Origin of the sequence: Chitinophaga eiseniae (genome assembly GCF_012641265.1) — a bacterium.
Taxonomy (GTDB): domain Bacteria; phylum Bacteroidota; class Bacteroidia; order Chitinophagales; family Chitinophagaceae; genus Chitinophaga; species Chitinophaga eiseniae_A.
Window position 1 is genome coordinate 288,358 of the sequence record NZ_JABAHZ010000003.1, and the last position, 57,671, is coordinate 346,028.

General features: G+C 46.0%; 48 protein-coding genes and 1 riboswitch (1 of these 49 running past the window's edge). Of the genes, 14 read left to right on the forward strand and 34 right to left on the reverse strand.

The window, feature by feature from the left end:
* The 3 genes from glmS to HGH91_RS15000 form a co-directional block, all read left to right on the forward strand.
* Positions 1–908, forward strand: partial view of a glutamine--fructose-6-phosphate transaminase (isomerizing) gene (glmS, locus tag HGH91_RS14990; RefSeq protein ID WP_168739450.1) — the 3' end only. It extends 928 nt beyond the left edge of the window; only the last 908 of its 1,836 coding nucleotides appear in the window; its start codon lies off the left edge, out of view; it ends in the stop codon at positions 906–908.
* A gap of 100 nt (positions 909–1,008) precedes the next feature.
* A complete protein-coding gene (locus tag HGH91_RS14995) occupies positions 1,009–3,210 on the forward strand; it encodes a DUF4954 family protein (protein ID WP_168739452.1) in 2,202 nt (733 codons plus the stop codon).
* Positions 3,198–3,776, forward strand: a complete 579-nt coding sequence (locus tag HGH91_RS15000; protein WP_168739454.1) for a DNA-3-methyladenine glycosylase I — start codon at positions 3,198–3,200, stop codon at positions 3,774–3,776. The genes HGH91_RS14995 and HGH91_RS15000 overlap by 13 nt, the downstream gene beginning before the upstream one ends.
* A gap of 54 nt (positions 3,777–3,830) precedes the next feature.
* Here HGH91_RS15000 and HGH91_RS15005 read toward each other — a convergent pair whose 3' ends face one another.
* The 12 genes from HGH91_RS15005 to HGH91_RS15060 all read right to left on the reverse strand — a co-directional run bounded on the left by HGH91_RS15005 (position 3,831) and on the right by HGH91_RS15060 (position 13,901).
* Entirely contained in the window at positions 3,831–4,445 is a 615-nt protein-coding gene (locus HGH91_RS15005) for an NADAR family protein (protein ID WP_168739456.1), read from the reverse strand.
* A gap of 222 nt (positions 4,446–4,667) precedes the next feature.
* The gene (locus HGH91_RS15010) at positions 4,668–5,558 is read right to left on the reverse strand and encodes a helix-turn-helix domain-containing protein (protein ID WP_168739457.1); all 891 of its coding nucleotides are present in this window, start codon (positions 5,556–5,558) and stop codon (positions 4,668–4,670) included.
* Between the two features lie 69 nt (positions 5,559–5,627).
* Positions 5,628–5,960, reverse strand: coding sequence for a hypothetical protein (locus HGH91_RS15015; RefSeq protein ID WP_168739460.1), 333 nt, complete (start codon positions 5,958–5,960; stop codon positions 5,628–5,630).
* A 263-nt stretch (positions 5,961–6,223) separates the two neighbouring features.
* A complete protein-coding gene (locus HGH91_RS15020) occupies positions 6,224–7,273 on the reverse strand; it encodes a cytochrome-c peroxidase (RefSeq protein ID WP_168739462.1) in 1,050 nt (349 codons plus the stop codon).
* Between the two features lie 8 nt (positions 7,274–7,281).
* The gene (locus HGH91_RS15025) at positions 7,282–8,031 is read right to left on the reverse strand and encodes an MbnP family protein (RefSeq protein WP_168739464.1); all 750 of its coding nucleotides are present in this window, start codon (positions 8,029–8,031) and stop codon (positions 7,282–7,284) included.
* Between the two features lie 63 nt (positions 8,032–8,094).
* Complete coding sequence (locus HGH91_RS15030) at positions 8,095–9,333, reverse strand: sugar MFS transporter (RefSeq protein WP_168739466.1); 1,239 nt, start codon at positions 9,331–9,333, stop codon at positions 8,095–8,097.
* Between the two features lie 61 nt (positions 9,334–9,394).
* Positions 9,395–10,177 (reverse strand): SDR family oxidoreductase, encoded by a 783-nt coding sequence (locus tag HGH91_RS15035; RefSeq protein ID WP_168739468.1) that lies wholly within the window; start codon positions 10,175–10,177, stop codon positions 9,395–9,397.
* Positions 10,178–10,197: 20 nt separating this feature from the next.
* A complete protein-coding gene (locus HGH91_RS15040) occupies positions 10,198–11,025 on the reverse strand; it encodes an amidohydrolase family protein (protein ID WP_168739470.1) in 828 nt (275 codons plus the stop codon).
* Positions 11,026–11,085: 60 nt separating this feature from the next.
* Positions 11,086–11,415 carry an L-rhamnose mutarotase gene (locus HGH91_RS15045; RefSeq protein WP_168739472.1) on the reverse strand — a complete coding sequence of 110 codons (330 nt, stop codon included), beginning with the start codon at positions 11,413–11,415 and terminating at the stop codon, positions 11,086–11,088.
* Positions 11,416–11,420: 5 nt separating this feature from the next.
* Complete coding sequence (locus HGH91_RS15050; protein ID WP_168739474.1) at positions 11,421–12,272, reverse strand: fumarylacetoacetate hydrolase family protein; 852 nt, start codon at positions 12,270–12,272, stop codon at positions 11,421–11,423.
* A 22-nt stretch (positions 12,273–12,294) separates the two neighbouring features.
* Entirely contained in the window at positions 12,295–13,044 is a 750-nt protein-coding gene (locus tag HGH91_RS15055) for a hypothetical protein (protein WP_168739476.1), read from the reverse strand.
* Between the two features lie 74 nt (positions 13,045–13,118).
* Positions 13,119–13,901, reverse strand: coding sequence for an SDR family NAD(P)-dependent oxidoreductase (locus tag HGH91_RS15060; RefSeq protein ID WP_211092306.1), 783 nt, complete (start codon positions 13,899–13,901; stop codon positions 13,119–13,121).
* A gap of 147 nt (positions 13,902–14,048) precedes the next feature.
* Here HGH91_RS15060 and HGH91_RS15065 point away from each other — a divergent pair, with 147 nt between their 5' ends.
* A complete protein-coding gene (locus tag HGH91_RS15065) occupies positions 14,049–14,726 on the forward strand; it encodes a M15 family metallopeptidase (RefSeq protein ID WP_168739477.1) in 678 nt (225 codons plus the stop codon).
* Positions 14,727–14,728: 2 nt separating this feature from the next.
* Here the strand turns inward: HGH91_RS15065 and HGH91_RS15070 are convergent, their stop codons facing one another.
* The 6 genes from HGH91_RS15070 to leuC all read right to left on the reverse strand — a co-directional run bounded on the left by HGH91_RS15070 (position 14,729) and on the right by leuC (position 20,661).
* Complete coding sequence (locus HGH91_RS15070) at positions 14,729–15,121, reverse strand: hypothetical protein (protein WP_168739479.1); 393 nt, start codon at positions 15,119–15,121, stop codon at positions 14,729–14,731.
* A gap of 107 nt (positions 15,122–15,228) precedes the next feature.
* Positions 15,229–16,734, reverse strand: coding sequence for a 2-isopropylmalate synthase (locus tag HGH91_RS15075; RefSeq protein WP_168739481.1), 1,506 nt, complete (start codon positions 16,732–16,734; stop codon positions 15,229–15,231).
* 27 nt (positions 16,735–16,761) lie between these two features.
* The gene (leuB, locus tag HGH91_RS15080; RefSeq protein ID WP_168739482.1) at positions 16,762–17,841 is read right to left on the reverse strand and encodes a 3-isopropylmalate dehydrogenase; all 1,080 of its coding nucleotides are present in this window, start codon (positions 17,839–17,841) and stop codon (positions 16,762–16,764) included.
* Between the two features lie 43 nt (positions 17,842–17,884).
* Positions 17,885–18,484, reverse strand: a complete 600-nt coding sequence (leuD, locus tag HGH91_RS15085) for a 3-isopropylmalate dehydratase small subunit (RefSeq protein WP_168739484.1) — start codon at positions 18,482–18,484, stop codon at positions 17,885–17,887.
* Between the two features lie 15 nt (positions 18,485–18,499).
* Positions 18,500–19,252 (reverse strand): methyltransferase domain-containing protein, encoded by a 753-nt coding sequence (locus HGH91_RS15090; RefSeq protein WP_168739486.1) that lies wholly within the window; start codon positions 19,250–19,252, stop codon positions 18,500–18,502.
* Between the two features lie 11 nt (positions 19,253–19,263).
* Positions 19,264–20,661 carry a 3-isopropylmalate dehydratase large subunit gene (gene leuC, locus HGH91_RS15095; protein ID WP_168739488.1) on the reverse strand — a complete coding sequence of 466 codons (1,398 nt, stop codon included), beginning with the start codon at positions 20,659–20,661 and terminating at the stop codon, positions 19,264–19,266.
* Between the two features lie 152 nt (positions 20,662–20,813).
* Between leuC and HGH91_RS15100 the strand changes: the two genes are divergently transcribed.
* Complete coding sequence (locus HGH91_RS15100; RefSeq protein ID WP_168739490.1) at positions 20,814–22,367, forward strand: hypothetical protein; 1,554 nt, start codon at positions 20,814–20,816, stop codon at positions 22,365–22,367.
* Positions 22,368–22,400: 33 nt separating this feature from the next.
* Positions 22,401–22,964 carry an NADPH-dependent FMN reductase gene (locus HGH91_RS15105; RefSeq protein WP_211092307.1) on the forward strand — a complete coding sequence of 188 codons (564 nt, stop codon included), beginning with the start codon at positions 22,401–22,403 and terminating at the stop codon, positions 22,962–22,964.
* On the opposite strand, the gene HGH91_RS15110 is transcribed toward HGH91_RS15105, so the two are convergent.
* On the reverse strand, positions 22,959–24,086 hold the full coding sequence (locus tag HGH91_RS15110) for a hypothetical protein (RefSeq protein ID WP_168739491.1): 1,128 nt from the start codon (positions 24,084–24,086) through the stop codon (positions 22,959–22,961). The two genes, HGH91_RS15105 and HGH91_RS15110, sit on opposite strands and share 6 nt — an antisense overlap.
* 1 nt (position 24,087) lies before the next feature.
* Positions 24,088–24,729, reverse strand: a complete 642-nt coding sequence (locus HGH91_RS15115; protein ID WP_168739493.1) for an ATP-binding cassette domain-containing protein — start codon at positions 24,727–24,729, stop codon at positions 24,088–24,090.
* Positions 24,730–25,180: 451 nt separating this feature from the next.
* On the opposite strand from HGH91_RS15115, the gene HGH91_RS15120 reads away from it, so the two are divergent.
* The 3 genes from HGH91_RS15120 to HGH91_RS15130 all read left to right on the forward strand — a co-directional run bounded on the left by HGH91_RS15120 (position 25,181) and on the right by HGH91_RS15130 (position 29,343).
* On the forward strand, positions 25,181–26,155 hold the full coding sequence (locus HGH91_RS15120) for a ribonucleoside-diphosphate reductase small subunit (RefSeq protein ID WP_168739495.1): 975 nt from the start codon (positions 25,181–25,183) through the stop codon (positions 26,153–26,155).
* 105 nt (positions 26,156–26,260) lie between these two features.
* On the forward strand, positions 26,261–28,639 hold the full coding sequence (locus HGH91_RS15125; RefSeq protein WP_168739497.1) for a ribonucleoside-diphosphate reductase subunit alpha: 2,379 nt from the start codon (positions 26,261–26,263) through the stop codon (positions 28,637–28,639).
* Positions 28,640–28,785: 146 nt separating this feature from the next.
* Positions 28,786–29,343 (forward strand): ester cyclase, encoded by a 558-nt coding sequence (locus tag HGH91_RS15130; protein WP_168739499.1) that lies wholly within the window; start codon positions 28,786–28,788, stop codon positions 29,341–29,343.
* 235 nt (positions 29,344–29,578) lie between these two features.
* On the opposite strand, the gene HGH91_RS15135 is transcribed toward HGH91_RS15130, so the two are convergent.
* From HGH91_RS15135 to HGH91_RS15150, 4 genes are all read right to left on the reverse strand, one after another.
* Positions 29,579–30,055, reverse strand: a complete 477-nt coding sequence (locus tag HGH91_RS15135) for a hypothetical protein (RefSeq protein ID WP_168739500.1) — start codon at positions 30,053–30,055, stop codon at positions 29,579–29,581.
* Positions 30,056–30,059: 4 nt separating this feature from the next.
* A complete protein-coding gene (locus HGH91_RS15140; protein ID WP_168739502.1) occupies positions 30,060–34,526 on the reverse strand; it encodes a DUF6443 domain-containing protein in 4,467 nt (1,488 codons plus the stop codon).
* 99 nt (positions 34,527–34,625) lie between these two features.
* The gene (locus tag HGH91_RS15145; protein ID WP_168739504.1) at positions 34,626–37,550 is read right to left on the reverse strand and encodes an RHS repeat protein; all 2,925 of its coding nucleotides are present in this window, start codon (positions 37,548–37,550) and stop codon (positions 34,626–34,628) included.
* A 495-nt stretch (positions 37,551–38,045) separates the two neighbouring features.
* Complete coding sequence (locus HGH91_RS15150) at positions 38,046–38,654, reverse strand: TrmH family RNA methyltransferase (RefSeq protein WP_168739506.1); 609 nt, start codon at positions 38,652–38,654, stop codon at positions 38,046–38,048.
* 111 nt (positions 38,655–38,765) lie between these two features.
* Here HGH91_RS15150 and HGH91_RS15155 point away from each other — a divergent pair, with 111 nt between their 5' ends.
* Entirely contained in the window at positions 38,766–41,465 is a 2,700-nt protein-coding gene (locus HGH91_RS15155) for an AsmA-like C-terminal region-containing protein (protein ID WP_168739507.1), read from the forward strand.
* An 85-nt stretch (positions 41,466–41,550) separates the two neighbouring features.
* Complete coding sequence (locus HGH91_RS15160) at positions 41,551–41,934, forward strand: SdpI family protein (protein ID WP_168739509.1); 384 nt, start codon at positions 41,551–41,553, stop codon at positions 41,932–41,934.
* Positions 41,935–41,991: 57 nt separating this feature from the next.
* On the opposite strand, the gene HGH91_RS15165 is transcribed toward HGH91_RS15160, so the two are convergent.
* The 5 genes from HGH91_RS15165 to HGH91_RS15185 form a co-directional block, all read right to left on the reverse strand.
* Positions 41,992–45,174, reverse strand: a complete 3,183-nt coding sequence (locus HGH91_RS15165; protein ID WP_168739511.1) for an efflux RND transporter permease subunit — start codon at positions 45,172–45,174, stop codon at positions 41,992–41,994.
* Between the two features lie 28 nt (positions 45,175–45,202).
* Positions 45,203–46,339, reverse strand: a complete 1,137-nt coding sequence (locus HGH91_RS15170; protein WP_168739513.1) for an efflux RND transporter periplasmic adaptor subunit — start codon at positions 46,337–46,339, stop codon at positions 45,203–45,205.
* 19 nt (positions 46,340–46,358) lie between these two features.
* Positions 46,359–47,693, reverse strand: a complete 1,335-nt coding sequence (locus HGH91_RS15175) for a TolC family protein (RefSeq protein WP_168739515.1) — start codon at positions 47,691–47,693, stop codon at positions 46,359–46,361.
* Positions 47,694–48,101: 408 nt separating this feature from the next.
* Positions 48,102–49,001 (reverse strand): lipoyl synthase, encoded by a 900-nt coding sequence (lipA, locus tag HGH91_RS15180; protein ID WP_168739517.1) that lies wholly within the window; start codon positions 48,999–49,001, stop codon positions 48,102–48,104.
* A 36-nt stretch (positions 49,002–49,037) separates the two neighbouring features.
* Positions 49,038–49,874: a hypothetical protein gene (locus HGH91_RS15185; protein WP_168739519.1), complete on the reverse strand. Its 837-nt coding sequence runs from the start codon at positions 49,872–49,874 to the stop codon at positions 49,038–49,040.
* Between the two features lie 169 nt (positions 49,875–50,043).
* Here HGH91_RS15185 and HGH91_RS15190 point away from each other — a divergent pair, with 169 nt between their 5' ends.
* Positions 50,044–50,451, forward strand: a complete 408-nt coding sequence (locus tag HGH91_RS15190) for an OsmC family protein (protein WP_168739521.1) — start codon at positions 50,044–50,046, stop codon at positions 50,449–50,451.
* A gap of 41 nt (positions 50,452–50,492) precedes the next feature.
* On the opposite strand, the gene HGH91_RS15195 is transcribed toward HGH91_RS15190, so the two are convergent.
* A complete protein-coding gene (locus tag HGH91_RS15195) occupies positions 50,493–51,776 on the reverse strand; it encodes a DUF2851 family protein (protein ID WP_168739523.1) in 1,284 nt (427 codons plus the stop codon).
* A 129-nt stretch (positions 51,777–51,905) separates the two neighbouring features.
* A riboswitch (SAM riboswitch) is annotated at positions 51,906–52,023 on the forward strand.
* A gap of 185 nt (positions 52,024–52,208) precedes the next feature.
* Here HGH91_RS15195 and HGH91_RS15200 point away from each other — a divergent pair.
* Together HGH91_RS15200 and HGH91_RS15205 are read left to right on the forward strand one after the other, a co-directional pair.
* On the forward strand, positions 52,209–53,387 hold the full coding sequence (locus HGH91_RS15200; protein ID WP_168739525.1) for a trans-sulfuration enzyme family protein: 1,179 nt from the start codon (positions 52,209–52,211) through the stop codon (positions 53,385–53,387).
* Between the two features lie 96 nt (positions 53,388–53,483).
* Positions 53,484–54,665 (forward strand): homoserine dehydrogenase, encoded by a 1,182-nt coding sequence (locus HGH91_RS15205; protein WP_168739527.1) that lies wholly within the window; start codon positions 53,484–53,486, stop codon positions 54,663–54,665.
* Between the two features lie 59 nt (positions 54,666–54,724).
* Here the strand turns inward: HGH91_RS15205 and HGH91_RS15210 are convergent, their stop codons facing one another.
* The 4 genes from HGH91_RS15210 to HGH91_RS15225 are packed head-to-tail and all read right to left on the reverse strand — an operon-like array spanning position 54,725 to position 57,583.
* Positions 54,725–55,294 (reverse strand): Maf family protein, encoded by a 570-nt coding sequence (locus tag HGH91_RS15210; RefSeq protein ID WP_168739529.1) that lies wholly within the window; start codon positions 55,292–55,294, stop codon positions 54,725–54,727.
* A gap of 2 nt (positions 55,295–55,296) precedes the next feature.
* Complete coding sequence (locus HGH91_RS15215; protein WP_168739530.1) at positions 55,297–56,238, reverse strand: geranylgeranylglycerol-phosphate geranylgeranyltransferase; 942 nt, start codon at positions 56,236–56,238, stop codon at positions 55,297–55,299.
* A gap of 14 nt (positions 56,239–56,252) precedes the next feature.
* Positions 56,253–56,774: a KdsC family phosphatase gene (locus HGH91_RS15220; RefSeq protein WP_168739532.1), complete on the reverse strand. Its 522-nt coding sequence runs from the start codon at positions 56,772–56,774 to the stop codon at positions 56,253–56,255.
* Positions 56,775–56,818: 44 nt separating this feature from the next.
* A complete protein-coding gene (locus tag HGH91_RS15225) occupies positions 56,819–57,583 on the reverse strand; it encodes a Rossmann-like and DUF2520 domain-containing protein (RefSeq protein WP_168739534.1) in 765 nt (254 codons plus the stop codon).
* Positions 57,584–57,671 lie beyond the last annotated feature (88 nt).

Here is a 57,671-nt window from a genome sequence, read left to right on the forward strand (position 1 = left end):
GGCTGGTAGCTGAGTATATGATTGAAGAGCTGTGCCGTATCCCGGTGGAAGTCGAATATGCGTCGGAGTTCCGTTACCGTAACCCGGTAGTAGGCGAAGGCGATGTAATCATTGCCGTATCACAATCCGGCGAAACTGCCGACACCCTGGTAGCCATAGAAAGCGCTAAAGAAAAAGGCGCTATCATCCTGGGCGTATGTAATGTGGTAGGTTCTTCCATCGCCCGTTTATCACATGCCGGCGCCTATACACATGCAGGCCCTGAAATTGGCGTAGCCAGCACCAAAGCCTTTACCGCCCAGCTGGCCGTACTTTGCCTGGTAGGCCTGAAACTGGCGGCTGACAAAGGCACCATCACGCTTCAGCGTTTTCAACACCTGCTGGACGAACTGGATCAGATCCCGGAAAAAGTGGCCGTGGCACTGAAACTGGACGACCAGGTGAAACAGATAGCCGATAAGTATAAAGATGCCCGCGACTTCCTTTACCTGGGACGTGGATACAATTTCCCGGTAGCCCTGGAAGGTGCCCTCAAACTGAAAGAAATTTCTTACATCCACGCGGAAGGATACCCTGCAGCAGAAATGAAGCATGGTCCTATAGCCCTGGTAGATGAACAGCTGCCGGTAGTAATAGTTGCTACCAAAGACAGCTACTACGAAAAAGTAGTGTCGAACATCCAGGAAATAAAAGCACGCAAAGGCAAGGTGATCGCTGTAGTTACCGAAGGCGACCAAACCATTCCGCCTATGGCAGATGATGTGATCTTTGTGCCTGCTGCCGATGAAATGGTAGCCCCTATCATTTCTGTAATACCATTACAATTACTGGCTTATCATATAGGCGTATTAAAAGGACTGGACGTTGATAAACCCAGGAACCTTGCAAAATCCGTGACAGTAGAATAACTGCTGCTGATCATTGCTGGCCGTCTTTCAACATATCCATTTTCACCGGGTATGTTGGAAGCGGACAGTCAATGGCCACCAGCTCTTAAAAGTTATATCCATGAATAACATCCAGAAAAAACCCCTTTCCGAACTGGGGTATAATTTTATTGAAACCACGTTGCCAAAAGGCAAAGACGAATATTATTTACGTAACGAGCAATGGAGCCGGAAAGACCAGTACCGTAAGCTGACCGCTTATGAAGTAGAAGCACTGGTACGTAACGACAACACTTCAGACGACTGGAACATCATATTTGTTTCCGATGAATTTAACCCGCAACTGGTACAACATTGCCATTTCTTTGGCATGGTACGTATCGGTAAGCTGGAGCCTTACTACCTGGAGTTTCATAACCTCCGCATGCCGGTAGGACTGTACAACAGCACCATCTGCGCCTGCGATTTTGGCGACAACGTGGTAGTACATAACGTCAACTATCTTTCGCATTATATACTGGGCAACGAAGTTATTGTAGCCAATGTAAATGAAATGGCTACCACCGACTATGCCAAATTCGGGAATGGTATTTTGAAAGAAGGGGAAAATGAAAATGGTCGCATCTGGATGGAGCTCTGCAACGAAAATGGCGGAAGAAGCGTGATGCCTTTCGATGGCATGCTGCCCGGAGATGCTTACCTGTGGACCCGCTACCGTGACGATGATGCCTTGCAACAGCAGTTTAAAAACTTTACCGAAAAGCAATTCGATAAAAAGCGAGGTTATTACGGCATGGTAGGAGATCGTACCGTGATCAAGAATTGTAAGATGATCAAAGACGTGACCATTGGTACGGATGCCTACCTGAAAGGAGCCAACAAGTTAAAAAATCTCACTATCAACAGCAGCGCCGACGCCTCCTCCCAGATAGGAGAAGGCTGCGAAATGGTAAACGGTGTGGTAGGCTATGGATGCCGTGTATTCTACGGCGTTAAGGCCGTTCGCTTTGTGATGGCCTCCCATTCCCAGCTCAAGTATGGCGCACGGCTGATCAACTCCTACCTTGGTAACAATGCCACTATTTCCTGCTGCGAAGTACTGAACTCATTGATTTTCCCGGCACACGAACAACACCATAATAACTCGTTCCTTTGCGCGGCGCTGATCATGGGGCAAAGCAATATGGCAGCCGGCGCCACCATTGGCTCCAACCATAACTCCCGCGGGGCTGACGGCGAAATCATTGCCGGCAGGGGATTCTGGCCGGGACTCTGTGTGAGCCTGAAACACAACTCTAAATTTGCCACCTTCACACTGATCTCCAAAGGCAATTATATGTCTGAACTGAATATCCCCATTCCGTTCAGCCTGGTGGTAAATGACGAACATGATAACCGGCTCAAAATAATCCCTGGTTATTGGTTTCTCCATAACATGTATGCCATTGCCCGCAATTCCTGGAAGTATGTAGACCGTGACAAACGTACCGATAAAGTGCAACTCATTGAATACGATTACCTGGCACCCGACTCCGTAGAGGAAATGTTCCAGGCGTTAGCGATCATGGAAATAGCTACCGGGAAGGCCTGGTATGCCCTCCCGGAAAATGCACCTAAAAAGGAACTAACGGAAAAGGATATACGTAAAAAAGGGAAAGAGCTATTACTGCACCACCAGGAAGAAGTATCCAGGCTGCATATCCTCACTACCGGCTTTGAGAACAGTTCCCGTGAAGTACAGCTGCTCAAGGTACACCGCGCTTACCTGGTATTCCGGGAGATGATTGTACTCTACGGTATCAAAAATATCCTGGCAGCCAACAAGCCGTCCTTCCTGGCTTTACAGGCAGTTGCTAAAACCGCGAAACGGGGCGAATGGTTGAATATCGGTGGACAATTGATGAAAGCTGATACCGTGACCCTGCTCAAATCGAAGATCAAGAAGAATAAAATCAGCAGCTGGCCACAGTTACATACCGCGTATGAAGAAATAGGCAACGACTATGCCGCCGATAAGCTGCAACATGCTATCGCCGCCCTGCTGGACATCAAAGAAGTATCACTGAAAGATTTAACGCCCGCCCTGCTGGCAGAGTGGATGAATGAAACCTCCCGCACCATGGAGTGGATCACGATACAAATAAAACGCTCCCGCGAAAAAGATTACAAAAATCCTTTCCGCCGCCTTGCCTACGAAAGTGAAAACGAAATGAATGCAGTAGTGGGCAGCCTGGAAAATAATAGCTTCATTAATCAAACTATTACCGACCTTGAGTCCTATAAAGAAAAAGTACATCAAATTATAGGAGAATGGGAACTGTAGAAAAAATACGCTGCGGTTGGGCAGGTAAAGACAAGCTTTACCAGGACTACCACGACCAGGAATGGGGCACTCCCAATCATGACGACACCCACCTGTTCGAGATGCTTTGCCTGGAAGGGGCCCAGGCGGGACTTAGCTGGTACACCGTGCTCACCAAAAGAGAAAACTACCGCAAAGCATTCAGTAACTGGGATGCTAAAAAAATAGCGAAGTACGACGAAAAAAAGGTGGAGCAACTTATGCTCAATGAGGGCATCATCCGCAATCGCCTTAAAATAAACTCCGTTATTGGCAACGCAAAAGCTTTTCTCGCTATTCAAAAAGAATTCGGCAGTTTTGATCAGTATATCTGGTCATTTGTCAACCACCAGCCCATTCACAACCACGTTAAAACCATGGCGGAAGTACCTGCCAAAACAGCAATCTCCGATGCCATGAGCAAGGACCTGTTGAAACGGGGTTTTAAGTTTGTAGGCTCTACTATTTGCTATGCGTACATGCAGGCAGTAGGAATGGTGGATGATCATGTAGCGGATTGCTGGAGGAGCGGGAAGGGGAAAAAGTAAACGCTATATTACAAAGGGCCCGCTGATAATATCAGTGGGCCCTTTGTAATATAATCAGTGGTGATCTAACAAGGCTTTTGACAAAGTATATTCTTCATCAAACGAATCATTGCAAACAAGGCCTATGTCATATCCATACAGCAGGAATGCTGTTACGGAAAGGGGATCAACGCAAGCCTGATAACTGTTTGTTTTAACGTCCTTGTCTCTGACATCCATTAATAACCTTCCTAATGCATTAATTCCCAAAAGACTATTTCCAGCCAGAGTGGCCCCCCAAAAGGTATCTTTATAAGATAACTCCACGATAGGCTTATTATCTGTCTGCAGCAATAACTGAGAAAATGTATCCCAGTTCTGGGATAATTTCACCTCTAAAATCCAGCGCATTACTTGAACCCTGATACTTTTCCAATCTGTCCGGGCAAAATGATTGTTCTTCCTGCTTATTATCTTAGCAGTTACTGGACTAAGTTCAGAAATGATAGCCTCCTGGATGTTTGGAAAATCAGGGAACTTACAGGCCTGATATAGGTGTTCTGCAGATGGGATAATTACCCCGTTAATATTCAAGCTATAACCGGCGGCCATATTAGAAAGACCACCATACGTGTCGGTAGTTTTACAAAAAACAATGACTTCGTTTCTGTTATATTTTCTTGTTTGCATGAGTTTTTACCTTTAATGATGGATTATAAACCATTAATATTAAAACAGATCGTGTCATTGAATATATTTCAAAATCTCAATCCAGCACATATTATAAAAGGGAATACTGGTCTTGCCAATATTCCCTTAAAAAAATTTAATTACTATCGTTTCAATATTGATTAACTGCGATTTAATTTATGTCACTTTCCAGGTGAATTGACTTTAGCATTAAATGCTCCTCTACTTTGATTTCTGCTGTTTATTCACTGTATGTTTGTCTTTCCCCGCTTTGAGATCTGTTTTAGAAATGGCTTCCTTGGTACCAATACCGCTACTTATAACCAATGATCTTTGGGTAATAGATGGGTTGTCATCAATAAACTCAACCAGCACTATATCATAATTTTCGCCCTTCACTTTAGATGAGTCCCCGAGTAGATGACAGCCCTTCCAAAGCCAGGTTACATCTCCGTTTATTAAAGACCCTGGGCTTCTTTTTTTTACCGGGTTGCGCATAGTTTTTGCCTCGCTCAGCATTAGTGTTATCTTTCCCGTTGCTTTAGTCCCTTTTTCTCCACAAGCAATCAGGATATCCTGATATGCCGGATTTGCAGCTTTCTTTTTAATTAATTTTTCTGGTGTTATTTCACTAAATGCATTGATATTTTCCATTGATTTTATCATAAAATAAAACATTGCCTTTACTGGCTGGCTCATCACTCTTTTATCATTCAGCCATGCTGATAAATTAGTTTTATCAATACCTGTTAATTTCTCAATATCCTTAATTTTCAGCCCTTTTTCCTCCATATATTTCCTGATATCTTCAGTACTTAGTTCGTCTACTTCTGGATGTGAGTACGGTATCGCCTGGACATGTATTTTATAATCAGGAATATATCGGCTAAATAAGTCTTTTGTTAATGTGATTAATTTTTGTAAGTCTGCATAATTCTCAGATAAACTTTTTGCCTGAGTAGTTTGTACCGTTATTATTTTATCCTCGTTGTCGACCTTTAATATTTTAAATTCGATACTGGAGAATCGGCGATGTTGTAATGCGCCGTATTCTAGTTTCTTAATTGATTCTGCATCGAGGAAATCAATTTTATGTGAATTCTTAATTTCCATACACTATAGTTTTTAGATTTTTAGATATATAAAATAAAAAGCAGGGGAGAAATATCCCCCTGCTGCTTTTTACAACATTTTTAGTTCGTTGTTCCCAATGTTATAGATAGCAATTTGTTCATTGGCTATTCCAGCCGCTGTTGCTTCTGCTTCATTGTCGAACACCATTACCGCATCCCAGTAAAAAGTTCCATCATCGTTCCAATAACCAACAATACCTGTGGTAGCTGTCGCATATTTTAGAACTCTTTCCAAACCTTCATCGCCAAAACTATTTTGTGTTTCAATTTTAGCGACTACCCAACCTCTTTTCACTGGCTCCAGGCTGGGTACATACACCGTGAATCCCTTGGGATTCTCTTCTGCTAAGCACTTTAGCGCTACCAAAATGTTTGTTGTCATTAGACAGCTGCCACTTATATTCCGTAGGCCCGGTTCTTGTCGTTCAAAGAACTTACACGAAGGTACAAAAAGTTTGTAATAAACAAACTTTTTGTAAAATCGAAAATATATTAAGTATAATAATACGTCACATAAAACAGCCAGAAGTTGCTGCGATATTGGTAAAGACCACTAAGATGACTCCCCGCTAATTCATGGGATTAAGCTCCCGACAATTGTATTGCTATATAGATTGTTTGTTACAGTGTCAACAAATGTATTTCTCAATTAATCAACACCTCACTCAATTCCTTATTATTCAAAAACGTATAATCCGTCAGTGTATTCAGGAAAAAGTAAAGCTGCCTTTTTTCCCGGTCGGAAAGTGGGATACCTGATTTCACCAGGGGATCGGTGGTGGGTGTTACTTTTATACCATGGTCGTAGAAGTCAAATACCTGGAAAATATCGAAGAAACGGCCGTCGTGCATATAAGGGGCGCTTTTGAGAATATTGCGCAGGGAAGGCACCTTAAAACGAAGATTATCGTCGGTATTACCGGTAATTTTCATGCGACCTACATCGTTCAGGGCGGGCAGATAGGGAAGGCCGTTGCTGCGATAGGTTAGATCGGTAAACAGTGGTTCCTTATGACAGGCGGCGCACTTCTCCTGGAATACGCTATAGCCGGCCTTTTCCTCCTCTGAAAAGGTGGCTCCCGGCAGATGTTGCATAACGCTGTCGTATTTGGAATTGGCAGATACCATGGTGGCAATAAACTGTGTAAATGCCTTGAACATACGCTCGCTCGTGATTTCGGGAGAACCGAAGGCAGCTTTAAACATTTTGCGGTATTGGGGATCTGCCTGCATTTTCTGCAACAACTCCTTCAGGTCCATGGCCATTTCGTTACGATCTGTGAGTGGAGTAAGCGGTTGTATTTCGAGGTGATTTACACCACCATCCCACATGAAGGCTTTTTGCCAAATCATGTTGAATAGCGTGGGTACAGAGCGGGTTCCCTGCTGGCCGGCCACACCATGAGCCAGCGCATGATCAAAATGCCCGAATGCAGCAAACTGCTGGTGACAAAAGCCACAGGATACGGTGCTATCTTTCGACAGGCGGTAATCATAAAACATAAAACGGCCCAGCGCTACGCCGGGTTTGGTAAGCGGATTGCGGGGGAAGTCGTATACCGGCCGGGGAAAGTGTGGAGGCAGTTGCAGGAAGTAAGGCGCAGGCTCGCCGCGGTGACGCTTTCTGGCTCCCGCCTGCACCAGCGCCAGCCAGGCGCAAAACGCTGCTATAATATATATCGCTTTATGCTTCATGTATGTTGTTAGTCGGATATACCGGTCACCCGGAACATATGCTGGTAATTACGGGCTACCTTACGCGCATTCACGCCAGGCGCCATGATGACCGCCACCTGTTTAAAGCTCACGGTATCTGGTAAAAACCATTTGGCTACATCAGCGCTGAGTTGCACCTCTGGCTGTTTTCCAGCGGATATGGTTAATGGCTGCGGGAAGGGAAGCTCCACATATTTCAATACCTGGTTGGCTGCTTTATAGCCACCGGTATGAAACAGGAATTCCTGTGTGGGAGAAGTTATTACCGGGGAATGTCCTTCCATCTGCGCCATAATATACCCGCTGTTCCAGGTCCAGAACATGCCAGATTCTACTGCCAATGCGCCGGATTGCACGCCGCTTACATTGCGGATACTGTCGACGCCAATGAGAAAACGAATGCTTTTATATTGTCCGGCGGGTACGTTATCTAACCGTATTATCTTAGAACTGTCGATAGCATCATCTACCAGGAAATAAGATACGGGCAAAGTACTTCTTTTACCATCTGCTGTTTCCAGGGAAAAATTACTGAGAAAATAACGGAAACGGCTAATCGTAAAAGGCTCGCCGGAAGGATTGGTATAAGTTACCTGGTTTCTTACCAGCGGCTGTGCGCCCATGATATGCGTGATATGCAGCTGCAGGGACGGGTTGCCGTTGCCGGGAGCGCCGGCAAACAGGATGGTTACCAGCAGGAACCAGCCAGCATAGGCAAAAAAAATCCGCAAAATCATGGTGTCCTCTTTTACAGGAAGTTACATGATTTTGCGGATTATATATGAAAAAGAAATAACTGGTTATACCCTCTTATATCCTCTCCAACCGTATAAGAACACGATGAAAAAGCAGATAGTAGGAATACCGTAGGAAATAGCCAGTGACTGCCATTCGGTAACAATCCCCATTATATAAGGTACAGAAGCACCTCCCACGATAGACATTACCTGGAAGGAAGCACCCCGCTTAGTATTTTTTCCCAGGTCTTTTACGCCCAGCGCAAAAATAGTGGGGAACATGATAGACATGAAGAAGAAAACGGCGATCAGTGCGTACACAGAAGGCGCACCGCTACCTGTCATCACAAACGCGCATAAGCACATATTTACAAACGCATAAACAGCCAGCAGCACGTTAGGCGCAATGGTACGCATCAGTGCGGTGCCTACAAAACGGCCGCCCATAAACAATGCCATGCCCACGGCCAGCAGGTAGGAAGCCTTTTCGGTGGAAATACCATGCCAGTAAGTAGTAACGTAGTTAATAAACAGCGCTCCTACTCCCACCTGTGCCGCCACGTAAAAAAACTGTGCTACTACGCCCAGCACGAAGTGCCGGTGTGCAAAAAGCGGGCGGGTGTCTTCCATTACTTCTTTTCCTTCCTGTTCTGCCTCTTTGATTTCCGGTAACGGCGTTCTGTAGAAGAAGCCTGCAATCAGCAATACAATGATGCCGATAGCGATATAAGTCAACTGTACAGTAGTCAGGTCGCCATTGCCTGCGCCAAAGAATAATTTACCACCGATAATAGGCCCCAGGAAAGATCCCAGTCCATTGAAGCATTGTGATAAATTGAGTCGTTGTTCAGATGTTTCCGTTGCACCTAATACGGTTACATAAGGATTGGCAGCGGTTTCCAGGCAGGCTAACCCGCAAGCCAGGATAAATAATGCCGCCAGGAAAAAGTCGAAGTTCAATGCGCTGGCAGCCGGATAAAACAAGAAAGCACCGATAGCATATAACATCAGCCCCAGGATAATGCCTTTCTTGTATCCGAATTTATTCATAAACATCCCTGCGGGCAATGCCATCAGGAAATAAGCACCAAAATAAGCACCCTGTAATAAGGTAGAACGCTTGGTGGTAATGTTCAATACTTCCTGGAAATGCTTATTCAGCACATCTAACAGACCATAGGCCAGTCCCCACAGGAAAAACAGGCTGGTCACCAGTATAAACGGGAACAGGTAGCTACCCGGCTTTGCGCCGGTATCTTTGGTACTGGTATAGGTGGAATTACTTACTGCGCCTCCGGCCATAACGAAGAATTTAATGATTCAGGTAAAATGTATAATGATAACGGTTGTTGGCTCTTGTTCCTTAGCTGATGGATCTGTCGAGATGGGTGTAACCACCATCTACATAAACTATTTGTCCGGTTGTATGAGACGAACGTGGCGACAGCAAAAACACGGTGGTGTTAGCGATTTCTGCTGAGGTAGTCATTCTTCTTTCGAATGGAATTTTGGCCGTGATGGATGCCAGCTTTTCCTGCGGATTAGGTAAGGAATTAATCCATGTTTCATACAATGGCGTCCATACTTCGGCCGGGATCACGGTATTGATACGGATAGAATACGGCAGCATTTCTACCGCCCATTCGCGGGTAAGGGCATTGATAGCGCCTTTGGAAGCGGCATAGCCGCTGGTATTACCCTGACCAGTGGTAGCTACTTTAGAACCGATGTTTACAATATTACCTTTGGTAGCTTTCAGGTAAGGCAATGCAAAATGAGCCAGGTTATAGTAGTGGGATAAGTTATTTTGCAATGATTGCATAAATCTTTCCGGGCTACCATTTTCCAGCCCTACGCCGTCGTTGGCGCCGGCATTGTTTACCAGTCCGTCTATTTTGCCATACTTAGCTACGGTTTCAGTGATTACTTTTCTGCAGTCATCTACCAGTCCGAGTTCGGCGGTAACGGCAAGAGCCTTACCACCAGCGGCGATAATATCGCTGACTGTTTTTTCATTGTCTGCCGTGCTTCTGCCGGCAATTACCACAATACCTCCTTCTGCAGCTACCAGTTTAGATATGGCTTCTCCAATGCCTTTAGCGCCACCGGTAACTATTATCACTTTCTCCTGTAATCCTAAATCCATAGTGTGTATGATATTATTTTTTATAGATGATAAAATGAGCAGGCATTACCTCCCATTATTTGTTGTTGTTCTGATGTTGATAAGGTGCTGATAAAATCGGTGACGATATGTTTCACCTCATGGTATTGCGCTGCCAGCAGGCATACGGGCCAATCGGAGCCATATACCAGCCTGTTGGCGCCAAATGCTTCCAGGGCCACTTCCAGGAAGGGCCGGAAATGCGCGGGCTTCCACTGCTGCCAATCGGCTTCGGTAACCAGTCCGCTCAACTTGCAGTATACATGCGGGGCCCGGGCGATGCGCCGCATTTGTGCCGCCCATTCTGCCAGTTCACCGGTTTTAATATACGGCTTGGCCAGGTGATCGATGATGAGCGCCTGGTCGGGAAACAGCTGTACAAATTCTTCTACGGCTGGTAACTGTTTCGGATATACGAGAATATCATATGTAAACTGGTGTTGTGCCAATGCTTTGATACCCCGGCAGAAATTTCCTCCCAGCAGGAAATTGAAATCCGGTTCTGCCTGTACAATATGGCGGAAGCCTTTCAGCAGCGGGTGACCGGCATATTGTTGCAATTGCTCGTGGATGTTATCGGCCCGCAGGTCGATCCAACCCACTACTCCTTTGATAAAGTCGTGCTTTTCGGCGAGCGACAGCAAAAAGGAGGTTTCTTCGGCCGACTGATCGGCCTGTACGGCTATACAGCCATGAACGCCATTATCTTCCAGCACCGGTATTAAATCTTCCGGTAAAAAATCGCGGCGGATCACCTGCATGGATTCATCTATCCAGGCATCCCGAACCGGCTGATACTGCCAGAAATGTTGGTGTGCGTCAATAATCATATGAGTATTTGTATGATACTCCTGTCCCCCGTAATACACAGAGGACAGGAGCAGGTGGCATTACAATGCAAAAATTTGTTCCATGATCATCCACTTCTCGCCGTTTTGGGCTACCGGCAAAGATTGCTGGTATTTCCACATCAGGTCCTCCCATACTTTTACCGCGGGGTTGGCCGCATCCATGGCTGCTTTACGTTCAAAAGAGAAAGTATCATCTACTTCCATGATCATAAACAAACGGTTACCGATACGGTAAATATCCATGACCGTAATACCGGCATCCGTAATGCTTTTCTTTATTTCGGCAGATACGTTGCGGTGATAAGCTTCGTATTCGCTGATCGACTGCGGATCATCTACCAGGTCCAGTGCCAGACAATATCTTTTCATACCGGTTATTTATAAGCTACTGCTGTTTGTTTGGAAGTACCCAGGCCATCGATACCCAGTTCGATAACATCGCCTGCTTTCAGGTATACCTGTGGATTCATACCCAGGCCCACTCCTGCCGGTGTACCGGTAGAGATCATATCTCCCGGGAGCAGGGTCATAAACTGGCTGAGGTAAGACACCACATATTGTACATTGAAGATGAAGTTAGAGGTGTTGCCATCCTGCATTTTCTGGCCGTTAACGGTGAGCCATAAACGAAGATTATTGACGTCGGCAATTTCATCTTTGGTAGCCATCCATGGGCCCAGTGGAGCAAACGTATCGCAGCTTTTTCCTTTCACCCATTGTCCGCCTCTTTCGATCTGGAAGGCTCTTTCGCTATAGTCGTTGTGGAGGCAGTAACCGGCTACATAATCCAGCGCATCTTTTTCTTCTACGTAAGTAGCTTTTTTACCAATCACTACTACCAGTTCTACTTCCCAGTCGGTTTTTTCGCTGTTACGCGGGATCACCAGGTTATCGTTAGGTCCTACCAGCGCGGTAGTGCTTTTGAAGAACACGATAGGCTCTGCGGGAATAGCAGCATTGGTTTCGCGGGCATGGTCAGCATAGTTAAGACCAATGCAAATGATTTTGGAAGGACGCTGGATAGGGGCTCCAAGGCGGGTGCCTGCAGGTACCTGCGGGCATTCGCCGGCGTGCTGGGCAAACCAGGCAGCCAGGCGCGTTAATCCATTGGTGGCAAAGAATTTCTCTCCATAGTCTTCTCCAAATGCACTCACATCAAACATGCCGGCATCTGTTACAAGGCCTGCTTTTTCTTCTCCCGGTAAACCGAACCTGATCAGTTTCATTTCAATATATTTTTTATTATGCTTACTTAATTTCTTTCAATGTTTTTACCTGCAACCGTCCATTTTCCACATGCAGATCAATCATCGGTTCTGCCTTGTTATCTTTTACAAAGGAGAAATACACATGATCTGGCTGACCGGTAGGTTGAATCACTCCTTTGGTACCTTTGGGAACGGCCATGAACATGCTTTTCCTGATACCGCCAAATTCCACATACAGCTCCAGGCTATCTGGCGAAGCATCGGGCTTTATTTCTGCAATGAAATCGCCAATGATGTTGCCTGACTGGAAATTTTTCTTGTATTGCTGCACCATGTCGCTGCCGGCAGATACTTTACCCAATCCCATGGTATTTTCCATATAGCCCCAGATACGTTCAGACGGAGAAGCAAACCATAATATCTTCAGATCATTTTTATCACTCAAGGAGGCGTGATAATAACGTGGCTGGTGGTTAGCTTTCAATACGCCGATATAACAGCTGTTAGGCGCATCCCACAACACTTTGTACAGGTCGGCATCTGATACATCTTTTAAAATCGTCTGTTCAAAGGTCTTTTCCTTGGTCTGACCATTCAGCTGGAAGTTGATGGAGACCAGCGCTGTATCTTTATCCCGGTTAGCAATACTAACCGCTATCTTCCCTGCTGGTGTAGCCGGTACCACGGCAGACGTATCTGCGCCGGGTTTACTGTTTGCAGATTGATTCCCGCTGTTACAGGCAGTAAATATGGCCAATGCGATTGCCAGCCCTATCCGAAATTGTTGCATGATATAATTAAAAATTAATGAATGAATAAATCGAAAGATACGGGTAATCGTCCGCACTTTGACACCCCATTCTATTAATTATTCAACCTGATAAAACCACCATCAATAGGATAATCGGTACCGGTAATAAATCCTGCTTCATCGGAGCAGAGATATAAAGCCAGGTTACCTACTTCCACTGGTTTGGCCATGCGCCCAATAGGCTGTGTTTTACTCAGTTTTTCAAACATTTCCGCCTCTTTACCGGGATAGTTTTTGGCAATAAACCCATCTACAAACGGTGTATGTACCCTGGCAGGAGATATACAGTTGCAGCGGATATTAGCGCCCAGGTAATCTTTCGCTACGGATAATGTGAGCGTCAGTACCGCCCCTTTACTCATAGAGTAGGCCAGCCGGTCTGGGATGCCCACGCTGGAGGCAATGGAGGCTACGTTGAGGATGACCCCGCCGCCCTGTGCTTTCATTTGTTTAATTACTGCATACATGCAGTTATAAGTACCTTTTACATTGACCTGGTATACCCGGTCGAAGTCCTGTTCTGTAGTATTCTCCAAATTCCCCACATGTGCAATACCGGCGCAATTCACCAGGATATCCAGTTTTCCGGCCGTTTTCACAATCCCATCCATTACCTGGATCACTGCTGCCTGGTCGGCCACATTGCAGGCATGTACGGTAGCCTGACCGCCTGCCGCCCTGATTTCCTCCGCTGTAGTCTTCCCGCCATCTTCATTCAACTCCAGGATATGCACCTGTGCACCCTGTGCGCCAAATGTTTTCGCTATTGCCTGTCCTATGCCGCTACCACCACCTGTGATAACCGCCACTTTACTATCTAATCTGAACAGTTCCATCATTAAAAATTTTAAGGGTTCTAAAATACCTATTAATATAAGGCGATTACAATTGTATTTTCACTGTATTTCATACTTTCTTGCCTTATTTTCGCAAAATTCAATAATTAGGCGCGAATTTGGTGCTTTTTTGAGAATTTTAAGGACATGAGAATACGATTGCTATTACCGCTGCTGGGCGCTATTATCAGCCAGGCAAATGCTCAGAAAATACCTGTTAACAAGTACGGACTAGCGGTACTCAACACCCAACAACAATACGAACAATTGGTAAAAAATGACAGCAATCAACAGCTGGTAAACCTGGAGCATTATATCCCCGGTATCAAAAAAGATATACGGTATGCCACCACGAATAATTTTACCAAACAACGCCTGTATACCCGGACCGATATCTACCTGCGGCTACCCGCTGCCAAAGCGCTGAAGGCCGTCCAGGAAGCCTTACGGAAAAAAGGGTATGGGCTATTGATATATGATGCGTATCGCCCCTATCATATAACGGAGGCTATGTTTAAAATAGTACCCAACGACCTGTATGCCGCCGATCCCCGCAAAGGATCAGGGCACAACCGGGGCGTGGCTGTAGACCTCAGCATGGTAGACCTGAAGACGAATAAGCCCGTGGCGATGCCAACAGACTTCGATGATTTTACCTTAAAAGCACATGAAAACTATACGCCTGCCGACCCGGCGGTGGCTGCCCACCGCAAACTACTGCGGGATACCATGAAACAACATGGATTTAAGGGAAGTTCTACGGAATGGTGGCATTATTACCTGCCCGATTATAAAAAATATCCCCTGATGGATATCTTCTTTTAACATCAACGGATAAAAACGGTGTCTATACGGTTGGGCACTCCCTTCCACTTTATATAATAAGTACCGGTAGTACTGGGGGTAAATACGAAATTTTTGGTAACGGACATCGGCTCGGTGATGCAGGCAATACAGGTGTTCATAACAGATTCCGCCCCTATAACAATGGTATCCTTATCTTTTGTTAATATAAATTTATTGATGGAATAACAACCGTCGGGAAACCCACAGGTAACATCGAAAAAGGCGGCGCCTTGTTGTCCTGCTTCTCCCCGGCTGGTACCTATATATCTGACACTGCTGATATTAGCCGTGCCATATCTGGAGCAGTTGTCGCTATCTTTTTTACAGGCAGGGAGTACCAGTAATACTGCCAGTAGTATAAACGCTGTTCTCATCGGGTCGTATTATATATCTATATAACGTGAACCCGCGTTAAAAGTTACAGGGGTGGCCTGAACGGACATCCCGTTCAGGCCACCCCTGCTCAATCTTATAATATAGCTTAGTATATTTTATTCAGAGCATCTACATAAGCATGCACCGAAGCATTTACAATGTCGGTAGAGATACCGAAACCATAGTACGACATGCCGTTATGTTTCACCCGCATATTTACTTTACTTACATCTTCGCTACCGCCGCGCATAGACTGGATATTGAATTCGTCCAGTTCAATTTCATCTTTCACTATATTATGGATAGCGTTGATGGTAGCATTTACCGGGCCATTACCCGCTGCGCTGGCTTCTCTTTCTTCCCCGTTGATTTTGAGTTTCACGGTCGCCATCGGGCGGAGCGGATCACCGCATACCACCTGTAACAGGGTTACTTTGATCGCTTTATCGTCGTAATTCTTTTCGTCGCCATCCCCCATGAGCTGTAACAGGTCGGCATCGCTGATTTCCTTTTTAGAATCGGCCAATACCAGGAAGCGCTGGTATACTTCATCTACGTTTACAATGTCGAGATTGTAGCCCAGACGCTGCAGATGGTGCTTCAGGGCATGCCGTCCACTGCGGGCAGTGAGGATAATAGAGTTGGAGTTGATACCTACGTCTTCAGGATTCAGGATCTCGTAGTTTTCGCGGTGTTTCAGCACCCCATCCTGGTGAATACCAGAGCTATGCGCAAATGCGTTACGGCCTACAATCGCTTTATTAGGCTGTACCGGCATGTGCATCATGGTTTCTACCAGGTTACTGATTTCATAGATACCTTTTGAGTTGATGTTGGTATGATATCCCAGCGCATGGTGCGTTTTCAGGATCATGGCTACTTCTTCGAGGGAAGTATTACCGGCACGTTCGCCGATACCATTGATGGTACATTCTACCTGGCGGGCGCCATTCATTACACCGGCAATGGTATTGGCAGTGGCCAGTCCCAGGTCATTGTGGCAGTGTACGGAGATAATCGCTTTATCGATATTGGATACGTGATCTACCAGGTATTTGATTTTAGCGCCGTATTGATCCGGGAGGCAGTACCCGTTGGTATCGGGGATATTTACGGTGGTAGCACCTGCGGCAATTACCGCCTCAATCATACGGGCCAGGTATTCGTTGTCGGCGCGGCCGGCATCTTCTGCATAAAATTCCACATCATCGGTAAACTTGCGGGCATACTTCACAGCGGCTACCGCACGTTCCAGGATTTCGTCCCGGGTGCTGTTGAATTTATACTTGATGTGCATATCGGAAGAACCGATACCGGTGTGGATACGTCCGCGTTTAGCAAAACGTAACGCATCGGCGGCGGCATCAATATCTTTGGTATTGGCGCGGGTAAGTGCGCAGATAACGGGTTCCGATACTGCTTTGGATATTTCTACTACGCTCTGGAAATCGCCAGGGCTGGAAATAGGGAAACCGGCTTCGATAATATCTACGCCTAAAGCTTCCAGTTTTTTCGCTACTTCAATTTTTTCTACAGTTGTCAGCTGACAGCCAGGGACTTGTTCTCCATCACGCAAGGTGGTATCAAAGACGTATACACGATTTTTATCCATGATAGGTGTAATAATTTTATTGAATGATTAATTCAGATTCTCTAATACTTTGGCGCCCATTGCATCGGTGCCCATGATACAATCGTTAACGGTATGTTTGTTGGCAATATCCATTGTTCTGAAACCTTGTCTGAGTGTAGCTTCTACCGCTTTAATCACCCGTTGTGATTCGGTTTTCAGTCCAAAGGAAATATCCAGCAGCAGGGCAGCAGACAGAATAGATGCCAGCGGGTTAGCAATCCCTTTACCGGCAATATCATGTGCAGAACCATGGATAGGCTCGTAAAAGCCGGTGCTGTCACCTACGGAAGCAGATGCCAGCATTCCCATGGAACCGGCTATCTGCGACGCTTCATCTGTGAGGATATCACCAAACAGGTTACCGGTTACCACTACATCAAAGCGCTTAGGATCCTTGATCAGTTGCATAGCTGCATTATCAATAAACATGTGTTCTGTTTCCACATCCGGATATTCCTTGGCCACTTCTTGTACTACTTCTCTCCAGAGGCGGCTGGCTTCCAGTACGTTTGCTTTATCTACGGAGCAGAGCTTTTTACGGCGGGTACGGGCAGCTTCATATGCTTTGCGGGCAATACGCTCTACTTCGTAACGATGATAGATCATCAGATCGGAAGCGGTATTACGGTCGGCAGTCCTGATCTTTTCTCCAAAATATACATCCCCGGTCAGTTCCCGGAAGAAGAGAATATCTGCTCCACGCAGAATTTCCGGCTTAATGCTGGAAGCTTCTAACAGTTCATCAAATAACTTTATCGGGCGAAGATTAGCATATAATCCCAGTTCTTTCCTGATTTTCAGCAATCCCTGTTCTGGTCTTACTTTCAGTGTAGGATCGTTGTCGTATTTGGCATGACCGATAGCCCCGAAGAGGATGGCATCTGAACGCCTGGCCTTTTCCAGCGTTTCGTCGGGAAGCGGGTTACCGGTAGCTTCAATCGCTACGTGTCCCATGATCCCTTCTTCGAAAGTGAAAGTGTGATGATAGTTTTGTGCAATTGCCATCAGCACTTTCTGTCCCCATGCCGTCACTTCCTGTCCGATCCCATCACCGGGTATTACTAATATTTTCTTCTCAACGCCCATAAAGCTTTATTTAGTTAGCTGTTTTTTCGTTAGTATTTAACGGTTAGAAATTAAATGGTCTGGTGGTTTCGTATTGTTCGACTTCCTTGCGGAGACTGAGCAGGTAATCGATATCATCGTAACCGTTCATTAAACAGGTTTTCTTGTACTGGTTAATGTCGAAACTTTCTTTTTCGCCGGTAGCCACAATGCGGATAAACTGATTTTCGAGATCTACTTCCAGCGCTGCTTTTGGATTGGCGGAAATGGCTTCAAATATTTTGTCGAGAAAAGCATCTGTTACCTGGATGGGCAGGATGAAGTTGTTGAGGGCGTTATTTTTGAAGATGTCTGCAAAAAAGCTGCTCACTACTACTTTAAAACCTGCATCGGCAATAGCCCAGGCTGCGTGTTCGCGGGAAGATCCACATCCGAAATTCTTTCCTGCTACCAGGATTTTACCGCTGTAGAGCGGGTTGTTCATGACAAAGTCGGCCTTAGGTGTGTTGTCGGCTTCGTAACGCCAGTCGCGGAACAGATTTTCCCCGAAGCCTTCCCGGGTGGTAGCCTTCAGGAATCGTGCCGGGATGATCTGGTCGGTATCTATATTCTCGATTGGTACAGGTACCGCAGATGAAACGAGATGTTGGAATATTTTACTCATGGTGAATATTACATTTTAAATTTTTGTGGCAGCCACCCGTAAGCGGACGTAATCAGCATACAGCGCGCCTTCTTTCATCAGTTGCGCCGCTACTTCCTGCTGCACTTGTGCCAGTATGGCCATTTTATCGGTTTCCGGTACGGTGGCGAAGAAATGTTGCCCGAACATTTCGAGCCAATCGCTGATCCCCGTTTCGGGGTTTACCAGTTTGGAAGGACGATCAAAGAAATGTACGCGGTCTACCCGGAACCCGGCCTTTTCCAGCAGGGTAGTATATTCTGCCGGGGAAGGAAAGTACCAGAAGGGCGCATAGCTATATCCTCTTTGCTGCATAGCCTTTTCCAGGGCGGTAAGTATGGACTGTACGTTACCCTTACCTCCCATTTCAATCGCCAGGCGGCCACCTTTTTTCAGCTGGGCGTACATACGGGCAATCGCTTTCTCTTTTTCCCGCACCCAATGCAGGGTGGCATTGGAAAAGATACCATCGAACACTGTTGATAGCACGAAAGTGGTGGCATCGGCTACTTCAAAGTGGATGTCCGGGAAATGCGCGCGGGCGCTTTGAATCATGGCGGCGGAGGCATCTATGCCCGTTACGTCCGCGCCGGATTGTGCCAGTTGTGCCGTCAGTTCGCCGGTACCGCAGCCCAGGTCCAGGATTTGTTCCCCAGCCTGTGGTTGCAGCCAGTCGATCAGACTGTTGCCATATTCAAATACAAAGGCGTGTTTCTCCTTGTATAACTCAGCGTTCCATTGATCAGCCATCGTTGTTGCTTTTATAATAATTCCCTTACGTCTGCTACTTTACCGGTAATGGCTGCTGCTGCTGCGGTGAGCGGGCTGGCCAGGAAGGTACGGGCATTAGGACCCTGGCGACCTTCGAAGTTACGGTTGGAAGTAGAGATGCAATACATACCGGCAGGCACTTTATCCTCATTCATGGCCAGGCAGGCGGAACATCCGGGTTCACGCAGCTGGAAGCCAGCCTCCGCAAAGATCTTGTCGATGCCTTCTTCTTTTGCCTGTGCTTCCACCTGTTTGGAGCCGGGTACAATCCATACCACCACGTCATCGGCTTTGTGCTTGCCCTTCACGAAATCGGCCACCAGCCGCAGGTCTTCGATGCGGGAGTTGGTGCAGCTGCCGATGAATACATAGTCTACTTTTTTACCCAGCAGTTCAGCACCGGGTTGCAGGTCCATGTATTCGAGGGATTTTTTGAAAGAAGGTCTTTCCTTTTCTTCCAGTTGTTCCAGGGCGGGGATATGCCGGGTAACGCCCATGCCCATACCTGGATTGGTACCGTAGGTAATCTGCGGTTCTATATCGGCGGCGTCGAAGGTAAGTACCTTGTCGAAAGTGGCATCTGCATCGGAGTACAGGGTTTTCCAATATTCCAGGGCTTTGTCCCAGTCGGCGCCTTTGGGAGCAAACTCCCTGCCTTTGATATAATCGAACGTGGTGCTGTCCGGGGCAATGAGTCCGCCGCGCGCTCCCATCTCAATACTCATATTACAGATGGTCATACGGGCTTCCATGCTCAGGTTGCGGATAGCTTCCCCGGCATATTCCACAAAGTAGCCGGTAGCACCGGAAGCGGATATTTTGGAGATGATATAGAGAATGATGTCTTTAGAAAGTACGCCCTTGCCCAGCTGTCCGTTCACTTCAATCTTCATGCGCTTAGGCTTGTATTGCAGGATGCACTGGGTGGCCAGTACCTGCTCTACTTCGGAGGTGCCAATGCCGAAGGCTACGGCGCCAAAAGCACCATGGGTGCTGGTGTGGCTGTCGCCGCATACGATGGTCATACCCGGCAGGGTGATGCCCAGTTCGGGACCTATCACGTGTACAATACCCTGGTAGCGGTGACCTAAGCCATACAGCTCTACGCCATATTCGCTGGTATTTTTGGTCAGCATTTCCACCTGGTAGCGGCTCAATGCCTCTTTGATGGGCTGATCCTGGTGTAAGGTAGGTACGTTGTGGTCGGCGGTGGCCCTGGTTTTGGCCGGACGAAATACCGGAATACCACGCTTACGTAATCCATCAAATGCCTGGGGGCTGGTTACCTCGTGGATAAAGTGTGTATTGATGTACACGGCATCGGGATGCCCCGGCTTGCTCATCACAATGTGACTGTCCCAGATTTTATCAAATAACGTTTTTCCCATCCTTTTGCTTCCTTTTAGAATTGTTTATACCTTCAAATCTAATGGTCATTAATAAATGCCATATTGCTAAATTTGCTTTAATTACAACCTTTAACAGCACTTGATATACATTAAAACATTGTTTATCAGTCACTTACAAGATTTTAATAACGATGCCCAACAGTCAAAGTGATGCCTTATTCATATTAATAAAAACACTCACAAAAGCCGAAAAACGTAGTTTTCAGCTGGCGTTCAATAAAAACAATACCAAGGAAGACGTCTTATTCATCCAACTTTTTACCACGTTGGACAAAATGAAGGAATATGACGAGGAGCAGATACTGAAGAAAATTACCGACATCAAGAAACAGCAGTTGTCCAATGTAAAGGCACATCTTTACAAACACCTGTTATCCAGTTTAAGACAGTTATACAAGCAGAAAGATCCGCTGATCGACCTCCGGGAGCAGCTGGACCATGCGCGGGTGCTGTACAACAAAGGGTTGTATAACCAGAGCCTGAAAATACTATCCAAAGCCAAGTCCATGGCCATGGAGCAGGAAGAAGTTATGCTGACGTACGAAATTGTGGAGTTTGAAAAACTGATTGAATCACGCCACATCACCCGCAGCCTGGAAAACCGGGCGGAAGTGCTCAGCAGCGAGTCCCGGCAGATAGAGCAACAGCTCACCAATATCAGCCGCCTTTCCACCTTGTCGCTCCGCATGTATGGACTATACCTCAAACTCGGCCATGCCCGCAATGAACGGGACGGGGAAATGGTGAAATCCTTTTTTGAAAGCCAGTTGCCGGCCCTTCAGCATGCACATATGAGCTTTTACGAAAAAGTGTACATGTACCAGGCCTCCAGCTGGTATTACTATATCCTGCAGGATTTCCTGATGTATTACCGCTATACCCAGAAATGGGTGGACCTGTTCCGGAAATACCCTTCCCTGCAGCAAACCGATATGGACCTGTACATCAAGGCGCAGCATAACCTGCTCACCGCCCATTTTTATACTTCCAATTTCGAAAAATTCAAAGCGGCCTTGCAGGACCTGGAAGATTTTATACAGGCCAACCAGGATAATTTTCATGAGAATACCCGCACCTCTGCTTTCGTATACCTGTATACCGCCAAAATTAACCGTTACTTCCTGGAAGGCACGTTCAGCCAGGGTTTAGCGATGGTGCCGGAACTGGAAACAGAGATCAGTAAACATACGCTGAAAATAGACCAGCACCGGGTGTTGGTATTTTACTATAAGATAGCCTGTTTGTACTTTGGTAGCGGAGATAACAGCAAAGCCATTGTTTATCTCAATAAAATCATTAACCTGAAGATAGGTAACCTGCGGGCCGATATCCAATGCTTCGCCCGTATCCTGCACCTGATCGCACATTACGAGCTGGAAAACTACAGCCTGGTAGAATACCTGATTAAATCGGTGTATCACTTCATTTCCAAACACAAAGACCTTGGACTGGTGATGGAAGAAATTATGAAGTTCCTGCGCCGGTATATCTATGCCAATCCTAAAGCGTTGCGCAATGCCTTTGCCGACCTGAAAGACAGGCTGGAACAGATTTCACAGGATCCGTATGAACGCCGTTCCTTCCTGTACCTGGATATAATTTCCTGGCTGGAAAGTAAAATTGAAGGCATCCCAGTACAGGAAGTTATTCACCGCAAGTTTGTGAATAAAGAGAAACGCATATAAATGTATATATTCGTCGGCCAAAATGATGAGCATATGTCTGACGAAAAACACTACCACTTTGTAGCCATCTCCGGCAGTTTACGCAAGGGTTCCTACAACACGATGGCCTTAAAAGCCCTGCAGCAGCTGGCGCCCTCGCACATTCACATTGAGCAGGTACATTACGATAATATCCCGCTGTATAATGCCGATCTGCACACCGAGCAATTACCGGAACAGGTGGTACCCCTGGTAAAGAAAATAAAAGAGTCGGATGGGGTGATCATTGTATCGCCTGAATACAACTACTCCGTTCCCGGGGCGTTGAAAAATGCGATAGATGTGGTTTCCCGGCATCCTGACAAACCCTTCAGTGAAAAAGCGGTGGCGATTATGGGTGCTTCACAGGGACAAATCGGTACGGCCCGCATGCAGTATCACCTGCGCCAGGTAATGGTATTCCTCAATGCCTATATTATCAACAAACCGGAAATTATGATTGCGCATGCGCAGCATAAATTTGACGAGGCCGGTAATTTAACCGATGAATTCCTCATCAAACAATTCCCGTTGTTACTGGAGTCGCTGGCTAAGCTGAGCGATAAGATGAAGTCATGATTCCGGTGGAATATAAGGCTCGTACGAACGATACTTTTTAAAGAAAATGATGGCCGATGCTGCCTGTAACAACAGGATAGCCGGCCATTCATAATGTCCGAGGATCATGAACAATACGATAAAGGAAGTGAGCATAGTATATCTCACATGAATTTCCGGGTTCATTTTTGGAAAATATAGCAGGCAGCGGAATAAAATGAGTAACGACAGTGCCGTACAAAAAACGGTGATAAGCCCTCCTACGGGTGTTTTCGTATAGCCGTTTACCGTAATCATTACCATTTCTGGTAAAAACATAATCACGTATACACCCATGAGCCGGGTGTAATGGCTGACCAGGCGTATGGGCAGGTTTTCCATGAAGTTGAGATACGTATCGTCAAACGCACGATGATGCACCATCAGCTGCATATGAATCATTACGCTTACCATCACGCCTATCTGCAATCCACGCAGATCAAAATATTCCCCTCTCTCCATAATCAGGAAAGTAAGCCATAGTACGCCGGCAGAAAACAATTTAGTGCTGACAATGCGGCGCGGGAAATTGGTCAACAGTTCATAGAGGAAAAACAGTACCGGTGGTTTGGTAAAGTGCCGGTTGAGCCAGCGTTGCAGGTGGCCGGTAAAAAAGAGGACATCCGGTTGCGCCAGTTTCCGCTCATATAACCTCAACGGCCAAACGCAGTTGGCAACATTCAATACCACGATCAGGGCTGCGGACACATAATACTGGTATTGAACAGCCATCATCAGCGCGATGCCGGCGTATACCAGTACCGGCATATAGATGGCGGTATGTAACAGCAGCCATAATCGTATACGTGCCGGTTTGCCGACGCTGCCCAGGGTAGGAAAAAGGAAGTCGTACCCCTGTAGCTGGAATGTTTTCAGGATAAATCCCACACATTTGAGGGCGTAGGACGTCCATAGCAGCATGACGAGGAGCAGGAAGGAGTAGTTTCCGAGGAAGCCGAGCATCAGCGCTTTGTGATAGGATACCAGGTTGGCGCCGTTAACCACGCCGAAGAGCAGGTAAAACAGTACCAGGAAAAAGCCCGTATTCTGAATATAGAATCGTTGTGTGAATATCTTACTGAGTATAGCCGATGTGGTACGCATATTAACTGAGCGTAATATTTTTATGAGCTACTTTCAGTGTGCCCGTAACCGTTAATTCTTCCGCGTCCAGTGCCTGGTGGGAAGTAATGCAAAAAGAAACGCCGTTGGCGCTATAGGTGCGAATGAGGTCGTACAGTACCGTCAGTGCGCGGGTATCGATGGTGATAAGGGGTTCATCGAGCAGGATGAGGGTGGGGTTGCCGGTAAAGGCCAGGAGCAGGGACAACTTCTTCAACATGCCACTGGAGTAGCTGCTTACCGGGTTATTCACATAGATATCCACACCCATACTTTCGCTGATATCGCGTACCGCTTCCCGGTCGCCCCCTTTGGTATTGAGGTACAGCTCCAGCAGGTCGCGGCCCGTGAGGAAAGAGGGGTACAGTGGTTCCGCCTCGGCGTAGTTGATAAGGCGGCGGAACTGTACCGGGTGCTGGCGGCTGCTCACATTTCCCTGCAGGAGGATTTCGCCTTTGAAGGGAATGAGCCCGGCCATCACCTTCATACAGGTGGTTTTGCCAGCGCCATTTTCGCCCTGCAGCCAGTAGATACCCTTTGGGAGCTCCAATCGGGGGATATCCAGGATAGGAACATCCTGGTAGTTCTTCTTAACCGCATGAAGGGCTATAACCGGGTCGGACATATGTGTATATCTTAAAGATGTAAATATGAAAAATTAACGCATATATATCTATAAGGGGAAGTCTTTTTAACAAAAATTTTTTTCGGGCTTTTTTCCTGTTGAAGTTCATAGATTTAGCCGTAAAGGAAAAAAAATTGTCATATATCGACTCTTTTTTACACCACTTTTTCACATACAAATGATATTACATATACAGGGTATACAAAACCCGTGAAACATGCTATACCACTGCGTTTTGATAATGTTCCAGCTGTTTTTCCACACCTGTTGAAAACTATATCTTCCATCCCTTAACCGGATGCTTACATTTGTAATCCTGAGCGTATGGATTTTTAGGATGCAGAGATGTTGAAATATGAATGGTGGTAGAGGAAACGTGTTGATTTCAGTATGCTGACCCCAATCAGAAAAACCAAAAACCTTTCGACAGTACCCATATAAATAATTAACGATGAGTAACGAGAATGAAATTCTTCTAAGAGAGAACAAGGAGCGTTTTGTGTTATTGCCGATCAAATTCCCGAAAATCTGGGAGCAATACAAGAAACATGAAGCCAGTTTCTGGACAGCCGAGGAAATAGATTTGAGTAGTGACCTGAAAGATTGGGCCTCCCTGAATGATGGGGAACGTCATTTTATATCGCATGTACTGGCCTTCTTTGCCGCCAGCGACGGGATCGTAAATGAAAACCTGGCAGTCAATTTTATGAGTGAGGTACAGATCCCGGAAGCCCGTTGTTTTTACGGTTTCCAGATCATGATGGAAAACATTCACTCTGAAACATATGCTTTGCTGATCGACACTTATGTGAAAGATCCGGCAGAAAAAGACCGTTTATTCCACGCCATCGACACTGTTCCTGCGGTGAAAAAGAAAGCCGAATGGGCATTGCGCTGGATCGAGAATGGTTCGTTTGCAGAGCGCCTGGTAGCATTTGCCGCCGTAGAAGGGATCTTCTTCAGTGGTAGCTTCTGTTCTATTTTCTGGTTAAAGAAAAGAGGACTGATGCCAGGTCTCACTTTCTCTAACGAGCTGATCAGCCGGGACGAAGGTCTGCATTGCGAATTCGCCTGCCTGTTGTACAGCATGCTGGAAAACAAACTGAGTGAAGAGCAGGTACACACCATCATCCGTGATGCCGTGTCCTATGAAAAAGAATTTATTACAGAAGCCCTGCCAGTTGGTTTGATCGGAATGAACGCCGAACTGATGTCGCAATACATCGAGTTTGTGGCCGACAGATGGATCGCTGAACTGGGCTATCGCAAGATATTTAATGCATCTAACCCATTTGACTTCATGGAAATGATTTCATTACAGGGTAAGACCAACTTCTTTGAGAAACGTGTGGGAGATTATCAAAAATCAGGTGTAATGGGCGGTAGCAAGGAAGCTCAGACCTTCAGCCTGGAAGAAGACTTCTAGCAGGAATGGCCCTGCGTAACGCGGGGCAGCGAACAAAATTCATATTTACTAACCTCTTTGGCTGTTGGCAAACGGCTGACAGTTAAAATCTAAATTCACAAACCCATGTTCGTAATCAAAAGAGATGGAAGAAAAGAAGCAGTAAAATTTGACAAAATTACTGCACGTATTGAAAAACTGTGTTACGGTTTCAATACAGAATATGTTGATGCGATAGATGTAGCGAAGAAAGTGATACAAGGTTTGTATGATGGGGTAACCACCAGCGAACTGGATAATCTCGCCGCCGAAACTGCGGCCTCCCTGACCACGAAACACCCGGATTACGCCCTGCTGGCTTCCCGCATTGCAGTAAGTAACCTGCATAAAAATACCATCAAGTCGTTTTCCAAAACGATGAAGAAGCTGTATGACTACATTGATCCCAAAACCGGTAAATCAGCCGCTTTGCTGTCTGATGACGTGTGGGACATCATTAGAAAAAATGCAGACATCCTGGATTCCAGCATCATCTACGACCGCGACTTTGCCTATGACTACTTCGGCTTCAAAACCCTGGAACGCTCTTACCTGCTGAAAACAGACGGTAAAGTACAGGAACGTCCGCAACATATGCTGATGCGCGTAGCCGTAGGTATCCACAAAGACGATATTGATGCTGCCATCAAAACATATAACCTGATGAGTGAGCGCTGGTTTACACATGCCACGCCTACCCTCTTCAACGCAGGTACACCTAAACCACAGATGTCTTCCTGCTTCCTGCTCACCATGCAGGACGATAGCATTGAAGGTATCTACGATACCCTGAAACAAACGGCTAAGATTTCCCAAAGCGCCGGCGGTATCGGTTTAAGCATTCATAACATCCGCGCTACCGGCTCTTATATCAGCGGTACCAACGGTACTTCCAACGGTATCATCCCCATGCTGCGCGTATTCAATGATACTGCACGCTATGTAGACCAGGGCGGTGGTAAACGTAAAGGCGCCTTCGCTATTTACCTGGAACCCTGGCATGCCGACATCTTCGAATTCCTGGATCTGCGCAAGAACCACGGTAAAGAAGAAATGCGCGCCCGCGACCTGTTTTACGCCCTCTGGATGCCCGACCTGTTCATGAAACGTGTAGAATCCAATGGCGACTGGGCGTTATTCTGTCCGCATGAAGCACCAGGACTGCACGACTGCTGGGGAGAAGCCTTTGAAACCCTGTATGAGCAATACGAAAAAGAAGGCCGTGCCCGCAAAACCGTGAAAGCACAGGACCTCTGGTTTGCCATCCTGGATGCACAGATCGAAACCGGTAACCCTTACCTGCTGTATAAAGATGCGGCCAACCGCAAATCCAACCAGCAGAACCTGGGCACCATCAAAAGCTCCAACCTCTGTACAGAAATCATCGAGTATACTTCCTCCGACGAAGTAGCCGTATGTAACCTGGCTTCCCTGGCCCTGCCACGCTTCGTTATTGACGGTAAATTTGATCACGAAAAATTATACGAGGTAACCTACCAGGCTACCCTCAACCTGAATAAAATCATTGACCACAACTACTACCCGGTAGAAGAGGCCAGACGCAGCAACATGCGCCACCGCCCTGTTGGCCTGGGTGTACAGGGTCTCGCTGATGCGTTTATCCTGATGCGTTATCCGTTTGAAAGCGACGAAGCTAAAAAGCTGAACAGCGAAATATTTGAAACCATCTACTTCGCTTCCCTGTCTGCCTCCAACGAACTGGCCAAAAAAGACGGCGCTTACGAAACATTCCCAGGCTCACCAGCCTCCAAAGGCATCCTGCAGTTCGACATGTGGGGAGTAACACCTTCTTCCCGCTGGAACTGGGCAGCCCTGAAAAAAACAATCATAAAAGACGGTATCCGTAACTCCCTGTTACTGGCGCCAATGCCTACCGCTTCTACCTCCCAGATCCTGGGCAACAACGAGTGCTTTGAACCATACACTTCCAACATCTACACCCGCCGTGTACTGAGTGGTGAGTTTGTAGTGGTAAACAAACACCTGCTGAAAGACCTGGTAGAACTGGGCCTGTGGGACAATGACATGAAGACTAAAATTATTTCGCACAATGGCTCTATCCAGAACATTGCCGAAATACCCGCTAATATCAAAGAACTGTACAAAACAGTTTGGGAAATTAAGCAACGTAACCTGATAGACATGGCCGCCGATCGCGGTGCGTTCATCTGCCAGTCACAGTCACTGAACCTGTTTGTAGACACCCCTACAACCGGTAAACTGACCTCCATGCACTTCTACGCCTGGAAGAAAGGACTGAAAACAGGTATGTATTACCTGCGTACACAAGCAGCTGCCCAGGCGGTACAATTTACCGTGGAAAAACAAGGTGGTCAGCAAATTCAACCTGTGGTGGCAGCCGGCAGCGGTGGCAACCAGGAAGAAGAAATTATTGTGGGCGCAGTATGTACCATGGAAGAAGGTTGCGTTACCTGCAGCGCATAAGGGTTTATGTAAGTATAAATGCGAATCCCCACTGCGATAGCGGTGGGGATTTTTTTTGTGGTATCACAAGATGTGATACCACCGGTTTGCAGGAACACAACCAACCACCATACTCCATTGTTATTAAATGTAAAAACATACCCCTTATGAAAAACAAGTACTTATTCCTGCTACTCGCGACCATTATCAGCAGCTGTCAGCAAAACACCGGCAACCTCCAACAAAAGGTGGACTCCTTACAAAAAGCACTACAACAATATACCGACGAAGCAGCCCTCACCCAACAAAGACTACAACGATTCGACACCCTCGACTTCGACTTTTACAGCCACCAGCAATGGGATTCTTTAAGCATCAGCCATGCACAGGATATTGTAGTCACCTACCCCGATGGTAGCCAAACCAAAGGGCTCCCTGATCATATCAAACAACTGGAACCGCTCTTCACCTTTGCTCCCGACACCAAAATCAAAGAACATCCCGTTAGGTTTGGCTCCGGCAACTGGACCTGCGTCATAGGCGTAATGACTGGCACCTTTAGTAAGCCTATGTCTATGGGAGATGGGAAAACAATGGCGCCTACTGGTAAGTCATTCCGCTTGTCGATGTGTACCGTGGGGCATTGGGAACATGGTAAAATGAAGGAAGAAATGTTGTTTTGGGACAATGCATCGATGATGCAGCAGATTGGAGAGGGGAAATAACTGGTATAAAAATATCCTCTAAACAATAGCTCCATGCCATCTTTTTCCACATGAGATATCTCTTTCATCAACTGTAATAATTCCGGGAGACGGAGAGATAGCATGTAATACAAAATCCAAAACATTAAGTGTCATATTAATATCAGGGCCGGCTCATATGAGTCGGCCCTGATGTTGACAACTATTATATTAGTCCTTGATCTTATTCTCGATTCCACTCTTCCCCATTCAGCAATCACATTGGCGAATGGGCAGGTCCTACAACTTTATGAAACCCAATAGGGATTATGCTTCCCCTAGTCAATTTATAACCCGTTATTCGATCCAAAGGAAACATATTTGGAGGACCAAAGAACAAATTCAGGTGGTAAATACTATCAGGTATAGCGGTAGGGGTGATAGCTATCGGGATATCTACTATCCGTTGCCCCAAATCGTTATATAAATCGGTGATATTAATCTGGATGTCTTTTCCCTTCGCCAGTGGGCTGAGCAGGCCATTGAATTTCTTGAAATCACTATATAGCATTTCATCATCTTTCCCAATAGTCAGTAAATCCGGTCCAATCGTGTATCGAAAGCGAGCAAATTCGTTTTTCTCAATATTAGCGATAATAGCCCTGGTAGTACGTTGCATTCTTTCTTCTTCTGTTGCCTGACGACAACTAATAATAAATAGCATTAGTAAAAAAAAGGAGGTGGTATATCTCATCTTATTAGTTTAAATTCACGTTAAGGGTATTCTTATTGTCATTTTTCTTCAGTAGTTCCAACAAGGTTCTATAAAGATCATATGTTTTCTGAGTCGCCTCCTTAACATCTATTCCATTCTTATTCATAATTTTCATACCTGCCTCCATAATGCCAATTCCTCTTTGCAACGATCCACGGAAATCCCGGAGGTTGAGACCTGGTAGCGAACCATCATTGACAAAATTGGTAACGTCTGCTTTTTGTCTCGGTGACCCAAAAACATCGCTAGACAAAGAAGCAGCGGTATTAAAATTATTAATATTATCTTTTAGTGCTGCATTCGCTTTCCAAAGTGGTACGTTATCTCTAAAGGTTACAACCCAGGCGTGTCCTTCTTGCGGTGAAAAGGCAACGGATGAACCCTGGTCTGAAAATACTTTGTTCTTATCCAGGTCATTTCCCATTCTCCATCCCCCGGTATTTCCCGGCGGTTCAGGGTCCACTGAACCCCATGCCCAACCTGGTATCCCCGGCAAATTATTGTCGGGCCTCAGTATTGGGCCTGACGGAGAAGAAACCGATCCACTTGGTGTTACGCCAACACTTGCGGCAGAAAATAATGGTACACCTGCGGCATCTTTAAAAACTGAAGGTACTTTATCCGAAGCAATATCTACTCTTCCATGTTGAGTGGTAGCATTGGTGCCATAAATTGCCTGATAAGACACTGCCGCCTTAAACCATGCACTATTAGCCGGAGCCAATTCCAGGCCTTCGAGGTCTATTCCCATTGTCACTTTATTTTCTGCGTAAGCAAATGGCGTATTGCTGGCATACTTACTACTTAACGGATCAATCTGGATAAACCTGCCAATTTGTGGATCCATGCTTCTATATTTAAATTGATACCAGTTAAGATCTAATCTATCTTCCAACTCCTGGGAAGTAAATCTCTTTTTATTTTCCGGGTAGTTAGTTCCTTTAAGAGCATTCGAACTAATCCCCGCCATCGTGAGTCCAAATGGATAATAGTGCGTTTCCTCCAGCAGAGGACCTGCGTTCACGCCCAATATCACATTGTCGAAATACACAGGTTGAGCGCTTTCATTGCTGGTATATGCATACAGGAAGCCTGTTTTCTTAATCACCATTTTATCCTGGCCCAGAGTCTGCAGCTCATCTGGGGCTGCTTTTACCTGTTTTACTCCGCTGTTTTCCTCTACTAATTTAAATCCATCATCGAAGAGTACAAAATTGAGATAAGCTTTAGGACGGTTGGTGTTGGGTTGGTCAGGCTCTTTCTCTTTAAGACGGCGATAGTCATTATTATAAAAACTGCTGTTAAAGGGAGTCTGTTGGTCTGACAAAGTATTGCCGTGAGTGTTGTTATTTGACTGTGCATTTCCACCAAATGCCTGCACCAGGCCTGCTATCATATTTTCAGCAGTGGCCGTAGCTGATTTATTATCCTTAGGTCCGTCAGATTTGTAAAATGCCTTGGCGCTCAGCTGAACCGTATCACCTGCCATTACCCTAAGTACAATAGAAGGGCCTATTTTCTTACCAGTACCGGTCGCAGTTAGCTTAGCAACAGAAGCATTCTTGCCTGCACTTTCATCTGCCGGATATCCTACCGGTTTGTCTGTACGGGTATTATCAATATTGCTAAACAGGGCCGTTTCTTTAGGTGCTGCCGGCACCTCCATCGTAGCCGTATACGTGGTAAAATCACTCTGGTCTGTCAGGACTAAGCGTACATTCTCTAAGTGATCTTTTACAAAGTAATCGAACGGGTATTGAGCAGCCTGTCCTGTTTTAAATACAGGGCGTATTCTGCCTTCTTCGTGCGCCAAGAACTGCAAAGTATCATTCTGATAAACAAACCCTCCAATATAATCGGTGGTCACCACTTTATCAGCACTACCCGTCTGATCCGTTATTATCTTTCTCCAATTTACACCGGCAGCATCATACAGGAATTTGATCCTCCCTTTGCCAGTTATTACAATACTATCAGGCTGGTTAAGATGATTATAAGTAATAGTAGTAATATTCTTGTTAAGATCTTTAATCATATTGCCATTGGCATCATAGTCGTAGTCGTCTCCGGTGTTGGTACCGTTGATGAAATCGCCCAACTTTACACTGGTTGTATTAGCAACATCCCCCACAGCAGCTAGCTTATTACTGGCAGACTGGTAAGAGTAAGTAAGAACATCTATCATTGTTTTGGTGGTACCTATCATTCCCATTTGGTTCATCGTCATGATATTACCATTGGCATCATAATTCAGATTGCTGACAGAAAAGTCTTTCTGATCAATCGTCCAGTTGCTACTACCGCTGTTTTGCTGTGTAAATGGGGCTGACACCAGGCGATTGACTTTATCATAGTTATAACCATATGCACGTGCAATTCCATCACTCTTGCTCTTCCAGGTTGTTCCTGCCACATTTCCATTATATTGCGGTATTGTGAATCCAGCATCATAAGCCAGTGTTTGCCCAAACCAATTAGCAGTGCTATTAACAGTACTTGCATATGTTTTATTAATACCTGTAAGCCAACCACGAATATTATAATCATAGGTGAGTGTTTCCAGCTGGGTACTACCAGCAACGCCCAAACGTTTTGTTTTCAGCTGGCCCAACTCATCATAAGTATTGACGGCTATCGTTTTGTCCTGAGAGGCGTTGGCATCATTGAGCCGTTTCTTAATACTGGTGATCCTTCCGGCAGGGTCATAACGCAGCATTGTTAATACTGTTGTTTGCGGCGACAGATCGCTATGAAGGTTTTTATGCCGCAGATAGGAACTAAGCATTTTCCCATTAAAATCGTATAAACTTGTTGTGATGTCAGTACCGCCATTGATATTATCTGCCAGCACCTGGACCAACCTTCCTTTATCGTTGTAACAATTGGTAGTGGTGAGCCACTGTTGTGTTCCCAGCACTCTTACCTTTGTACCTGTCACCAACCCTGTTACCTGATTACTTCTAACCGCCGGCAGTGGTTCTGCATTGGGGCTACCATCTGCCTGTGGCTTTGTAATATCGCTACTGGCATAATTTTGTGCGCCGGAAAAAGAATAGTCGTCATAGTAAGTATATGTCAACGGCGTAAGGGAATCTGCCGGAATATTAGCCAGGGTTGTATTTGCTACAATAGTACCATTACCACTGGTTGCTGTCGGGTTAATTACCATCTCTGTTGCGGCACCGGTACTTGTTTCAAAACCATCTACGAGGACAATACTGTTGATTGCCTGGTATAGAGGTTTTTGATCAAAATTATCCAGGATTAGATCAACCGGCGCTGGGAAATTATAAATAATGTTCTGGCTGCTGCTACCACTAACTCCATTCAACGCAATTTGTAGAGATTCCCGGGTGGCGGTAGCGTTTTTATATAAAGCCGTCATTATCTGCCTGTTCTGTCCATCATAAAAAGTTGCCAGCCAGGTTTTTCTCTTCATATTACCATCTCGGCTAAATACCAGTCTATCCCGAACATCATATACCATTTCAGTGGAATCGGCCCCTGCTACTTTTTTTATTATCATGCGATTTCGGTCATCATATCGGTAGATAAAGCACAACTCTGCTGCTATAGCAATGCTGATTGTCCAATTAGTACCTATGATGGATTGCACTGCTTTTGGTGGGATAACAAAACAAAGGTTGCCAAAATCGTCATACACATAGTACGTACATAACCATCCCATATGCGCGGTACCTAGCGTCCCCGCTGACGCGAACTGGGCTTTTTTTAATATTATCACTCCATTTTTATCCTTGAATTCCACCACCTGGTTACCCGCTTCATCAATCAAAACATTCTTATATAACTGCCCCTCCGCATAGATGCGGTTGGGGGTACTGGTAGGAATCACATTTGAAAGATCCCATATCCGTACGGAATCTGCCGCTGTATTTATCAGTGACTGATTCTCCAATGGCCGGTTTCCACCTTTTTCTACACCTGCAGGATCATTTTTTGCCCAGTTGTTCCCAGGTGCATAAGTTTTTAATACCCGGTTCAAGGGCGATGCTTCGAAGTCAAGGCGATTATAGTATATACTTTCTCCTGCTGCGCCAGGCACCTGTGTCTGATAGAAAGTTTTCTGCGCGTTAAATGGGTCTGTTTTAAACTTGCCGTCCGTAGTATTTTGTGAAGCGTACGGTAAGTATTTTACCTGTTCTCTCCCATATTGGTCAAACACTATTGGTGTGACCATATCATTTCCGCTATAACTGATGCCCTTGACAACCGTTTGTATCAGCCGGCCTAATCCATCAAAATATTGAGTAGTTTGCCGCACCTGATCGGCAGTACGTGCAGCAGCGCCGACATACGCCGTATCAGTAGTAGCTACAGCCGGTTCCCAAGTACGAATATAGTTAATCGTCGTATTGGTATAAGGCGCAGGAATAGCCACCGGTGTGGCTGACGGTGGTGTTGTAGTTCCACCAGGTGTCTGCGCCATTACGACATTGCATTTAGTGAATAAGTATATTGCCCCGAACACCCGACTAACATAAAACAGGACATTATTCATAATTTTTGATTTAATAAGTTAACAACACTATTGATTAGGGGAGCTTTTGTATTTATAATCGTACTGCTTCAATATCTTACCATCATTGTCTTTAACCACCTTCAATCTTCCGAAAGAATCATACTCATAATAATTTGTTTTTCCAGAGGGGTCTGTTTCGGAAGTCACACCAACCAGAACTTTATAGGTATATGTACTGATACGGGCAGCAGGTAATGCAGTGCGCAGTTTATTTAACTCATCTCTCAATTGCTGATCACTCTGTGGATCATTAAGGATAACGGAATTAATATAACTTTTCACGGTAGCAATGTCACTGCCAATTATCCTGGCAACGGGGTACTGGTTTTTATATCCGTACAAATAACATTCATTAACATTATTGGCTTGTTTCATCTGCAGGATATTGCCTGAAGAGTCATACTGATCAAATTCCAGCCTATTTTCCAATGGATTCGACCGTATTGATAATTGCATATTAACTGGCTTAAAAACGCCTTCCGGCCATGCTTTCATGTTGGTTCGTTCTGTTTTAACCAATCTGGGGGAAGCTGTCAACGGCTTTACATATGCCTTTGACTCTATCACCGGGCTTAAAATATTCCGGGATTTCATGGTACTATAAGGAGCCGTGGTTGCAAAATCATCTACATAGGCCATCGTTGTATAAACAGTATCTCCATTACTCAGGTATTTTGTTATTCCAGTAGGATAATAATTGTTAGGATTATCATGATCGTAAATAGTAGTAGTAGTTAACACATTACTGCCAACATACTTGTTATTTATCTCTGATCGCAGATAGCTAACCCCCGTAATAATAGTTTGATCATTAACACTCGAGCCAAATAAGAGCGACGATTTGGAAGGTACAGCATTTTGCGTGGCCATATCATTTCTTGCCGCATAAACCCCCAAAGGAGAATTGAAATATCCTGAATAAGATGCCACCTGGAATACATACAATCCCGAAAGTGTTTTTTGATCGATATAGGCATAATTATAGGAGATGTCTTCGGCCAACTGGTAACCATTATTTCCTGCATTTATAAAAGCCTCCTTTTTTCTCAATAATCCATTAGCCCAGTTTCTATAATCTCTGCAATAATAGCTGGGAACATACTGCCCCTTTGCGCCTCCACCAATACGGGTGGGGGAAAAATTGCTGGTATTATCATAAGAATAGGTATACACATTTTTCCCGCTATTGCCAGTGGCATCACCCAGATACTCTGTTATATTCGTGTATCGGACATTGTTGCTGCCCAACAATCCGCTCCATCCATTTGAAAGCACCCTGTTTCTGTAAACATAATATAATGTTGTAAATCCATCACTGGCAATACAACCAGGTGCCACTACAAAGGTGCAGGTACTAAAATTCGTCTCATTATCCATATTATGTTCCAGGTAGCCTGGTTTGTATTCGTAGCTTTTCGAAGTAGTACCACCGAAGTTATCTTTAGACAAAATCTGTTTGATCCGCAAACCTCCTCCTAAGCCAGTACCTGCCCCCCCTCCTATGTCATACTGATTGGCTTCGTAAGTAAATTCGGTAGTACCCCCTGTTGGATAAGTGATCTTTTCAAGAATATATCTTTTCATATAACCTTCATTAGGAGAAAAATCTACATCTCCTACTGTGATGGTTTGTCGTGATGGCGGATAGTTACCTGTAGCACTTTGTATGATATCAATATTCCTCCGTACACAAACAGCCGTATTATCAGATTCCCCCCGGCAAAAACCCCATTGATCAATCAGGCAGCGATTATCTGCTACTGGGTGACTTTCATTGTAACTGAAATTATATTTCTCGTTAAAATCTGCAGATACGCCTGCAATTGTCACTGATTTTAGCCGATATAAGGCAGTACTCCCCGGAAAATTATCCCGGTCAAATACAATAGAGCGTATTATTTCATTTTTGCCATTTCGGATAACAATACTTTCAATATAATTCTTCGTTGTATTCAAATTAAATTGGACGGTCCCTTCTTTTAAAGAGATACTTTTGATAATCTTCGTTTGATAGCTAATACCATATCCCTGTATATCACAGTAACCGGAATACATATTCCCACCTCCGTTACACATGCTGCCAACGGGAACTCCATTATCTCCCGGCAAATCATTACTTCTTATCTGAACCGTTCCCTGAACATTTACAAATTGAAAAGCGGGTATATCATCATAAGCGAAAGAAATCGTGTTAGCGCCGGAAACATCAGAAATTTGTTCCAGGTACCATCCGGTGGGTGCCTGATCGGCATCAGTGATAGCCTTCTCTATATTGGAATAGCCAAACTTATACCGCTTCCCGTCATCATCTGTGATATCGATACCTGTTATCTTGCGGTAATACATAGGATCTGTTGGAGATCCCGTCTGGACCTGAATATCATATGGTACAAAAGGATAGGTATATGCCTTGAACTGACCAGTGCCATCATCTTGTATCGAAAAATTACCATGTTTATTTCCTACAGAATAACTAAACTTATCATATTGAGCATCTTTCTTCCTGTTAGAAAGAATATCATTAAGATAAAGTATATCGTCATAATTATCCTGATCGATCTGGTCGGCAGTTTTCATTGGATTAGGCTTGGGATATAATTCATCTGCACGACCCTCTATACTACGGGAAACAAGTCCACCTACATCAAGGGTCCAACCCGCGCCAATATTAGTTTGATTCAATTCCCGGGGCTTTATACCCACGGCATAATACCTCAATACAATCGGTACTTCTATATCACCCGACTTTACGGTATACAAAGGAATAGAGATATCAGGGATCCCGGTATTATAGGCAACCGGTACCTCTCCATAGATCTGAAATGCACGGCTTTGCGGTGAAGGCGGAACAATCGTTGGTAGTTGCCCCGCAACTTGTGCAGTAGCAGCAGTGGTTAACAACAGCAAAATAATGCTTAGGGTATATTTCATAAGTAGTGGTTTTCTTAGTCTAATGTGTACAGTAATGTTACCATAAGGTATTTACAGAAATCACAGATATAGGTGCATCAAGAGAAGCAATCAGCGATATTTAGATCCTCTCCGCGGTACAACTAATTTAAAAAAATTTAAATGGCCACGTTATAGATTCAACAAAAAATTATTCACTTGTTTTGACTAATGAGGGCAGCTGTTCGTGGTCTTATCAACGTTATACTCCCTGACAAATTGAAGTAGATCATAGCAAAGGAATTTAGAATTAAACAAACATGATATCAATCATAAAACACCTCTACCAAGGCATATTTCATGACGGGTTATAATATAAGATTGACCTAAAATAATGAATTTTGGATAAAATACCGCATATTAATAATAATTAATTTACGGTAACGGGCACCTTCCGGCTAATGCAAAAGATGCCCTATGTCAGACAATAAAAATCTCTGCCTCTATGCTCTTTCCTGGAAATAACCTAATAGAAAATCACCGCGCGTCCTCAGGCATATCCTCTCCTCTAAACCCCCACTCCTCCAGCAAACTATTGTACTGTGCATCCGGCAATCCCTGCCGCTGATAATGCCCCGCCACTGTTTTCTGACGCATGGCTTCATAAATACTCACAGCACACGCAACGGAAATATTTAACGAACGGATAATACCCATTTGAGGAATAATGAAATTGCCATCGGCCAGCGCACGGACTTCCTCGCTGACCCCATTTTGTTCATTCCCAAAAACCAGGGCTATAGAGCCGGTAAAATCGATGTCATAAAGACTCTTTGCATCGGCAGCCAGATGGGTGGTTAATATTTTATCGTATTGACGGCGTAATGCAGCAAAGCACTCGGCCGCATTATCAAAATCATGGATGGTGAGCCACTGCTTGGCGCTGCTGCTGCTCCGATGTCCCCAGTTCTTCCTGCGGGGCTCCCGGGAAGTGATAATATAAACGTCCTGTATGCCCACGGCATCGCAGGTACGCATCACGGCAGACACATTATGAGGATCCTGTACATCCTCCAACACGACTGTTAAATTTGCCTGTCGCCTGTTTAAAACCGACAGTATCCTTTCCCTTCTTTCTGGTGTCATATGCTGCTATTATGGCACAAAAGTACAAAATAGCCCAGAGATGCTATTTACACCCCTATTTCTTGCTTTCCACATTATGCTTATCTTCACCTCCAAAACAAAAATTAACCTATGCTCAAGAAGATCCTGAAAATTGTGGGCATCACAGTACTGGTCTTGATAGTGGCCGCTTTCGCCATTCCCTATTTCTTCAAAGACAAAATTATCGCCATTGTAAAAACAGAGCTGAATAACCGGCTCATTGCCAAGGTGGATTTTAAAGACGTGGATATCAGCTTATTCCGTCATTTTCCCCGTTTGTCGGTAGGACTCGAAAACCTCCAGGTAGTAGGTACCGGAGAGTTTTCTTCAGATACCCTGCTGGCCGCCAAACAAATCGATGTGGCGCTCAACCTGATGAGTGTTATCAATGGCGGTAAGATGGATATCTATAATATCGCCCTCTCACAACCACGCATACACGCCATTGTGAATAAAGATGGCGCCGCCAACTGGAATATCATGAAACCCGATACGGCGGCTGCGCATCCGGCAGATACTACCCAAAGCAAATTTGCCCTCAGCCTGCAACAGTATAAAATCGAAGATGCCTGGATCAGCTATGAAGACCGCCAGGGTAATATGGCCTTACTGGTTACCGGCCTTACCCACCAGGGTCAGGGCGACTTTACCCAGGACCAATTCCTCCTGCAAACCAGTACGGTAGCCGATGGCATTACCTTCCGCTATGGCCTCATCCCCTATTTATCGCAGGTAAAAACAAAGCTGGATGCAGGCATCCAGATCGATAACAAAACCAGTACCTATACCCTGAAAGATGGTAAAGCTTCGCTCAACAACCTGGAACTGACCCTGCAAGGCCTTTTCAGGCTGGTAAATGACTCTACCTACGGTATGGATATGGGCTTTAAAGCGCCTTCGACTAACTTTAAAGACCTCCTGTCGCTGGTGCCTGCAGTATATAAAACGGATTTCGATAAGATAAAAACCAGCGGTACCGCCGCTTTTGCCGGTTTCGTAAAGGGTAACTATTCCCCTACGCAAATGCCGTCATTTGGACTGGACCTGAACGTAAAAGATGGCTTCTTCCAATATCCCGATCTGCCTAAGCCAGTGAAGAATATACAGATAGCCATGAAAATCAGCAACCCGGATGGCGTACCCGATCACACCGTAGTAGATATGCCTACCGGCCACCTGGAAATGGATAATACGCCACTGGACCTGCGCATGCTGGTTAAAACACCGGTATCCGACCTGTACGTAGATGCTGCGGCCAAAGGCAAACTGGATCTTTCCAAAATCAGCCAGTTCGTGAAACTGGAGGCAGGAACCAACTTAACCGGCCTGCTGGATGCCGATATCAGCGCCAAAGGCAATATGAGCGCCATCGAAAAGCAACAGTACGACCGCTTCTATGCCGCCGGCACCCTGCAATTGAGCAATATGCTCTATAAAAGCAAAGATTATCCCGATGGCGTAAAAGTGAATAACCTCTTCCTCCAGTTCAACCCGAAAAATGTAACAGTAAAAGAACTGAACGGACAATACCTGGGTACTAATTTCGAAGCTAATGGTGCAGTCAATAACCTGCTCGCCTATACGCTGAAAAACGCTCCCCTGGATGGACAGCTGAATTTCAAAGCCGATGAAATCAACCTGGATAAATGGATGGGAACCACTAGCTCCACGCCTGCCGCCAGCAAGGAAACCGCTAAAAAAGACAGTGCTGCTGCTATGCCTTTTGCCGTGCCGGCCAACCTGAACATCGGCCTGCAAACGACCGTTAATAAAATCCACTACGATAAAGCCGATCTCACTAACGTATCCGGTAACCTGCTGGTAAAAGATGAAACGGTAACCATGCAGCAGCTCAAAGCCAATGCCCTGCAGGGTACGATGGAAATTAATGGCAGCTACAGCACCAAAGCCAGCAAAACCAACCCGGACATTAACCTGGCGTACAATGTACAGAACCTCGACGTACAACAAACGTTCAATACCTTCAATACCGTACAAAAGTTAATGCCTATCGGTAAATTCCTCTCCGGTAAAATTACCTCCCAGCTCACTATGCATGGTAAACTGGGCAAGGATATGTCGCCCGATCTGAATACTCTTACCGGAGATGGTAACCTGCTGCTGATCCAGGGATTCCTGAAACAGTTTGCCCCGGTAGACCAGCTGGCCAACACCCTGAATGTGGCCCAGCTGAAAGACCTGTCACTCCGTGATATCAAAAACTATTTCGCTTTTGAAAACGGTCGTGTGAAAGTGAATCCATTTAAGGTAGTAGTCAACGGCGTGCGTATGGATATTGCCGGTTCACATGGATTTGACCAGTCGCTCGACTATACCCTGCAACTGGCCCTCCCACGCAGCCTGATGGGCGCTGCTGGTAATAACCTGATCAACAACCTGGCATCGCAGGCGCAAAGCAAGGGTATTCCTGTCAATATCGGCGACAGCGTTCACCTGCAGGTGCTAATGGGTGGTAATATCTTAAAGCCCAGCGTAAAAACCGACTTGCGCGAATCGGCCAACAGCTTGAAAAACCAGGCAGCTGAGCTGGTAAAAAATAAAATAGATACGGTGAAAAACACGGTAAAAGACAGCCTGAACCAGATTAAAAATACCGCTGTCAATACCCTGAAAGACGAGTTAAAAAATCAACTCAGCGGTAAAAAAGATTCTGCACATAACGGCAAACCACTGGAAAATGTGGGTAAACAAGCCGGCGAATCAGTGAAGAATACCTTAAACAACCTGTTTAAGAAGAAAAACAATACCGCCGATACAACCAAACACTAAAGATATAAGTTCCGCCCCACCTGTGGTGGGGCGGAACTTATATTCACATTTTTTCCGTAACTTATGGTAACCAAAACCCCGGACCATGTTGTTACCTTTCCTCCATTCCACCTGGTGTAACGCTGCCATCTTTGCGGGTGCAATATTCTTTCTCATGGGCTTCTTTATTCACCGTTACCCACCCAAAAGCACCAAATCATGGTACGGCTACCGCAGTTTCCTATCTACCAAAACACCTGAAATGTGGCGCGCTGCCAACGAATACGCGGCCTATATTTCCCGTCGTATAGGCGTGATATTGATATTGACAGGCATTGCCTGTGCCCTGCTGTTCGACCGGCAATCCGACTGGTTCCTGTACATCACCATCGGCGCTGTAGTAGCTGGCGCCATGTATATGGTGGGCGATACAGAATGGGAGCTCACCCGCCACTTCGATAAAGATGGCAACCGCATACTTCCAGAATAAAAACAAAGAAGGCGCTGCTTTCGCAACGCCCCCTTGTAATTATAAACCCTAATACTATTAAATTTTTCCCTGTACATCATGCTCCGGTACAGATTGGTAGCTTTCCTTCATCTTTTGTAATTTCTCTTTACCATATGCCAGTCGCGTAATCACTACAAACAGCACCGGTACGATGAAAATAGCCAGGAAGGTGGCAGTAAACATACCCCCCAACACCGTCCATCCCATGGTTTTACGGGCTTCCGCACCCGCACCGGAAGAAAATACCAGTGGCAGGATACCCAACAGGAATGCCATAGACGTCATGATAATAGGACGTAAACGCAGTTTGGCTGCTTCTACAGCCGCGGTTATCAGATCCATGCCCCTGTCTACACGCTCTTTCGCAAACTCCACGATCAGGATCGCATTCTTGGCCGACAAACCGATCAAGGTAATCAAACCAATCTGCGCGTATACGTTGTTACTCAGCTTAGGCAGGAAGGTAAGCACCGTAATGGCCCCAAAGGCGCCAATAGGCACGGCCAGCAGTACCGAGAAGGGTACCGACCAGCTTTCGTACAAAGCGGCCAGGAACAGGAATACAAAGATGATTGACAAGGCAAAGATGTAAACGGTTTTGGAACCCGACAACAACTCCTCACGGCTCAAACCGGAGAACTCATATCCATATCCATCCGGTAATGTCTGCGCCGCCACTTCCTTCAATGCACTGATCGCATCTCCGGAACTATATCCCGGCGCAGGGTTACCGTTGATTTCCGCAGAACGGAACAGGTTATAGTGCGAAATCACCGGGGCACTTTCTATCACTTTATAAGTGGTCAATGCACTCAAAGGCACCATAGAACCCGCCGCATTGCGCACAAATAACTGGTTCAGGTTTTTAATATCCCCCCGGTAAGTAGAATCCGCCTGTGCTACCACACGGAAGTTACGCCCATAAATAGTAAAGTCGTTGATATAGGCACTACCCATATACGTTTGCAGGGCAGATGCAATATCCGATATCTTCACGCCCATTTTCTTGGCCTTTTCACGGTCAATATCGAGCTGGTAGCCGGGTGTACGGGCCGTAAAGAAGGAAAATGCCTTGGCTATTTCAGGGCGACTGTTTGCCGCCGCCAGGAACTTCTGCAGCACTCCTTCAAACGCTTTTACCTCACCGCTTCCCCGCTGTTCGAGTACAAACGAGAAACCAGCGGTAGAACCCAACCCTGGTATAGCCGGTGGCGGAATCACCACCACATTGGCTTCCTTATATTTCGACAATTTCTTCTGCAACGCAGCTACCAGGCCAAACACCTGCAGGGAATCCGGCTTACGCTGATCCCATGGCTTCAGCTGGCAGAAGATGGTAGCACTGTTGGATTTGGTAGCAAAGTTTACTACGTTCAAACCTCCCAGCGCCGCATAGTGCGCAATACCTTCTGTATGATCCAGGTCTTTCATCATCTGCTGCATCACCGCCAGGGTACGTTCTGTAGAAGAAGATTCAGGAAGGTCGAATGTGATATAAATACGTCCGTCATCTTCTGTAGGAATAAACCCGGTAGGCTTGCTCTTAAACAACATCATGGTACCTACAAATATGCAGATGAGGATCACCACTACAAACCGGAAATAACGGATACTCTTTTTAACCCCCATGGAATAACGGGAAGTAGTGTGCCCGAACCAGCGGTTGAACTTGTAGAAGAATTTATTCAGCCCTTTGGAATCCTTATCCAGGTGCATAGGTCTCAGCAACAGGATACACAATGCCGGTGTTAATGACAACGCCACAAATGCGGAGATCATTACAGAGATGGCAATGGTGATAGCAAACTGCTGGTATAAGCGCCCTACGATACCTGGTATAAATCCTACGGGAACGAATACTGCCGCCAGGATCAAGGCAATGGCGATTACGGGGCCTGAAATTTCTTTCATGGCCTGCGCGGTAGCATCCCGTGGCGTCATTTTCTCATGATCAATATTATGCTGTACCGCTTCCACCACCACAATGGCGTCATCCACCACAATACCGATAGCCAGCACGAAACCGAACAGCGTTAAGGTATTGATCGTAAATCCAAGTGGTATGAAAAAGATGAAGGTGGCAATAATGGATACCGGGATGGCCAATACCGGTATCAGTGTTGCGCGCCAGCTTTGCAGGAACAGGAATACCACGATCACCACCAGTATCAGTGCTTCTACCAGGGTATGCAATACCTCTTCGATAGACACTTTTACGACAGACACAGATTCAAATGGCACTACGTATTCCACGTCAGAGGGGAATTGCTTTTTCAGTTCCTCCATGGCGGCAGTCACGTTCTTTGCCGTTTCAATGGCGTTGCTGCCAGGGGCCTGGTAAACGAGCAGGTAGGCTGCACGTTTTCCATCCACGAAGTTATTACCGGCATAGTTAAATTTACCCAGCTGCACGCGGGCTACATCTTTCAGGTATACCAGCGTTCCATCGGCGGGACGGGTTTTCACGACCACGTTACCAAATTCTTCCGGTGTGGATAAACGCCCTTTGGTGAAGATGTTGTATTCAAAGGTTTGACCGGTTTGCTGCGGCGGCGCTCCCACGGAACCTGCGGTGATCTGCGCATTCTGCTCTGCGAGGGCTGCACGGATATCATCGGCAGTAACGCCCATTTCCGCCAGCTTATCAGGCTTCAGCCATATACGCATACTGAAATCATCTGCACGGGTAAAGATATCCCCTACTCCTTTTGCTCTCAGCAACGCATCTTTTACATATACGTTGGTGTAGTTGTCGAGGAAGGTAATATCATGTGTGCCTTTGGGAGAATACAGGGCTACGAGCATCAGGATGCTCGGGTTACGCTTCCTAACGGTTAAGCCTAAACGCTGCACTTCCTGTGGCAGGGTGGGCTGTGCAATTCCTACACGGTTTTGTACGTCCAGTGCGGCAATGTTGATATCGGTACCTACTTCAAAGTTAACCGTCATACTCATTTGTCCGCTACTGGTATTGTTGGTATTGATGTACGTCATACCCGGCGTACCATTCACCTGCACTTCTACCGGCGTTGCCACGGTTTGTTCTACCGTTTGTGCATCTGCACCGGTGTAGGTACCCGTTACCTGTACAGTGGGGGGTGAAATTTCCGGGTACTGGCCAATGGCCAGGTTCATCATCGCCAATATCCCCACCAATACCAGCACGATAGAAATCACTATCGCTGTTACGGGTCGTTTTATAAAAGTATCTGCAATCATGATCTTCGCTGTTGATTCTACTGATAAACTATTTCTTCGCTGCAGCGTCTTGTGGTGCTGCAGGTATTCCTATCTGTATCTTGCCGCCATCGCGCAAACGCTGGAAGCCTTCTACTATCACTTTCTCACCGGACTGTATACCGTCCATGATTACTATTTTATCGCCGATCCTGGGGCCCAGGTGTACTTTCTTTTGCGTAGCCGTGCTGTCGCCAGCCACAAATACGAAATATTCACCCATCTGCTCTGTGATCGCTTTGTATGGGATCAAGAGCCGGTGGCCCGACTGATCATTGAGTACGCGGAGTACGCAGCTCATACCATCTTTCAGCTGATCATCGGGGTTATTGAATTCAATACGTATGCGGATAGTACCAGTTTGGTTATCCACCCCGCGGTCAATAGCCAGTATCTTACCACCATGCGTATATCCGGTACCGTTAGACAGCTGTAAGCGGAAAGTAGAATCGCTGGTAGCGGCATTTCCCTGCAGCGCTGCAAAGCGGGCAATATCATTTTCGTTCACCACAAAATCTACTGCAATGGGATTTTCACTGGAGATGGAGTTCAACAGGGTACTGCCAGGGCTCACCTGGGCGCCCAGTTTCACCTGGGAAATACCAATGCGTCCGGTAAACGGCGCTTTGATGAGTGAGTAATCAAGATCTGTACGCACCGCAGCGAGATTCGCTTCTGTGGCTGCCAGCTGGCTACGGGAAGTTTCCAGGGTAGCTTTGGCATTATCCACAATCTGGCGGGCTACTGCGTCCTGGTCGGCCAGGCGCTGGTAACGGTCATCATCTTTCTTTGCCCTCTCAAAGCTCGCACGGGCACTGGCTACATTAGCCTGTGCCTGCAGATAGGCGGCCTCATATTTACGGCGGTCTATCTCATACAAGACCTTCCCCTTCTGCACAATTTCTCCTTCTTTAAAAAAGATACCCGTAATAAAACCTGATACCTGGGAACGCAGTTCTACCTGGTTCAACGCTACCACGGTGGCGGGATATTTATCATAATAAACGGCCGGCGCCTCTGTAGCGGCGATAACGTTTACCGGTGTAGGGGGAATAACAGGTGCGCCTTTCTGACCAGGGCCTTTACAAGCCGCAAAGCCCAGCATAGTGGCAGCACTGATTAAGACGATGTTGTTCATTTTTTTCATATCCGTTCCGGTTACCATTTTAATAATTAGCTGTTAAGGTTCCTAATGCTTTTTGCAGATCTATCCGGCTGGACAGCACCTGGTACATAGAATTATAAAAATTGAGCTGTGCTGTACGCAGATCCGTTTCCGAAATCAGCACATCGAGATAGGTTTTGATCCCTTCTTTATATTGCAACTGCAACATGTCATATACATCTTTTGCCATCTGCACATTTTCTTTCAACGTCAGGTAGTCGTTATAGTTACTCCTGTAAGTAGCCATAGCCTGTGCATATTGCGAGTTGATCTGGCTTCTTAATGCCGCAAAGTCCCATTGGGTACGCTGCAACTGCATTTCCGCCATGCGGATATTATGTACCCGTTTTCCTCCCTGGAAAATAGGCAACGATAGTTTCAATCCCAGCAACGAGTTAGGATAATCGTTACTGTATAGTTTTCCGAAATCGGCGCTCTGGTAGGCAAATGCATAGTTCACAAAGGCCGATACGGTAGGCAGGTAACTCCATTTATTGTATTTCACGTTGGCCTGTTGCAGACTTTGTTGGGTTTCGAGCAACTGGTATTCAATACGGTTCTTATAATCGGCCACCAACAGGGTATCTTCCCCTGTTACCTGTGCCGCCAGCGAGGAGGAATCCTGTACCAGCGGAACATCACCACTGCTGGCAGGATATCCCATTAATTGCTTCAGGTAGGCCTGCTTGGCGACGAGCAGTTCCCTGGCCGACTTTTGCTGGGCTTTCGCATTGTTCAGCGAAATAGTGGCCCGCTTGGCATCTATTTTATCTACCACCCCACTGGCATATTGGTTATTCGCATCTTTCAGACTACGTTCCAGCCGGGTGATATCTTCATTAAGTACTTTAATCTGCTCTGCTGTCAGCAATACATCATAGTATGCTTTGCTCACATCGGCTACCAGGTCTATCTGGTTGCGCATGGTGGTTTGCCGGCTTTGTTTCCGTACTTCCTTTGCCGTGTTGGTGGCCAGTAACAGGTCGCGGGTAAAAATATTCTGATTCAACCCAAACTGCGCCGTCGAAGTATTGGCCACACCCACTTTCGTAGGATTGCCACCGAAAATGGAAGTGGGCAATTCCATGTAATGCTGGATATTATAATCCAGGTTGATCTGGGGATACCAATCGGCCAGCTTACTTTTCACCGTTCTATCGGTAATGGCTTCATCCAGCAGCGACTGACGTATGACCGGCTGGTGTGCAATCGCATACCGGATACATTCCTGTAGCGTGGCGCTGGTTAAAAGGGAATCGGCAGGTTGCTGTGCAAATACCCGTGGGGAGATAAACACCCCACACGTTACAGCTAACAAATAAAATGCTCTTTTCATAAAAGGCTTTTGACATTCAGTTCATCATTGTACCAATCGAAAGGGAATAATACCCGCATAAAAACGAGTCAGATTTTTATGACATTGTAGCATTGTTCCCCTGGTTGTTGCAGAGACTTTTCCGTCCATGTAACATTAATATTAGTCGCAAAAACATGTCTATGCTGTAGTTATTACAGCCAACAGGCAGGTTGATATGAGAGTTGCTTATTCGATACTATCTGAAACTAGGCAGCACGGTTTTCAGGTGTGGTTCCAGGTATCTGAATCAACGTTTAACAGTGAAGTAGGTATACAACAATTATGGTTGCTTAGGTAAAAGTAAATTCGGGCGCTAAGATAACCTTATGCAAACAAAAATCCACCCCTGAGGGTGGATTTTAACAATTCGGTGAGAATCAGCTCCGGTTATCCTTTATTCCGACCGCTGAAAATATGTTTCTCTGCATGATAGGACGATCTTACTAACGGTCCTGACTCTACGTAGTCGAGGCCCATGTTGTAGCCAATCTCTCTCAGTTCCGCAAATTCATCGGGATGTACGAAACGTACTACCGGCAGGTGTTTAGGGGTAGGCTGCAGGTATTGCCCCAGCGTTACCACATCACAACCATTGTCGTACAGGTCTTGCATAGCCTGTACTACTTCTTCCTTGGTTTCTCCCAATCCCAGCATAATACCGCTCTTAGTACGCATACCACCTTCTTTCAAACGGCGGATTACTTCCAGGCTACGGTGATATTTTGCCTGTATTCTTACCTGTTTGGTTAAACGTTCTACTGTTTCCAGGTTATGAGACACGATTTCAGGTGCTGCATCGATGATACGCTGGAGATTTTCCCACTGACCACGAAAATCCGGGATCAGGGTTTCCATGGTGGTTTGTGGGTTGAGAGTTCTTACCGCATTGATGGTGTTAGCCCAGATGATAGAACCTCCATCTTTCAGTTCGTCCCTGTCTACCGAGGTGATAACGGCATGTTTTACCTTCATCAGGTAAATAGCTTCTGCCACCCGTTGAGGCTCGTCAAAATCTGCCGGTTCGGGCCGGCCAGTGGCTACGGCACAGAAACCGCAGCTACGGGTACAGATATTTCCGAGGATCATGAAAGTAGCGGTACCGGCGCCCCAGCACTCGCCCATATTAGGGCAGTTGCCGCTTTCACAGATGGTATGTAGTTTATGGGTATCAACCAGGTTTCTTACCTGTTTGTAAGTTTCGCCTATCGGTAATTTAACGCGCAGCCAGTCAGGCTTCTTTACTCTTGTGGTAGCCGGTTCGGCGGCTATTACGGGTAGTTCTTGCATCGCTTATTCCTTTCTTTAGAAAAGCAAAGTTAATACTTATCTCTTATTCCAGCGTTTTCCGAATTGAATGCCCACATATGCATTAAAAAAGAACTGTTTATTGTAGTCAGTGCCATTCACCGGCACCATAATAGGTATCTTTTTGGTATACATTTCAGCGTTTACCCCAATTTCCAGGGCACTTACCACTTCATTAAAGTGGGCCCAGTCGAACCGGAGGCCCAATTTGGCATGAGCGCCCGGCACCACGCTCAGATTGCCCCACCCTTTGCCAAAACCAGCGGCCCCATTGATCTTATCTTTATTCAGGAAAAGATTGGCATTCTCGGGGCTATACTTTAAGTCGATATTATCCCCGGCAGGATCCTGTACATTCACATAGTAAGGTTTTAACAACCCCAGGGATAATCCACCATAGTAGATCGCATCCACTTCCACGCCATTTTTATTGGCTTTGCCACCAATCAGGTAGCGTTGGCCTATACCCAGCTTCACCGGGTAAAAATTGTTTTGTTTACCAAATATATAAGGCCGCTGTGTAAAGGAATAGCCTCCACTTTGCTTGTATTCCTTGTTGTTTTTCTTTTCGGAAAACTCAAGCTGGAAATAAGTTACTTTTTTCCGGCTTTTACGATATCCTTTTTCCACGAAACCGGACCAACCATCTGTATTTAAACGGGCACCAGCTGAAAAATCGCGCTGAAACACATTTTCCCCTTCTTCCTGCTCGCGGAAAATGGCAATCTTCTTCAGCTTACGCTGTTCCTTCTCTTTCTCCTTCTGGGCTTTGGAAGCAGGAGCAGGAGTCGTGGTTTGAGCAAATAAACCGCCGGATAGTGTCGCTAAAAACAGGATCAAGTATATTTTTTTCACAGTGGGCTATTATTATATATAAATTAACGCTTTATCAAAGGTATTGTTATGTATATATTACAAACGTAGCTAATTTTTTTTGAGTTTAACAGCGCCGTCGCCTACCATATTACACTTATACTAAAAATACATTTAATTTTACTGTCTGATCATAAAAACAGCAAGCACTATGCAAACAGCAGCAATTATTTATAACGGCGAATTACGTACGACTTCTACCCACCTGCAATCCGGCACGGTGATCGAAACAGATGCTCCTGTGGACAATCGTGGAAAGGGAGAGCGCTTTTCCCCTACCGACCTGGTAGCCTCCTCTCTGGGCTCCTGCATGCTCAGCATCATGGGCATCAAGGCTATGGACAATGGATGGAATATTGAAGGTACCAGGGTAAGTGTACAAAAAATCATGGGGTCCGATCCCCGTCGCATTATCGGCGTTACGATCGTGATGGATTTACCTGCCGGTCACAACCTGGGTGAAAAAGAAAGAACCATCCTCGAAAGAGCCGCGCTTACCTGCCCGGTGGCTAAAAGTCTGCACCCGGATTTAGTGCAGGATGTGACATTTAACTGGTAAACATAAAACAGGAGGCACGTGCGTGCCTCCTGTTTTATGCCTTACACTCCTTTGATGATCTTCGCTCCTATAGCGCAATACAGGCATTTCTTCTCATTACAATAGTATTGCTTTAACTGCAGCAAGGCCTGCGACTCCAGGGCATTCTCCTGCTTTACCCCCAGCAATGCCCACTGATGGGTGATATTATTTTTCTCCGGCGGCAGCTGCTGTAGCAGATGAAGCGCTTTTTCCTGGTAGTATTTCTGCTGTTTTTGTTGTCCGTAAAAAAACAGGAGCGGCAATACCGTGTTGATAAGAATGGTATGCACCGCCTGCCGGCCGGGGCATTGGGCTTGCGTTACCGGCTGTCCGAAGCGGTAATGCGTGCGCCAGTACGCAGACGGCTGTACGAAAAAAAGCTGCTCCAGCGCTGTCATATCTTTCGCTTCCAGTACCTGGGAAAAAATGTGGGTAGTCTTTCCCAGCAAGGCAGCCAATGTAGCGAGTCTCACTGTAGGAAAGGCGGCAGGGCGCATGCGCAGCCAATTCCACTGATGCGCTGCCATGGGCTGGAGCCGGTACTTATGCCGCAGGTGCGTAAAAATATCCTGTAGCTGCAATGCGTAAGCATCGGTGTGGGCCGCCTCCAGCATACCCGCCTGGCCGAAAAGAAAGGCTTCCAGCTGTATCAGCTGGTGCCGGTGCCGCATCAGCGTCCTGTAAGGAAGGGATTGGGCCACCTGCAGAAATGGCGCTGCATTTACCGGGATACCATAGCTCTGGGCAATAGCCCAGTAACACACTTCCTCCCAGTTGCCATGTGTGGCCAGTAACCAGGATTGCAAACTACTGATCTTTCGCTCCCAGCGTTCCGCTAACAGCCGTTCTTTCCAGCTGATCCAGGTAAGCGATGGCACCTGTGCGGCCTGGGCGGCACAGGGCACAAAAGGCGCCAGGCTCCGCAACGCTTCATAGCGTTGCAGCAACAGCTTGGAAATACGCTCCTGTAGCTCCAGGCAAGGCACGCCCGGGATGCCCTTACCAGGCATATCATGTATAAATACCACATGAAGTATGATCCGCCCATATTGCGGATTGTGCTGGTGCCCATGCCGGAACCAGTCCGACGTGCGCAGGTGCAGCTCTACCTGCCCTATCCACAGAGCGGTTCCGATCCTGATACGGGCAGCAGAAAAATCAGGTCCTCCATGATGATTGAGTACACCGGGATGTAATATTTCCACCGGCTCACCGGTAATAGTTGTCAAATGATCCTGGCGGAATAGCCGGAAGGCCCAGATATGCTGGAATAGCTCTTCTGAGAGCGGGGGATTAACAAACATAAACAAACAGGATTGGGGTATAAAATAATATCATTCAAAGGTAATAAATCATCATTTAATAAATAAATTGTAACAGCAATTTGGAATTTTGATAAAAGTGATATTACCTTTGCGCCAGTTCTTACACATCACTTATCCAGAAAGGCGGAGGGACTTGGCCCTGCGATGCCTTAGCAACCTTTCCTGATTACGATCAGGAAAAAGGTGCTAATTCCTGCCCACGGTGTAACCGGGGGAAAGATAAGTTGGCAGAGATTATACTTCACAGCTATATATAACTTTCTAAGAAAGCTCTTCCAACACCATGGAAGAGCTTTTTTTATGCCCACTTCCCACCCCATTCATGGATTTGTCGTTGTTTAAGTTGATCTTTAATGATAAAGTTGCAGCAGATTTTTGTGCACATTGAACATCATTAAAATATTTTAACAAATGAAAACAGCAACACAACTGATTCATAGCATTCCGGTAGACGAACTGACAGGCGCCATTTCTGTGCCTATCTATCAAACATCCACCTTTGTGCAGGAATCACCGGGCATCAATAAAGGCTTTGAGTTTTCGAGGGCTAACAACCCTACGAGAAAAGTGCTGGAAGACCTGATCTGCAACCTGGAAGAGGGGTTTGCAGGGTTTGCGTTTGCCAGCGGCATGTCGGCCATTGATGCGGTACTGAAGCTGTTAAAAACCGGCGATGAAATCATGGCGGTGGAAGATACCTACGGTGGCATCTTCCAGATCTTTAACCACATGTTTGAACGCTTCGGTATCAAAGTTAATTTCGTAGATACCAGCAATCTCGATAAAGTACTGGCAGCTATCACTCCCAATACAAAAATCATCTGGCTGGAATCCCCTACCAATCCAACACTGCGCATTTCTGATATAAAATCTATCAGCAAAATTGCCAAACAACATAATATACTGCTGGTAGTAGACAACACTTTCAGCACGCCCCTGTTACAACAACCGCTAACGCTGGGCGCCGATATTGTGATACACAGCGCCTCCAAATACCTGGCAGGCCACTGCGATGTAATAGCCGGACTGGTAGTAGCCAATTCTAAGGTACTGGCCGACCAGATCCGTTATAATCAAAATATCTCGGGGAGTATATTAAGCCCGTTTGAAGCCTGGCTTACGATACGCGGTATTGAAACCTTATACCTCCGGTTCGAAAAACAATGCAGCAACGCTTCGGCTATCGCCAACTGGCTTGTTGCCCACCCTGCGGTGGATAAAGTATTTTATCCCGGACTGGCTACACATAAAAATCATCATATTGCCCGTAAACAACAAAAGAGCTATGGCGCACTGGTGAGCTTTTCCCTGAAAAGCGACAACATAAAAAACGCGATCCGCATCGTAAATGCCACTAAACTATTTAAGCTGGCAGAAAGCTTCGGCGGCGTAAAAAGTATGCTGGCCCACCCGGCCACCATGACACATCGCAACATCCCGGAAGAATTCCGGAAAAAAACAGGTCTACAGGACTCCTGTATCCGTTTATCAGTAGGTATTGAAGATGCCGATGACCTGATCAACGACCTGAAACAGGCACTGGATAAACTAAATCATCCAGCCGGCAAGCAAATCACTGTTTTACAATAAGCCGTTGACAGTTAGTAACAACTTTGACACCATCGGAACCTGATCAATCCTGGTAGTATCAAGGCTCACTGCCAAAGGCGAAAGCTCAAAAAAAGTATGGAAAATAAGATCATCAATTTAGGTATTTTCGGATTCGGCGTCGTAGGACAAGGCCTCTATGAAGTATTGAACAGAACCAAGGGTATCAATGCACGTATCAAAAAGATCTGTATTAAAGACCCTAACAAGTCAAGACCCATCGACAACAGCTATTTCACTACGGATAAAAACGAAATCCTGGAAGATCCGACCATTGACGTTGTAGTAGAACTGATCAATGATACAGAAGCAGCCTTTGAAATCGTAAGCACCGCCCTCCGTAACGGTAAAGCCGTGGTAAGCGCCAGCAAACGCATGATCGCAGAAAACCTGCCTGCCCTGTACCAGTTACAGGCCGAAAACAAAGTGCCCTTCCTGTACGAAGCTTCCAGCTGCGCCAGTATTCCCATTGTCCGCAACCTGGAAGAATACTACGACAATGATCTGCTCAATGCGGTAGAAGGTATCTGTAACGGCTCTACGAACTATATTCTCACGAAAATATTCGAAGAAAACCTCAGCTTCGAAACTGCCCTGCAACAGGCGCAGGACCTGGGTTTCGCCGAAACGGATCCAACCCTCGACATTGAAGGATATGATCCTAAATTTAAGATCGTTATCCTGCTCCTGCACGCATTCGGTACTTTCGTAAAACCGGAAGAAGTGTTCAATTTTGGTATTCACCACCTGAACGATTTTGATATACAGTTTGCCAAACAACGTAACTGTACCATCAAGCTGATTGCACAGTGCCGCCGCCAGAATGGCCATGTATCTGCCTATGTGCTGCCGCACCTGATCAAAGAACATAACCTGCTCTTTGATGTGTACAACGAATACAATGGTATCCTGCTGGAAAGCGCCTTCACCGATAAACAGTTCTTTGTAGGTAAAGGAGCTGGCGGTACCGCTACCGGTAGTGCCGTACTGTCGGATATTTCTGCCCTGCTGTACAACTATCGCTACGAGTATAAAAAGATTAAGCAAAATAATCAGCCCAGCTTTACCAACGACGTAAAACTGAAAATATACCTGCGCTATAAGACACCTAACCAGGTGGACCTGGCAGAGTTTTTCAGCATCTCTGAAAAGTATGAATCATCAGAATGGCGTTATGTAGTAGGTACCATTAACCTGCAGAAACTGAAAGAAGCCGGCTGGCTGAAAAATAAAGACGTGAATGTCCTCGTATTGGAGTAAATATATTAAGTAAGCAAAAACCAATCATGAAAACGGCGCAGTTCCCTGCGCCGTTCGAATTATATCTGGTTCAATGCCGCTACTACCTTGCTTACCGGTAGTCCCATTACATTGTAGAAACAGCCGTTGATACGATCAATCCCTACTGCGCCAATCCATTCCTGTATGGCATAAGCGCCGGCCTTATCATAAGGCTTAAACTGATCCACATACCAGGTGATCTGCTCGGTGGTTAACCGGTTAAAGTGCACAGCTGTTGTATGGGAAAACGCTGTTTCATCGGCGCCTTTCCGGATCACCACACCGGTAATTACACGATGTTCCCGCCCACTTAAACGGGAAAGAATAGCAATGGCATCTTCCCGGTCCTTCGGTTTCCCGATAATGGTATCATCCAACACCACTACAGTATCTGCGGCAATAATTATATCAGTATCAGTACATAATGCTTTTACGGCGATTGCCTTCTGACGGGCAATATGCACCGGGATATCAACAATGGCTAATCCCGGTGGAAAAGTTTCCGCTGTTTCCACCACCTTCACTTCGAAAGGGATGCCTGCCTGTTCCAGCAGCTGCTTTCTGCGCGGTGACTGGGAAGCCAGGATAACCCGTGTTCCTTTATACATCACTATAAATACAGTTTAAAAAATATCATCGATAAAATGCCTGTCAGCATAATAACTTTTACCAACGTGCTTACTTTATGGTAATGCGCCGGCAGTGTAGCTTTTTTCAGCTGCAGGTAAACGTATAGGCATGGCAGTTGTACAAACAATACCAGGTAAGCGATGGCAATATACCATTCCAATATCCACACACGGATTTCCACCGCGGCAATAATCACTACCAATGCCAGCAACAGTATATTACACCCGCGTTTGGCAGCGAGTACTCCCCAGGCAATCGGAAGGGTGCGGCAACCATCTTTGCTGTCGCCCATCATATCTTCCAGGTCTTTTACTATTTCCCGGACCATCGAAATCAGGAAAGCAAACAACGCGTATACGCCAATTACCTGGATCAGTTTGCGGCCGGTAGCCGACATGATGGCTTCAAAGCTATGGTAGATCTGCTTTTCGTAGAATCCTACCACTACCACGGCTAATGCGGTTAACAAGGAAATGACCACGTTACCGATCAGTACCTGTCTTTTAAACGAGGTAGAATAAAACCACAGCAAGAGGGAACATATTACCTGGGTAAAGCCCAGGTAAAACTGGCCGATACGCCAGGCAACCAGGAAGCCCAACGATACGCCGGCCATATTCAGCATAGTATGCCAGGCCATGGCCCAGCGCCGGCTGATAATTTTATCCAGTATCATCTTATCTGGCTTATTCACAATGTCGATGTTGATATCGAAATAATCATTGATGATATAGCCGGCAGCGGCCACCAGTATAGTCGATAAACTCAATAATACAAACTGGGGAACAGGCAGGGAGGGCTCTTCCCCGGAGCTGCGTAATACCGGTTCTACTACACAATATTGCAGTAGAAACTGGGTAAGGCCAATATATACCAGGTTTGGGTACCTGATCAGTTTAAAAAATGCAGCCCAGAGCTTCATAGTTTTCTCTTTTATTATTTCGATGCAATTCCTTCATCCATTAACCAATGTCCGTTCAGTTTGAGCACTTTTTCCATTACTTCTCTTACGCATCCATGGCCTCCGGGCAGAGGGGATATGTATTTTGAAATGCTTTTTATTTCTGATGCTGCATCTGCGGGGCAGGTAGGTAATCCTACCAGCTGCATAGGCAGGTAATCCGGGATATCATCTCCCATATATAAAATCTCCTCCCAACGCAGGTCATGTTCAAACACATAATCCTGCAACTTCTCCTTTTTATCATGTACGCCGGTATAGATATCGTTTATACCTAATCCCTGTAATCTGCTTACCACGCTCTCCGATTTTCCCCCGGAGATGATGACCACCTTGTATCCTTTTTTCACCGCCAGCTGCATGGCATAGCCGTCCTTGATATTCATTTTGCGGGACATCTCCCCTCCTGGCAGCAATTGCAGGGTACCATCTGTTAATACACCGTCCACGTCCAGCACAAAAGTGCTGATAGATTTAAATAAAGCCAATACGTTCATGGGGCCAAAAATAGCCAATTACGGATTAACAGCTCAGTAATTCTCTATTTATTATGAAACTGGTAAATAGCGTCAGACATCACCTGGTATACCAGCTGCAGGTATTCGTTGCCGGCCAGCAACTGCCGGTGCAGCTGCATGGTGGCTTCATCCTGGCGCAGGGCAGGTCCTGTTTGCACCGTTTCAGGCGGATACTTTTCCAGGCGGTCAAAAGTTTCCTTTATAATAGGTTGCAGCAGGTTAAAATCCAGCTGCTCGGCTTCACAGTACGCTTTGGCCTGGGCGATCAGGTGATTGGTAAAGTTATTACACAATACCGCGGTAAGGTGATATTTCAACCGCTGTGCTGAAGTGGTAACGGTAACACTACCGGAAATGCTCTGGGCCAATGCCTGCAGGCGCCGGAGCACCTCATCGCTGCTGGCTTCCAGCATGACCGGGATAGGTGGATAACTTTTAATTTCCTTGCGGATAGACTGTAAAGGATACAGCACGCCTGTATTGGAAGATATACGGGAGATAGCAGATAAAGGAACTGCTCCGGCGGTATGCGTTACAATACGCTTACCCAGGCGTAACTCGTCGTTCAACTCCGATATGGCCGTGTCGCTTACCGCCAGCAGGTAAATGTCTGCGTCCATATTAATGTCCTGTAAATCGTTTGTATAGGCTGCGTTCAGCATTTCCCCCAATTCCCGGGCATGTTCCAGCTGCCGGCTCACCACCTGCTTTACCTGGTGACCATGAATCTTCAGCAGCTGTCCGAAACAATGTGCTACATTGCCAGTGCCAACTATGACTATATCCATTGTAATTAGTTTTAAATTAATACCCGTCTGCCAACCGCCATACAGGAAGATTACCTTTTCTAATATACGCGATTTAATGGGTGGGCCG

What these genes read in the sequence shown, in the direction of transcription:
- HGH91_RS15220 (WP_168739532.1), bottom strand. Translation starts at nt 56,774, where the DNA reads ATGAACGTATTGGCTTTATTTAAATCTATCAGCACTTTTGTGCTGGAC.
- HGH91_RS15115 (WP_168739493.1), bottom strand. Translation starts at nt 24,729, where the DNA reads ATGTCCGACCCGGTTATAGCCCTTCATGCGGTTAAGAAGAACTACCAG.
- HGH91_RS15040 (WP_168739470.1), bottom strand. Translation starts at nt 11,025, where the DNA reads ATGATTATTGACGCACACCAACATTTCTGGCAGTATCAGCCGGTTCGG.
- HGH91_RS15145 (WP_168739504.1), bottom strand. Translation starts at nt 37,550, where the DNA reads ATGAAATATACCCTAAGCATTATTTTGCTGTTGTTAACCACTGCTGCT.
- HGH91_RS15015 (WP_168739460.1), bottom strand. Translation starts at nt 5,960, where the DNA reads ATGACAACAAACATTTTGGTAGCGCTAAAGTGCTTAGCAGAAGAGAAT.
- HGH91_RS15120 (WP_168739495.1), top strand. Translation starts at nt 25,181, where the DNA reads ATGAGTAACGAGAATGAAATTCTTCTAAGAGAGAACAAGGAGCGTTTT.
- HGH91_RS15155 (WP_168739507.1), top strand. Translation starts at nt 38,766, where the DNA reads ATGCTCAAGAAGATCCTGAAAATTGTGGGCATCACAGTACTGGTCTTG.
- HGH91_RS15140 (WP_168739502.1), bottom strand. Translation starts at nt 34,526, where the DNA reads ATGGCGCAGACACCTGGTGGAACTACAACACCACCGTCAGCCACACCG.
- HGH91_RS14995 (WP_168739452.1), top strand. Translation starts at nt 1,009, where the DNA reads ATGAATAACATCCAGAAAAAACCCCTTTCCGAACTGGGGTATAATTTT.
- HGH91_RS15110 (WP_168739491.1), bottom strand. Translation starts at nt 24,086, where the DNA reads ATGCGTACCACATCGGCTATACTCAGTAAGATATTCACACAACGATTC.
- lipA (WP_168739517.1), bottom strand. Translation starts at nt 49,001, where the DNA reads ATGCAAGAACTACCCGTAATAGCCGCCGAACCGGCTACCACAAGAGTA.
- HGH91_RS15055 (WP_168739476.1), bottom strand. Translation starts at nt 13,044, where the DNA reads ATGCAACAATTTCGGATAGGGCTGGCAATCGCATTGGCCATATTTACT.
- HGH91_RS15175 (WP_168739515.1), bottom strand. Translation starts at nt 47,693, where the DNA reads ATGAAAAGAGCATTTTATTTGTTAGCTGTAACGTGTGGGGTGTTTATC.
- HGH91_RS15005 (WP_168739456.1), bottom strand. Translation starts at nt 4,445, where the DNA reads ATGCAAACAAGAAAATATAACAGAAACGAAGTCATTGTTTTTTGTAAA.
- leuD (WP_168739484.1), bottom strand. Translation starts at nt 18,484, where the DNA reads ATGAGTAAAATATTCCAACATCTCGTTTCATCTGCGGTACCTGTACCA.
- HGH91_RS15125 (WP_168739497.1), top strand. Translation starts at nt 26,261, where the DNA reads ATGTTCGTAATCAAAAGAGATGGAAGAAAAGAAGCAGTAAAATTTGAC.
- HGH91_RS15205 (WP_168739527.1), top strand. Translation starts at nt 53,484, where the DNA reads ATGGAAAATAAGATCATCAATTTAGGTATTTTCGGATTCGGCGTCGTA.
- HGH91_RS15000 (WP_168739454.1), top strand. Translation starts at nt 3,198, where the DNA reads ATGGGAACTGTAGAAAAAATACGCTGCGGTTGGGCAGGTAAAGACAAG.
- HGH91_RS15100 (WP_168739490.1), top strand. Translation starts at nt 20,814, where the DNA reads ATGCCCAACAGTCAAAGTGATGCCTTATTCATATTAATAAAAACACTC.
- HGH91_RS15105 (WP_211092307.1), top strand. Translation starts at nt 22,401, where the DNA reads ATGTCTGACGAAAAACACTACCACTTTGTAGCCATCTCCGGCAGTTTA.
- HGH91_RS15075 (WP_168739481.1), bottom strand. Translation starts at nt 16,734, where the DNA reads ATGGATAAAAATCGTGTATACGTCTTTGATACCACCTTGCGTGATGGA.
- HGH91_RS15210 (WP_168739529.1), bottom strand. Translation starts at nt 55,294, where the DNA reads ATGTATAAAGGAACACGGGTTATCCTGGCTTCCCAGTCACCGCGCAGA.
- HGH91_RS15070 (WP_168739479.1), bottom strand. Translation starts at nt 15,121, where the DNA reads ATGAGAACAGCGTTTATACTACTGGCAGTATTACTGGTACTCCCTGCC.
- HGH91_RS15225 (WP_168739534.1), bottom strand. Translation starts at nt 57,583, where the DNA reads ATGGATATAGTCATAGTTGGCACTGGCAATGTAGCACATTGTTTCGGA.
- HGH91_RS15025 (WP_168739464.1), bottom strand. Translation starts at nt 8,031, where the DNA reads ATGATTTTGCGGATTTTTTTTGCCTATGCTGGCTGGTTCCTGCTGGTA.
- HGH91_RS15060 (WP_211092306.1), bottom strand. Translation starts at nt 13,901, where the DNA reads ATGGAACTGTTCAGATTAGATAGTAAAGTGGCGGTTATCACAGGTGGT.
- HGH91_RS15130 (WP_168739499.1), top strand. Translation starts at nt 28,786, where the DNA reads ATGAAAAACAAGTACTTATTCCTGCTACTCGCGACCATTATCAGCAGC.
- HGH91_RS15195 (WP_168739523.1), bottom strand. Translation starts at nt 51,776, where the DNA reads ATGTTTGTTAATCCCCCGCTCTCAGAAGAGCTATTCCAGCATATCTGG.
- HGH91_RS15160 (WP_168739509.1), top strand. Translation starts at nt 41,551, where the DNA reads ATGTTGTTACCTTTCCTCCATTCCACCTGGTGTAACGCTGCCATCTTT.
- HGH91_RS15035 (WP_168739468.1), bottom strand. Translation starts at nt 10,177, where the DNA reads ATGGATTTAGGATTACAGGAGAAAGTGATAATAGTTACCGGTGGCGCT.
- HGH91_RS15150 (WP_168739506.1), bottom strand. Translation starts at nt 38,654, where the DNA reads ATGACACCAGAAAGAAGGGAAAGGATACTGTCGGTTTTAAACAGGCGA.
- HGH91_RS15090 (WP_168739486.1), bottom strand. Translation starts at nt 19,252, where the DNA reads ATGGCTGATCAATGGAACGCTGAGTTATACAAGGAGAAACACGCCTTT.
- leuB (WP_168739482.1), bottom strand. Translation starts at nt 17,841, where the DNA reads ATGGGCGTTGAGAAGAAAATATTAGTAATACCCGGTGATGGGATCGGA.
- HGH91_RS15165 (WP_168739511.1), bottom strand. Translation starts at nt 45,174, where the DNA reads ATGATTGCAGATACTTTTATAAAACGACCCGTAACAGCGATAGTGATT.
- HGH91_RS15020 (WP_168739462.1), bottom strand. Translation starts at nt 7,273, where the DNA reads ATGAAGCATAAAGCGATATATATTATAGCAGCGTTTTGCGCCTGGCTG.
- HGH91_RS15050 (WP_168739474.1), bottom strand. Translation starts at nt 12,272, where the DNA reads ATGAAACTGATCAGGTTCGGTTTACCGGGAGAAGAAAAAGCAGGCCTT.
- HGH91_RS15200 (WP_168739525.1), top strand. Translation starts at nt 52,209, where the DNA reads ATGAAAACAGCAACACAACTGATTCATAGCATTCCGGTAGACGAACTG.
- HGH91_RS15045 (WP_168739472.1), bottom strand. Translation starts at nt 11,415, where the DNA reads ATGAAAAGATATTGTCTGGCACTGGACCTGGTAGATGATCCGCAGTCG.
- HGH91_RS15135 (WP_168739500.1), bottom strand. Translation starts at nt 30,055, where the DNA reads ATGAGATATACCACCTCCTTTTTTTTACTAATGCTATTTATTATTAGT.
- leuC (WP_168739488.1), bottom strand. Translation starts at nt 20,661, where the DNA reads ATGGGAAAAACGTTATTTGATAAAATCTGGGACAGTCACATTGTGATG.
- HGH91_RS15215 (WP_168739530.1), bottom strand. Translation starts at nt 56,238, where the DNA reads ATGAAGCTCTGGGCTGCATTTTTTAAACTGATCAGGTACCCAAACCTG.
- HGH91_RS15170 (WP_168739513.1), bottom strand. Translation starts at nt 46,339, where the DNA reads ATGAAAAAAATGAACAACATCGTCTTAATCAGTGCTGCCACTATGCTG.
- HGH91_RS15010 (WP_168739457.1), bottom strand. Translation starts at nt 5,558, where the DNA reads ATGGAAATTAAGAATTCACATAAAATTGATTTCCTCGATGCAGAATCA.
- HGH91_RS15190 (WP_168739521.1), top strand. Translation starts at nt 50,044, where the DNA reads ATGCAAACAGCAGCAATTATTTATAACGGCGAATTACGTACGACTTCT.
- HGH91_RS15030 (WP_168739466.1), bottom strand. Translation starts at nt 9,333, where the DNA reads ATGGCCGGAGGCGCAGTAAGTAATTCCACCTATACCAGTACCAAAGAT.
- HGH91_RS15065 (WP_168739477.1), top strand. Translation starts at nt 14,049, where the DNA reads ATGAGAATACGATTGCTATTACCGCTGCTGGGCGCTATTATCAGCCAG.